The 43982-nt window shown below is 71.2% G+C and carries 34 protein-coding genes; 17 read left to right on the top strand and 17 right to left on the bottom strand.

Annotated elements, in window-relative coordinates:
• Both RM704_RS42125 and RM704_RS42120 read right to left on the bottom strand, forming a co-directional pair.
• Positions 1 to 200: hypothetical protein (locus RM704_RS42125; RefSeq protein ID WP_311593153.1), on the bottom strand; the 200-nt coding region annotated here is incomplete at its 3' end.
• Positions 197 to 1039 (bottom strand): NmrA family NAD(P)-binding protein, encoded by an 843-nt coding sequence (locus RM704_RS42120; protein WP_033531537.1) that lies wholly within the window; start codon positions 1037 to 1039, stop codon positions 197 to 199. The genes RM704_RS42120 and RM704_RS42125, both read right to left, overlap by 4 nt.
• 81 nt (positions 1040 to 1120) lie before the next feature.
• On the opposite strand from RM704_RS42120, the gene RM704_RS42115 reads away from it, so the two are divergent.
• Positions 1121 to 2059 carry an AraC family transcriptional regulator gene (locus RM704_RS42115; RefSeq protein ID WP_033531518.1) on the top strand — a complete coding sequence of 313 codons (939 nt, stop codon included), beginning with the start codon at positions 1121 to 1123 and terminating at the stop codon, positions 2057 to 2059.
• A gap of 114 nt (positions 2060 to 2173) precedes the next feature.
• A complete protein-coding gene (locus RM704_RS42110; protein WP_078937443.1) occupies positions 2174 to 2860 on the top strand; it encodes a helix-turn-helix domain-containing protein in 687 nt (228 codons plus the stop codon).
• Between the two features lie 87 nt (positions 2861 to 2947).
• Here RM704_RS42110 and RM704_RS42105 read toward each other — a convergent pair whose 3' ends face one another.
• Positions 2948 to 3352, bottom strand: a complete 405-nt coding sequence (locus tag RM704_RS42105; protein WP_033531516.1) for a VOC family protein — start codon at positions 3350 to 3352, stop codon at positions 2948 to 2950.
• Positions 3353 to 3481: 129 nt separating this feature from the next.
• Between RM704_RS42105 and RM704_RS42100 the strand changes: the two genes are divergently transcribed.
• Positions 3482 to 4135, top strand: coding sequence for a hypothetical protein (locus tag RM704_RS42100; protein ID WP_192829830.1), 654 nt, complete (start codon positions 3482 to 3484; stop codon positions 4133 to 4135).
• A 66-nt stretch (positions 4136 to 4201) separates the two neighbouring features.
• Here the strand turns inward: RM704_RS42100 and RM704_RS42095 are convergent, their stop codons facing one another.
• The 9 genes from RM704_RS42095 to RM704_RS42055 form a co-directional block, all read right to left on the bottom strand.
• Positions 4202 to 6454 (bottom strand): hypothetical protein, encoded by a 2253-nt coding sequence (locus RM704_RS42095; protein ID WP_033531515.1) that lies wholly within the window; start codon positions 6452 to 6454, stop codon positions 4202 to 4204.
• Positions 6455 to 6646: 192 nt separating this feature from the next.
• Positions 6647 to 7687, bottom strand: a complete 1041-nt coding sequence (locus RM704_RS42090) for a LacI family DNA-binding transcriptional regulator (RefSeq protein ID WP_033531514.1) — start codon at positions 7685 to 7687, stop codon at positions 6647 to 6649.
• Positions 7688 to 7896: 209 nt separating this feature from the next.
• Entirely contained in the window at positions 7897 to 8640 is a 744-nt protein-coding gene (locus tag RM704_RS42085; RefSeq protein WP_033531513.1) for a DUF4839 domain-containing protein, read from the bottom strand.
• Positions 8641 to 8825: 185 nt separating this feature from the next.
• Complete coding sequence (locus tag RM704_RS42080) at positions 8826 to 10460, bottom strand: glycoside hydrolase family 43 protein (protein ID WP_033531535.1); 1635 nt, start codon at positions 10458 to 10460, stop codon at positions 8826 to 8828.
• 20 nt (positions 10461 to 10480) lie between these two features.
• Positions 10481 to 11422, bottom strand: a complete 942-nt coding sequence (locus RM704_RS42075) for a carbohydrate ABC transporter permease (RefSeq protein ID WP_033531512.1) — start codon at positions 11420 to 11422, stop codon at positions 10481 to 10483.
• Positions 11422 to 12306 carry a carbohydrate ABC transporter permease gene (locus RM704_RS42070; protein ID WP_033531511.1) on the bottom strand — a complete coding sequence of 295 codons (885 nt, stop codon included), beginning with the start codon at positions 12304 to 12306 and terminating at the stop codon, positions 11422 to 11424. The genes RM704_RS42075 and RM704_RS42070 overlap by 1 nt, the downstream gene beginning before the upstream one ends.
• A gap of 11 nt (positions 12307 to 12317) precedes the next feature.
• Positions 12318 to 13658, bottom strand: coding sequence for an ABC transporter substrate-binding protein (locus tag RM704_RS42065; RefSeq protein WP_033531510.1), 1341 nt, complete (start codon positions 13656 to 13658; stop codon positions 12318 to 12320).
• A gap of 330 nt (positions 13659 to 13988) precedes the next feature.
• Positions 13989 to 15101, bottom strand: coding sequence for a LacI family DNA-binding transcriptional regulator (locus tag RM704_RS42060; protein ID WP_052146471.1), 1113 nt, complete (start codon positions 15099 to 15101; stop codon positions 13989 to 13991).
• A gap of 86 nt (positions 15102 to 15187) precedes the next feature.
• On the bottom strand, positions 15188 to 16201 hold the full coding sequence (locus tag RM704_RS42055) for a hydroxyacid dehydrogenase (RefSeq protein WP_192829828.1): 1014 nt from the start codon (positions 16199 to 16201) through the stop codon (positions 15188 to 15190).
• Positions 16202 to 16847: 646 nt separating this feature from the next.
• On the opposite strand from RM704_RS42055, the gene RM704_RS42050 reads away from it, so the two are divergent.
• The 7 genes from RM704_RS42050 to RM704_RS42020 all read left to right on the top strand — a co-directional run bounded on the left by RM704_RS42050 (position 16848) and on the right by RM704_RS42020 (position 28462).
• A complete protein-coding gene (locus RM704_RS42050; protein ID WP_033531509.1) occupies positions 16848 to 18197 on the top strand; it encodes an extracellular solute-binding protein in 1350 nt (449 codons plus the stop codon).
• Positions 18194 to 19204, top strand: a complete 1011-nt coding sequence (locus tag RM704_RS42045) for a carbohydrate ABC transporter permease (RefSeq protein ID WP_078937442.1) — start codon at positions 18194 to 18196, stop codon at positions 19202 to 19204. Before RM704_RS42050 ends, RM704_RS42045 begins: the two co-directional genes overlap by 4 nt.
• A gap of 155 nt (positions 19205 to 19359) precedes the next feature.
• Positions 19360 to 20178, top strand: a complete 819-nt coding sequence (locus RM704_RS42040) for a carbohydrate ABC transporter permease (RefSeq protein ID WP_033531531.1) — start codon at positions 19360 to 19362, stop codon at positions 20176 to 20178.
• Positions 20179 to 20245: 67 nt separating this feature from the next.
• Positions 20246 to 22060 (top strand): putative Ig domain-containing protein, encoded by a 1815-nt coding sequence (locus RM704_RS42035; protein WP_033531508.1) that lies wholly within the window; start codon positions 20246 to 20248, stop codon positions 22058 to 22060.
• Between the two features lie 17 nt (positions 22061 to 22077).
• Entirely contained in the window at positions 22078 to 25431 is a 3354-nt protein-coding gene (locus RM704_RS42030; RefSeq protein ID WP_033531507.1) for an alginate lyase family protein, read from the top strand.
• Between the two features lie 55 nt (positions 25432 to 25486).
• Positions 25487 to 26740 carry an alginate lyase family protein gene (locus tag RM704_RS42025; protein WP_033531506.1) on the top strand — a complete coding sequence of 418 codons (1254 nt, stop codon included), beginning with the start codon at positions 25487 to 25489 and terminating at the stop codon, positions 26738 to 26740.
• 132 nt (positions 26741 to 26872) lie between these two features.
• Positions 26873 to 28462, top strand: coding sequence for a carboxylesterase/lipase family protein (locus RM704_RS42020; RefSeq protein ID WP_033531505.1), 1590 nt, complete (start codon positions 26873 to 26875; stop codon positions 28460 to 28462).
• Between the two features lie 26 nt (positions 28463 to 28488).
• On the opposite strand, the gene RM704_RS42015 is transcribed toward RM704_RS42020, so the two are convergent.
• Entirely contained in the window at positions 28489 to 29244 is a 756-nt protein-coding gene (locus tag RM704_RS42015; RefSeq protein ID WP_033531504.1) for a GbsR/MarR family transcriptional regulator, read from the bottom strand.
• 223 nt (positions 29245 to 29467) lie between these two features.
• On the opposite strand from RM704_RS42015, the gene RM704_RS42010 reads away from it, so the two are divergent.
• From RM704_RS42010 to RM704_RS42000, 3 genes are read left to right on the top strand one after another with little or no spacing between them, the layout of a single operon-like run.
• On the top strand, positions 29468 to 30139 hold the full coding sequence (locus RM704_RS42010) for a DUF4097 family beta strand repeat-containing protein (protein ID WP_033531503.1): 672 nt from the start codon (positions 29468 to 29470) through the stop codon (positions 30137 to 30139).
• Positions 30140 to 30181: 42 nt separating this feature from the next.
• Complete coding sequence (locus tag RM704_RS42005; RefSeq protein WP_033531502.1) at positions 30182 to 31150, top strand: ATP-binding cassette domain-containing protein; 969 nt, start codon at positions 30182 to 30184, stop codon at positions 31148 to 31150.
• Positions 31147 to 31959: an ABC transporter permease gene (locus tag RM704_RS42000; protein WP_033531501.1), complete on the top strand. Its 813-nt coding sequence runs from the start codon at positions 31147 to 31149 to the stop codon at positions 31957 to 31959. Before RM704_RS42005 ends, RM704_RS42000 begins: the two co-directional genes overlap by 4 nt.
• 85 nt (positions 31960 to 32044) lie before the next feature.
• Here RM704_RS42000 and RM704_RS41995 read toward each other — a convergent pair whose 3' ends face one another.
• Together RM704_RS41995 and mmuM are read right to left on the bottom strand one after the other, a co-directional pair.
• The gene (locus RM704_RS41995) at positions 32045 to 33118 is read right to left on the bottom strand and encodes a LacI family DNA-binding transcriptional regulator (RefSeq protein ID WP_033531500.1); all 1074 of its coding nucleotides are present in this window, start codon (positions 33116 to 33118) and stop codon (positions 32045 to 32047) included.
• A 94-nt stretch (positions 33119 to 33212) separates the two neighbouring features.
• Positions 33213 to 34166, bottom strand: a complete 954-nt coding sequence (gene mmuM, locus RM704_RS41990) for a homocysteine S-methyltransferase (protein WP_033531499.1) — start codon at positions 34164 to 34166, stop codon at positions 33213 to 33215.
• Positions 34167 to 34303: 137 nt separating this feature from the next.
• Between mmuM and RM704_RS41985 the strand changes: the two genes are divergently transcribed.
• A complete protein-coding gene (locus RM704_RS41985) occupies positions 34304 to 35698 on the top strand; it encodes an amino acid permease (protein ID WP_033531498.1) in 1395 nt (464 codons plus the stop codon).
• A gap of 132 nt (positions 35699 to 35830) precedes the next feature.
• On the opposite strand, the gene RM704_RS41980 is transcribed toward RM704_RS41985, so the two are convergent.
• Complete coding sequence (locus RM704_RS41980) at positions 35831 to 37951, bottom strand: hypothetical protein (protein WP_033531497.1); 2121 nt, start codon at positions 37949 to 37951, stop codon at positions 35831 to 35833.
• Between the two features lie 206 nt (positions 37952 to 38157).
• On the opposite strand from RM704_RS41980, the gene RM704_RS41975 reads away from it, so the two are divergent.
• Complete coding sequence (locus RM704_RS41975) at positions 38158 to 39240, top strand: glycoside hydrolase family 43 protein (RefSeq protein ID WP_033531496.1); 1083 nt, start codon at positions 38158 to 38160, stop codon at positions 39238 to 39240.
• A 1-nt stretch (position 39241) separates the two neighbouring features.
• On the top strand, positions 39242 to 40654 hold the full coding sequence (locus RM704_RS41970; RefSeq protein WP_033531495.1) for an RICIN domain-containing protein: 1413 nt from the start codon (positions 39242 to 39244) through the stop codon (positions 40652 to 40654).
• A 7-nt stretch (positions 40655 to 40661) separates the two neighbouring features.
• Here RM704_RS41970 and RM704_RS41965 read toward each other — a convergent pair whose 3' ends face one another.
• Positions 40662 to 42344 carry a rhamnogalacturonan lyase B N-terminal domain-containing protein gene (locus tag RM704_RS41965; protein WP_033531494.1) on the bottom strand — a complete coding sequence of 561 codons (1683 nt, stop codon included), beginning with the start codon at positions 42342 to 42344 and terminating at the stop codon, positions 40662 to 40664.
• A gap of 194 nt (positions 42345 to 42538) precedes the next feature.
• Between RM704_RS41965 and RM704_RS41960 the strand changes: the two genes are divergently transcribed.
• Positions 42539 to 43585, top strand: coding sequence for a rhamnogalacturonan acetylesterase (locus RM704_RS41960; protein WP_033531493.1), 1047 nt, complete (start codon positions 42539 to 42541; stop codon positions 43583 to 43585).
• Positions 43586 to 43982: the final 397 nt, after the last annotated feature.

The following is a 43982-nucleotide window of genomic DNA, read 5'->3' as shown; positions in this document are numbered from 1 at the left end:
GGTACGCCGAGGGTGCTGACGCCTTCCGGGTCCTCGGTGAACGCCGGTACGCCGAGGGTGCTGACGCCTTCCGGGTCCTCGGTGAACGCCGGTACGCCGAGGGTGCTGACGCCTTCCGGGTCCTCGGTGAACGCCGGTACGCCGAGGGTGCTGACGCCTTCCGGGTCCTCGGCGAACGCCCGTACCCCGAGGGCGCTCACGCCTTCCAGACCCCCGCCCCCGCCGCCTCCCGAGCGAACGCGCCGAAGTCCCGCGCCTCCCGGCCCAACACCGCCCGCACCCCGTCGCGGACGCTCGCGTTGCGCCCGTCCAACAGCCCCTCGAACGCCTCCACCAGCGACGCCACCTCCCCCGCCGGCACACCGAACCCCAGCAGCCGGTCGCCGTAGTCCCGCGCCGACACCGGCACATACGCGAACGCCCTCCCCGTGACCGCCGAGATCTCCGCCACCGCCTCCCGGAAGGTCAACAGCCGGGGACCCGTCACCTCCACGGTCCGCCCGACGTACGCGTCCCCCGCCACGAGCACCGCGACCACGACATCGGCGATGTCCCGCACATCGACGAACGGCTCCTCCACCTCACCCCCGGGAAACACCAACTCCCCGTGCCGCAGCCCCTCCACCAGCGGCCCCTCGCTGAAGTTCTGCATGAACCACGCCGCCCGCACGATCGTCCACTCCGCGCCCGACGTCCGCACGGCCTCCTCGGCGGGAGCCGCGAGATCCTGCCCGCGTGCCGACAGCAGCACGAGCCGCCGTACACCCTGCGCGACCGCCTCCCGGGCCACCCCGCCGATCGCCCCGGCGGCACCCGGCGCCCCGATGTCCGAGGGGTACACCAGGTACGCCGCGTCCGCCCCGCGCAGCGCCGGGGCCCAGGTGGACCGGTCCAGCCAGTCGAACCCGGTCGCCCGGGACGCCGCCCGCACCGTGAGCCCGGCGGCCCGCGCGGCCTCCGCCACCCGGCTGCCCGTACGCCCCGAGGCCCCCGTCACCCACACCGTCATGTCCTGAGTACGTGCCGTGTCCTGTGTCATGCCTCCAGTGAAGGGCCCCGCGCCCCCACACCCCATCGCCGAACGGCTCATTCCCATAAGCGCGCGTCTACGCTGACGGACATGGACGCACTCACCGGCCTGCTGGAGGGCCCGCGAGCCCGTGGCGCCTTCATGATCCGGGCGTGCTTCGACCCTCCCTGGTGCGTACGCGTGGAGGACCGCGCCCCGCTCACGGTCATGCTCATGGTCCGGGGCGAGGCCTGGGTCGCCCCCGACGAGGGCGGCGGGGAGCCGGTACGGCTGTCCGCCGGTGACCTCGCCGTCGCACGCGGCCCCGCCCCCTACACCTGCGCCGACGACCCCTCGACCCCGCCGCAGGCCGTGATCCTGCCGGGCGGCGAGTGCAGTTACCCCGACGGCCGCCCCCTCAACGGCTCGATGGACCTCGGCGTCCGCTCCTGGGGCGACCGGCTCGACGGCTCGACGGTGGTCCTGATCGGCACGTACCTCTGGCAGAGCGAGGTCGGCGGACGGCTCCTCGACGCGCTGCCACCGCTGCTCACGCTGACCTCCGAGGAGTGGCCGTGTCCGCTCACGCCGCTCCTCATGGAGGAGATCGTGCGCGACGAGCCCGGTCAGGAACTCGTCCTCGACCGGCTCCTCGACCTGCTGGTCATCGCCGCGCTGCGGGCGTGGTTCGCCCGCCCGGACGCGGCGCCTCCCGCCTGGTACGCCGCGATGTCGGACCCGGTGGTGGGGCGGGTGCTGCGGCTGATGCAGGACGACGCCGCGCACCCCTGGACGGTGACCTCGCTGGCCGCGAAGGCGGGCGTCTCTCGGGCGGCGCTGGCCCGGCGGTTCAACGAGTTGGTGGGGGAGCCGCCGATGACGTACCTCACGGGGTGGCGGCTCGCGCTGGCCGCGGACCGACTGCGCGACAGCGAGGACACGCTGGAGGCGATCGCCCGGCGGGTGGGGTACGGGAGCGCGTTCGCTCTGTCCAGCGCGTTCAAGAGGGTGTACGGGGTGAGTCCGCAGGAGCACCGGCGGTCCGCGTAGGCCGTGGAGCGCGGCGAAGCGCCGTGGGGGCCTGGTGGTCCGTGGTCCGTGGTTGTCCGCGCGGTCTCCCGCGCGCTTGAAGGCCGCGGGGGCCACGGGCGTAGCCTTTCTGTCGTGTATGTCGAAAGGGCCTCTCGGCTGAGCGGGGCCGTGGTGTGGACCAACAGCCCGAGTCGGCCGGGCGCGGGGCGGGTCCTGCCCGACGGGTGCATGGACCTGCTGTGGAAAGACGGGCGGCTGATGGTGGCCGGTCCCGACACCCGGGCGTACGTCACCGAGGGGGCGTCCAGCAGGTGGGCGGGGCTTCGGTTCTCCCCCGGTCAGGCGCCCGGTTTTCTGGGGGTGCCCGCGCACGAGTTGCGGGACCGGCGCGTGGACCTGGCCGAACTGTGGTCGCCGACGCTCGTGCGGCGGCTCACCGCCCGGGTGAACGCGGCGGACGATCCGGCGAGCGGACTCGAAGAGGTGGTCCTGGAGCGGGCGGCCGAGGCGGGGCGGCCCGACGCGCTGCTGCGGCAGGTCGTCGACGCCCTCGACGCGGGCCGGCCCGTCGCGGCGACCGCCGACGAACTGGGGATCGGAGCACGGAAGTTGCACCGGCGATCACTCGCCGCGTTCGGGTACGGACCGAAGACGCTGGCCCGTGTGCTGCGGCTGCAGCGGGCGCTCGCACTCGCCCGGGCCGGTGTGCCCTTCGCCGAGACGGCGGCTCGGACCGGCTACGCCGACCAAGCCCATCTCGCCCGTGACGTACGGGAGTTGGCGGGACTGCCGCTCGGAGAGCTGCTCGGCGGACGGTAGACGGCGGACGGCGGACGGCAGACAGCAGCCGGGGCTGGGTGGCGCGGGCACTCCGGGCCGGTGGGTGTCGCCCGGTGGCGGGCGGGGCTACTCGTCGGCGGGCGTCGGCAGCGGCGCGAAGAGGTCGACGCCGTTGCCGTCGGGGTCGAGGACCACGGCGTAGCGCTGGCCCCACACCGCGTCCCACGGTTTGAGTTCACCGTGGTACCCGGCACCCACCAACTCTTCGTACACCGCGTCGACTTCGGCCGGACTGTCGCAGAGCAGGGCCAGCCCGGCGCCGCCGCCGGTCCCCGGGCGGTACTCCGGATGGAAGGACCGGACGGTCTCCTCTGTGTCGAGCAACAGCCGCAGCCCGCCCGGCAGTCGGGCCTCGGCGTGCGGCAGGTTCTCGGCACCCTCGGGGAAGGCGAAACCGAGCCGGCGGTAGAAGGTGACGGAGGCGGCCATGTCCGAGGCCACCATCCCGATCGCGTCGAGTCGTGGAGTCATGCGAGCCACCGTAGGGCGGACGGCGACGGCCGGTCTTGAAGGAATCGGACATCGGAGCAAGCGCTCTCACGGAACGGACTCTTTGGCTCACCTGTGGAACATCTGTGCGGCAGGATGGAGGTCATGTCCATGCTCCGTACCGCGCGTGTTCTGCTGCCCCTGGCGTTGCTGCCGTTGCTGCTCACCGCCTGCGGCACCGAGAAGGTCGTGGTCGCGGACCGGGAGCCCTTGGCACCGCCCCCCGACCGGGCCGAACTGCACGCCCGTGCCGAGGCGCTGGGCCTCGCCCCGGGGCTCGTCTACGTCACCGAGTCCCCCGGGTTCATGCTGGCCCGGCAGTCCGTCGGCGTGTACGGCGCCGACGGGTTCTCCGCCGCCTACTGGTCCCGCAGGAACAGCGCCCAGCTCCTGCTCCTCGTCGACCGCGGCACGATGACCGCCGGGAGCTGCCCCGAGCAGCCGGTGGGCCAGGGCACGGGCGAGGCGGTCAGCTGCGAGCGCGACGGGACCACCTGGTACCGGGCCTCGGCCGGACAGCACGAGTACGTCGTACCGGAGGACGGCCACCTCGTCCGGATCAGCGCCGCCGAGACCGCCGTCGACCGCGCCACCCTGCGGGCCGCCGCCCTCGCCGCCCATCGGCCCAGCGACGTCGAACTCGCCTTCCTCCTCCCGCCCCGCCACGGCGACAGGCCCCCGTCCCACGGCAAGCCGACCGAACGCGGTGACCTGCCCCCGGCCGGCGACGGAGCGCCGCGCGACGAGGTGGGTGCCTCGGGTTGAGCCCCACGCCCCGATGGCGTGACCGGCCGGCGGGGTGCGTCGGCGATCAGGACGTACTACCCCCGGCTACTGCGGCCCGAAGGCCGTCATGAAGCGGTCACGGAACGTGTCCATCCGCCATGTCGGCGTGGAGTCGGCGGGCTTGAGTCCGTCCGTCCAGCCCCAGTCGGAGATCTTCTCCAGCACCTCGGGGTCCTGGGCCACGATCGACACCGGCACGTCGTGGCTGGGGTTGTCGCCGGTGACCGTCTTGTTCGGCTGGTGGTCGCCGAGGAAGACCAGCACGGTGTCCTCGGAGCCGTACTCCGCGACGAAGTCGACGAGGCTGGTCACCGAGTACTGGATGGACTTGCGGTACTCGTCCCGGACGGCCAGCGGATCCTTCCAGACCTCCGTCGGGTCCTTGCCCTCGGCCTTCTGGAGGGAGTGGTAGACCGAGCCGTCACCGATGTCCTCCTCGGGGATCGTGCTCGGGATCGGCGCCCACGGGTTGTGGCTGGAGGTGAGGATGATCTCCGCCATCATCGGCTCCCGGTCCTTCCTGCCGTGCTCCAGCTCCTGGAAGGCCTTCAGCGTGTACTGGTCGGGCATGGTGGACCAACTGAACTTCGGCCCCTGGTAGCCCAGTTGGTCGGAGTCGTAGATGTGGTCCAGCCCGAAGTACTTGCCCTCGGGCCAGGTCTTCTGGGTGCCCGGCACGATACCGACCGTGCGCCAGGCGCCGGTGCGGCGGAACGCCTCGGTGAGGGTGAGCCGGTCGCTCGCGACGAGGTTGTTGTACCGCGACTGGTTCTTGATCCACAGACCGGACAGGAACGTGGAGTGCCCCAGCCAGCTGCCGGCGCCGGTGATGGGGGAGCGCAGCCAGCCGCTCCGCGAGGCGTATCCGGCGTCCTTCAGCTCCTGCGTCTTCTGCGTGAGGGTCTCACCGAGCGGTTCGCCCATCCGCGGGTCGTCGATCGCGGAACGGCCGTAGCTCTCGATGAACGTGATCAGTACGTCCTTGCCGCGCAGCCCCGTCAGCAGCTGGTCCGGCGGGACGTCGGCGAAGGCGTCCACCGCGGCCTGCTTGCGGAACGCCTCGCCGTCCTTCAGGCCCTCGCTCACCGCCTCGATCCGGTTCTCCACGAGGGTGGCGGCGCTGTGCGAGGCCACCGGTACGTCGGATATCTCCAGCGTCAGCGTCGAGCAGGTGATCCACGCGGTGCCCAGGACGAGGAGCGTACGGCTCGCCGTGTGCCGGTTGCGCACCATCAGCCTGCTCAGTCGTACGACCGCGAGCGTCATCAGCACGGGCAGCGCGAGCGCGAGCGCGATCACCCCGACGGTCGCGGCCTGGGCGGCAGCCCCGCCGAGCGAGTCCTTCATGAACGACTGCGCGTCGTCCAGCAGGATCCAGTCCAGCACCAGGTCGAAGGGGCGGTCCAGGGTCCAGTACGACCCCATGTCCAGCACCTTGACGATCACCAGGAGACCGAGCACCACGCCGACCGCCACGACCGCCACGCGGCGCGCCTTCGCGGGCAGCACCAGCAGCAGTCCCGCGACGAGGATGCCCTCCGCCGGGATCCGCAGGAAGCGGCCGAGGTCAAGCTCCGTGATGTCGTTCGGCACGAGGAGCGCGAACAGGACGAGCGCGAGGGCAAGCCCCGTCCCGGCCCAGGCGACGGCACGCGCGGCCCGGGGGTGCCTCGTGCGCCGGCCGGGGGAGGGGGAGGCGGCGGGCTCGGGACCGGACTCCGGGACCGAGGGGGATGCGGGGGCGGCCGCCTCGGGGTCGGGGTCCGGGGTGTCAGCCTCGGGTGCGAGGGTGGACGTTCCGGGTTCGGGGGTCGGGTCGGGGTTCTCCGGGCGCGCCTTGAGCCCGGGCTCGCGCGCCTCGGGTGTCTCCGCTTCGGCTCGAGTCTCGTCCGTTCCCGGCTCGGACTTCTCCGCCTCGGCTTGGCTCTTGGCCGTTCCCGCCTCGGGCGTCTCCGTCTTGTCCGTTGCCGTCTCGGCCTCCGTCTCGGCCGTTCCCGCCTCGGGCGTCTCCGTCCTGGCCCCGGTCCGAGCCGGTGCGGACGTGTGCTGCTCGGGCTCCTCCGTCGCGGTCCCGGCGCCGGGCGTTCCCCCCTCGGGTTCCTCCCTCGCGGCCCCCCTCCCGGCCTCCGCCCCGGCCTCCGCCCCGGCCTCCGCCCCCGCCTCCGCCCCCGCCTTCGGCTCCGCCGGCTCGGTCACCGCGACCGCGTCCCGTTTCGGAGGGGCGGCGTCCTCCGGGGCCTTGTCGTCGTCCGGAGCCGGAGTCGGTCCCGGAAGCTGCGGAGAGCGTATGTGCGACAACCCGAAGGTCCTTCCCTGTGGAGCATGTGGAGCTCAGTGCTGGTGGAGCGGAGCGGGCCGGGGCCGAGGGACCGCCGGGACCACCCGATTGGCCATCCCTATGCGTACGGTCCCACGACGCCAACCGTTCACCCGAACTCGGGTCCTCCGCAACCACTCCACCGAACCCCGCCGCACCCGGGCCGCACCCGCTCAGACCGGGCCGAGCACCCCCGTGCTGGCCCGTTCCACCAGGCGGGTCGACAACTCGGTGCGCGTCCCCTCCGGTTGGTCGCCCTCCATCATCCGCACCAGCAGCCGTAGCGCGGTCTGGGCCATCTCCGAGAGCGGCTGGCGGACGGTGGTCAGGCCGGGAGTGGCCCAGCGCGCCTCGGGCAGGTCGTCGAAACCGACCACGCTGATGTCGTCCGGCACCCGCAGCCCCCGCTCGGCCAGCGCCTCGTAGACACCGAGGGCCATCTTGTCCGAGCAGACGAACACGGCGGTCGGCGGCTCGGGAAGGTCGAGCAGCTGGAGCATGCGGTACCGGGCGGTGGTCTCCATGAAGTTGCCGTAACGGACGTAGTCCGGCCGGTACGGGATGCCTGCCGCCGTCAGCGCCGAGCGGTATCCCGCGACCCGGGCGCTGCTGCACATCTTGCGCCGGTACCCGGCGATCACGGCGATCCGCTCGTGGCCCAGGGACAGCAGATGGTCGGTGGCGGTCGTCCCGCCCTGCCAGTTGGCCGCGCCCACGGACACCACGCCGGGCGGCGGCTCCAGAACCGGGTCGATCAGCACGAACGGGATGCGGTGCTGGGTGAGCCAGGAGTACTGGGCGGGGGACAGTTCGGCCAGGTTGAAGAGCACGCCCGCCGAGCCGCGTGCGGTCAGCTTGTCGAACCAGCCGCGTTCGGGGCGGGCACCCCGGGTACGGGTCAGACCGGCCGAGACGACGACCTCCAGGCCGGCGTCGTGGGCGGCCTGTTCGACGCCGTGCAGAACGGCGCCCGACCAGGAGCTCTCCAGGGAGTGCACCACCAGGTCGACCATGCGCGGCGGCTTCGACGCCTCGAACCGGGGTCTGCGGACATAGCCGAGCCGGTCCAACGCCTCGGTGACCCGGCGCCTGGTCTCGGGGGCCACGTCCTCCCGGCCGTTGACCACCTTCGAGGCCGTGGGCACGGACACCCCGGCCTCGCGCGCCACCACCGCCAGCGTCGGCCCGGCCGTCGCGCTCCCGCCACGCACCATCGCGACTCCACCTCTCAGGGCCCGTCCCGAGGGCCGGTGAAATTTTCGAACAGAGCTCCGCACACGGCCGGATCCCGAGCCGCGTAGCAAGCGCTTCCTACGTTAAGCCCAACTCAACACGGCGGGAAGAAGCGGGGATTCAGAGGACCGCCTCAGCCAAAACTTTCGAAACCTCGAACAAGCGACGGGCGGGCCCGGTGAGTTCCTGACTACCGGACTTCCGCCGAGACCGGGTCGAGGTAGAAGACGCACTGGTCCGCGTCGAATTCGCCCACGTCGGCGACGAAGCGGAACATGTCGCCCGCGCCGACGGTGGCGGGGATCTTCTTGCCGGTCAGTCCGAGGTCGGAGACGCTGACGTCCTCGTACTTGAAGGCCGGGCCGACCGTCGTCTTCGGTCCCTTGTCGCCCGGGCCCAGGAGGATGTCGTAGCGGGTGTCGTAGTCGCCGTGGGGCGCCATGGCGACGATCGAGCCGTCGAACGCGATGGTCCGGCCCTCGTGCCTGGTCGCGAAGTCCCGGTTGACGTCGTCGCAGGAGTCCGCCTTCAGCAGCGCGGCGAACTCCGGGTCGTTGCGAGGTGTGATCGGACCGTTGGGAGCCGACTCGGACCCAGTCGGAGTCGGAGTCGGAGTCGGAGTCGGCTTGGCGGAAGCCGTTCTGCTCGCAGCGGCCGTCGACCCGTCCGACTCGTCCCTCTGCTCGCCTCCGTCGACGAGCGCGGAGGCGGCGCCGATGACGAGGCTCAGGACAACGAGGACGGCGGCCGCCACGCCGATCAGGAGCCACGGCACAGGCTTCTTCGGACGACGGAAGTGGAGGGCGGAGCGAAGGGTGCCCTGGGACTGCTCCACAAGCTCCCAGCCGTCCTTCCGCATCTTCGAGACCACCAGGCCGTCGGTGCCGCGAACCGTCCGCACGGTCTTGTGCTCGTACTTGATCTCGTCCGCCATGCCGCTCCGCGCCCCCCGAAATGGAACCGTTCGTACCAACCGCCCCGCGAGCTTACGGCCCTGGGGACTCCGTGAGGACTCGGCGTCATCGGCGTCGCCCTCGGCGGCGAGCAGCGCACGAAATTGCCCGGGCGGAGAACGGGGCCGGTCGCGCCGGGACTTCGCGGTCGCCCCGCCCCGTCACCTCACTCCGCCCCGCACACCAACCGGAACCCGCTGAAGTCCGCCGTGAACTCCGCCGCGACGAGGTCCTGGGCGTGGATCCCGGCCAGGGTGCCGGTGAAGCGCAGTCGGGGGCCGTAGTCGTCGGAGAGGTGGGTGAAGTCGAGGGGCGGCCCGACAGGGGTGCGCAGGCCGTCGCGGAGGTACCAGAAGCGGGCCTCCGCGCCGTCGACGCTCGCCCCCAGGGTGATCGGCCGACCCGGCTCGACCTCGACGACGGCCACCTGTCGGGCGCCGTCCCCGTCGCGCTCCAGGAGGCTGAGCACCGTACGGCCCTCGCCCCGCCACTGCTGGCCGCGCTGCGGTTCGCCCTCGGGCTCGGCCCAGGTCAGATCGAGGCTGAGGTAGGAGTCGGTGTTGTACCGCAGGGTCAGCCCCGCGGCCTCGCCGAAGGTGCGTGGCCGGGCCTCCACGGTGACCTCCACCTCCGCCCGGTGCTCGGTGATCCGCTGTGCCAGCACGCTCTGGTCCCACAGCGACTCGGGCCCCTGCCGGCCCCGCAGCCGTATCCAGCCGGGGCGGGTGGTCGTGTCGACCCACGAGGCGTCCGGTTCGGCCCGCAGACTGCTCCAGGGCCATGTCGGCAGTCCTTCGGACGAGGTACGCACGGTCTCGGGGGTCGCGGCGGGCGCCGCCCCGTCGGGCGCCCCCGAAGTCGGCGCCCCGGCAGCCGGTACCTCCACCTCCACCGCCGGATGCCAACCCCCCTGCCGCAGCCGGGGCCAGCCCTCGCTGTCCCAGGTCACCGCCTGGACGGCGGTCTCGCGGCCCAGCGTGCAGCGGATGCCGCGTGCGGTGTCCAGGGGGCGGGCGGTGAGGTGGCTCAGGAACCACTCGCCGGTCGGCGTCCGGACCAGTTCGGCGTGCCCGGCCTTCTGCAACGGCACCTTCGGGTCGTCCCGGGTCGTCAGCAGGGGCAGGTCGTCGAGTTCGTACGGTCCGGTCAGGGCGCGGCTGCGCGCCACCCGCACCCCGTGTTCGACCCCGGTGCCGCCCTCGGCGAGGACCAGGTAGAACCAGCCGTCGCGGATCAGGAGCTTGGGGCCCTCGATCAACCGGTCGTGCTGGAGCAGGAGATGGGTGTCGCCGAGGGGACGCAGGGTGGAGCGGTCCAGCTCGGTCAGGACGATCCCGGCGAACCGCCGGCCGCCGGGACGGTGGTCGCTCTGCATGTTGAGGAGCCAGAGCCGGCCCTCGTGGTGGAAGAGGGCGGGGTCGAAGCCATGGCTCGCGACCCGCCGCGGGGCGCTCCACTCGCCGCCCACCGCCGTCGCCGTACTGACGTACGTGTCGAGGTCGAAGTAGCGCGTGCCGACCGACCGCACGATCGTGTAGACCACCCAGAAACGCTCGCCGTCCCAGCTCAGTGAGGGCGCCCAGATGCCCGCCGAGTCGGGGACCCCCCGCAGCGAGCCGCCGGGGGCCGCTCCGCGCACATGACCGGCGTACTCCCAGTGCGCCAGGTCCCTGGACCGGTGCAGGGGGATCGTCGGGAACCACTCGAACGAACTGGTCGCCACGTAGTACCACTCGCCGACCCTGATCAGGGAGGGGTCGGGGGCGAAGCCACGGATGACCGGGTTGCGGGCCACGGTCACGGCCCGCCGCGCGTCGGCGGTCACTTGAGCGCCCCCAGCGTGACGCCCGTCCGCCAGTAGCGGCGCATCGCGGTCATCATGATCGCCAGCGGGACGATGGAGAGGAGGGCGCCGGTCAGGACGAGGCTGGTCACGTCGATGCCGGACTCGGCGCGCTTGCCCGTCCAGTTGTAGAGGCCGAGGTTGAGGGTCCAGTTCTCCTCGCCGCGCAGGACGGTGAGGGGCAGGAAGAAGGCGTTCCAGGTGTTGACGAAGGCCAGCAGGAAGACCGTCGCGCCGCCCGTGGTCATCATCCGCAGCACGATGCTGAAGAAGATGCGCAGCTCACCGGCGCCGTCGATGCGCGCCGCCTCCAGCAGTTCGAAGGGGATCGTCGCCTCGGTGTAGACCTTCGCCAGATACACGCTGAAGGGGTTGATGAGGCAGGGGATCAGCATCGCCCAGGGAGTGTCGACCAGGCCGATCTTCGAGAACATCAGATACAGCGGAAGCGTGAGCAGGGCGATGGGGATCAGGAAGGAGCCCACCACGGCCGCGAAGACCACGCCCCGGCCGGGGAAGTCGAAGCGGGCCAGGCCGTAACCGGTTGCCAGGGCGATGAACGTGCCGCCGAGGGAGCCGACACCGGCGTACAGGAACGAGTTGGCCGTCCAGCGCAGGAAGATGCCGTCCTCGTAGGTGAACAGCTGGTGCAGGTTGTCCCAGAGGTGCATGCCCGAGAACCACAGGCCGTTGCTCTGGTACAGCCCGACCTGGTCCTTCGTGGCGGCGACGATCAGCCACCACACGGGGAACAGGCTGTAGACACTGGCCAGGATCAGGCCGAGCAGGATGAAGCGCTGGCCGCCGCGCCCGCGCGAGGCGGGGTCGGGGCCGGCGATCCGCCGTACGGGGGGCGAGCCGGACCTCCCCGACTCGGCGGACTTCGCCGGGGCGCTGGGGGAGTCGGTGGTCGTGGCCATCAGTCGACCTCCTTCGAGGTCAGCCGGTAGAAGAGGAGGGAGGCGACGCCGAGGATCAGGGCGAGGAGCACCGACAGGGCGGCGGCGTACTGGTAGTTGCCCGCGTTGAACGCCTGGTTGTAGATGATCATGATGGGGGTGAAGCTGCCGTCGACGGTCTCGGGGGTGATGTTCCGGAACAGCGCCGGCTCGTTGAAGAGCTGCAGCATCTGGATGATCGACAGCAGACCGGTCAGCACCAGCGCCGCGCGCACGAACGGGATCTTGATGCTCAGGGCGATCCGCATCTCGGAGGCGCCGTCGAGGCGGGCCGCCTCGAACAACTCGCGGGGCACCCCCTGGAGCGCCGAGTAGATGATCACCATGTTGTAGCCGATGCCGTGCCAGGTGAGCAGATTGCCGATGGACGGCCACACCATGGAGGGCGCGAAGAAGTTCCAGTCGAACCCGAGGAAGTCGCCCATCGGGGTCAGCGGGCCCACGGCCGGGCTGTACAGGTTGACCCACACGATCGCCGCGACGACACCGGGGATCATGTAGGGGACCAGCAGCACGATCCGGAACCGGCCTGCGGCCTTCGCGGTGAGCGCGTCCAGGAACAGCGCCAGCACCAGGCTGATCAACAGCATGAAGGGGATCTGCACGCAGGCGAACAGCACCACCCGCAGGATCGAGCCCATGAACGCCGAGTCGGTCAGCCCCAGCTGGTAGTTGTCGAACCCGGTGAACTCCCGGGTCGCGCCACCGAGGCCGAGCCCGGACCGCTTCTCCTGGAACAGCGACTCGTAGACCGCGTAGGCGATGGGCAGCAGATAGAGGAAGACGAATCCGAGCTGGAAGGGCACCGTGAACGCGGCACCCTTCCAGCGTTGGGAGCGAATCATCGAAGGATGCCTCAGCCCTTGACGTTGATGCCGCGCGACTTCAGGTCCTCGACCGTCCACTCCTGCATGTGGGCGAGCAGGTCGGTGACCTTCTGCTCCTTGCCGACGACCTTGCCCCACTCGCTCTGCAACTCGGTGAACATGGCCGTCCAGTTCGGGCCGTAGACCCAGTCCGTGGTGACGGTGCCCAGGCTGTCCGTGACGATCTTCTTGGCCGGCTCGTAGTTGTCGCCCAGCAGCTTCTCGGAGATCGCCTCGGCGACGAACGAGTCACTGTCGGCCAGGCCCGGCATCACACCGCTGCCGGTCTCGGGGCTCGCCATCGACTTCACCGCGCCGGGGTCCGTGGACAGCCACAGGGCCGCCTCCGCCGCCTGCTTCTTGTGCTCGCACTGCTCGGTGACCAGGTTCATGCCACCGCTCTGGTTGGTGCCGGCCGGAGTCTTCGCCGCCTCCCCCTTGTACGTCGGCCACGGGGTGAGCGCCCAGTCGCCGAAGGAGTCGGTGAAGTTCTGCACCATGCCGGCCATCTGCCAGGTGGAGATCTGCCGGGTGACCGTGCCGCCCTTGTCGTAGTTGCGCTGCACGGCCGCGTAGTCGGCGAAGGAGAGCTTGGAGTTGAGGTCGCCGTCGATGATCTGCTGGATCACGTCGGCCGCCTTGAGGCTGCCCTCGTCCTGGAAGTTCACCTTCCAGGAGTCGCCGTCGATCGCGTACCAGTGGGCGCCGGCCTGCATGGCCAGCACCTCCAGGGTGCTCGGGTCCTCACCGGCGTAGTTGGTGATGTGGATGCCGTGCTTCTTCAGGACCTTGCCCGCGGCGATGAAGTCGTCCCAGGTGGCCGGGGCCTTCAGGCCGTACTTCTCGAACACGTCGGTGCGGTAGATCGTGAACGCGGGCGCCGAGCTGGTGGGCACGCCGTAGACCTTGCCCTGCACCTGGACACCGGCCCACGCGCCGGCGTTGAACTTGTCGGCGCTCGACCCGACGTACTCGGTGATGTCGGCGAGCGCGCCCTGCGACACCCAGGTCGTCACGTACTCGGCGGTGTTCTGCACCAGACAGGGCGCGTTGCCCGCCTTCACCGCGTTGCTGAGCTGCTTCTGCATGGTCAGCTGGTCGGTGACCTTGGTGTACTTGAGCTGGACGTCCTTGTGGGCGGCGTTGAACGACTTGACGAGGGCTTCCTGGCCGTTGGCCCAGCCCCAGAAGGGGAGGGTGACCGGGCCGGTGGCTCCCGACGAGCCGTCGTCGCCCGAGCCCGAACCGCCGCACGCGGCGAGCAGACCTGTCAGTGCCACACTCGCGACGGCGATGCGGGCGAACCTTCTCCGGGGGCTGCTGGAGTTCATCGAACGGTCATCCTTCGAGACGTAGACGATCGCGGAAGGGGGAGCGAGGGGCGGCTCGGTGGGGCGACTGCGAGCGAGGCGGACCGTCAGCTCGGGTCTCGGGACCCCTGCGGAACGTTGTAGTAAACGGTTGCTGTGAAACGTAGGTCGCCTGATCGGCTCCACGCAAGAGCGCGACGGCAAATTGTTACGCCGGATGGTCGTCAGGGTTGCCGGAAGCCGTCGCCCGGTGGCCGTCGGGTTACGGTGAGTGCGCAGGTCAGAGACGCGCCGATCAGAGTGCGGCCATCGGTGGGAGGGTGCGCACGGCGATCGATGGCGTGAAAACGTTTACGTAACGGAGGGCGCGCGGACGTGGTCGCCCCCCGCTCCCGGCGGCCCCACGGACTGCCGTACGACCACATGCGTGCCCAGCACCAGATGGGCGGCGTCCCCGCCCCGGCGCCGTCCGCCGCCCTGACGGCGGTCGGCCACCGCGCGCAGGGCGGCACGGCCCATCTCCTCGTACGGGACGTGCACGGTGGTGAGCTGCGGTGTCAGCTGGCCGGCGAGCGGGATGTCGTCGTAGCCGACCACCGAGACGTCCTCGGGAACCCGCAGCCCTGCGGCCCGCAGCGCCCGGGCGGCCCCGGCGGCGACCACGTCGGTGCCCGCCAGCACCGCCGTGAACGTCTCGCGCTGCCGCAGACTCTCCTCGACGGCCCCGTAGCCGTGCTCGTAGTCGTAGTACCCGTGCCGCACCAGCCCGGGGTCGAACGGCACCCCGTACGTCTCGAAGGCCCGCCGCGCGCCCCGCAACCGGCCCTGCGCGGTGGTGAGTTCGGCATGACCCGGCAGCACCAGAACCCGGCGGTGCCCGGCGGACAGCACATGGCTCGCCATGGCGTAGGCGCCGCCCTCGTTGTCGTAGTCGACCGTGGTCGCCGGGACCTCGCCCTCCAGCGGAGGCCTGCCCACCAGGACCAGATGGGAGCCGGCCGCGTCGAGCGAACGGGCGAACCTGGCCATGCGCAGCTGGTACGCGTCGTGGTCGTAGGCGCCGCCCAGCAGGATCACCGCCGCCACGCCCTGCCGGCGCATGAGGCGCAGCAGCGCCAGTTCGCGCTCCGGATCGTCACCGGTGGTGCCGACCAGGGTGAGCCAGCCGCGCAGGGAGGCCGCGCTCTCGACGCCCTTGGCCACATGGGTGAAGGCGGCGCCGGTGATGTCGTTGATCAGGACGGCCACGGTGGGGGTGCCGCCGCCGGCCAGGGAACTGGCGTGGGCGTTGGTGACGTAGTCCAGCTCCCGGACCACCGTCAGCACCTTGCGGCGCAGCTCGTCCGAGACCGGGTAGGTGCCGGACAGCACGCGCGAGACGCTGGCCACCGAGACCCCGGCCCGTCGGGCCACGTCGCGGATGGTCGTCCGGCCCGGCTCGCCGGGCGCCTTGCGCCGGCTCACCGCGCCGCTCCTTCGGCATCGTGTCCTTCCCGCGGGACGGCCGCGGCGGGAGGTGCGGGAGGTGCGGGGACGCGTGGGGGCACGGGTCAGGCGACCCGGGCCAGATCCGTGTGCCGTACCTCGTGGGCCGGTGGCAGTCCCGAGGCGAGACGCTCCAGCTCCTCGACGACGGTACGGCCGAGGCGCTCCAGCTCGTTGCCGAGGGAGCCCGCGATGTGCGGGGTGAGGAAGACGTTGGGGAGGTGGTAGAGCGGGGAACCGACAGGCAGCGGTTCGGGTTCGGTCACGTCCAGGACCGCGCTGAGCCGGCCGGAGAGCAACTCGTCGGTGAGCGCCTCGGGGTCGACGAGGGCGCCCCGTGAGGTGTTGATGAGGACACCGCCGTCCCGGATGAGCGCGAGTCTGCCGCGGTCGAGCATGCGATAGGTCTCGGGGATGTCGGGGGCGTGCAGGCTGACGATGTCGCTGGTGCGCAGCAGGTCGTCCAGGGCCAACGGCTCGGCGCCCAGTGCGGCGGCCCCCGCCGTGTCGACGTAGGGGTCGTACAGCGAGACGGCGAAGTCGAACGGCTTCAGGAGTTCCAGGAGCCGGCGACCGACGCGCGAGGCCCCGATGACCCCGACCCGTCGGCCGACGTTGCCGATGGCGGCGGTCTCGGCGGGGGAGGGGTAGGTGTGGGTCCTGCGGAAGCGTTCGCGCTGGTCGAAGGCGTCCTTTCCGGCCAGCAGGATCATCGCCAGCGTGTACTCGGCGACCGGCAGCGCGTTGCCGGCCACCGCGCTGGAGACGGTGACCCCGCGCTGCCAGAGGGCTTCGCCGACCAGCGCGCGGACCGAGCCGGCGGCATGCAGGACGGTACGCAGCCGGGGCGCCGCCGCCAGTACCCGCGTGTCGAGGTGCGGACAGCCCCAGCCGGTGATCAGCACCTCGGCGCCGGCCAGCGCGGAGGCGGCCACCGGATCCGTGAAGTCCCGCACCACGACCTCGGGATCGATCTCGACCACCTCCCGCAGCCGTGCCATGAGCGGAGGGGGGAAGAGCAGGGGCAGGTGCACCGGATCCATGGCGAACACGGCTCGCGTCGACTGGGCGCTGGGCATGACTCTCCTGGAGAGCAGGGGGTGGACGCAGGGACTGCTTGCGGGAACAGTTTCAGAAAACGTCTTCTACCGTAGATCCGGTTCCGACGGACGGTCAATCGTCGCGATCGGGTGTCGCGCTCCGGGGCTCGCCCGAGGCCGTCTGCATAGGCGCAGGTCGTGCGGCTACGGCAGAGGGCGGGGGTTGGGCGGTTGGAAGATCTCCGTCGGCTCCCAGAGGGCGAGGGGTGTCCGCCGTGACGGAAGGGGCGGCTGATGTCCTGATCTGGCGTAATCGATTACCCCATGGGCCCAGGTTGCCATGTGGCCGGCTGTCGAAACGGCCGAGGAGATACGGCTCCGGAAGGGGATCAGGATCTCGGCCCTACGACAACCGGTTCCAGCGGGGCGACGGAGTCCGAGCTCGTGACCCGACTCGCGTGGTGACCGGAAACCGCAGCCGATTCGGCGCATTCGCCCTGGTCGCACCGAGGTCCGCCGCCGCTCGGAGTGGTATCCGGCCATGTCCCGGGGGTTACGCGGAGTTTTCGAAAACTGGTCGAGCCTCTTGACGCGGTTTGCGGTCAGGAACAAGCTCTGCCCCGTCGGCCGGTAGAAACCGGTTGTTGTCCGAGGGGTGGTCACTGCTCGTGGAGGTGAGGTGCCCATGCATACCCAGGCCGGTGGTCCCCTGAGCCGCCGTCGATTCCTCGCCCTCTCGGCGGCCGGTGTCACGGCCGGCGGGGCGGCTCTGAACGGCTGTGCGCTCCCCGTGGCCGGTGGTGTCGGCGGCTCGGACGAGACCGTCACGCTGATGGTGAAGGCCGAGGACATCTCCCCGGAACTGATCAGGCAGGCCCGGCGTGACCTCGGCATCCGCATCGTCACGGTGAGGTACGACATCACCAAGCTGATCGCGATGCTGACCAGCGGGAACCCACCCGATCTGGTGCGCGGCGTGGGCGCCGTGGACACGCCGTACTACGCGGCGCGTGACGTGGCCGAGGAACTGGACCCGTACTTCGCCGCGAGCACCGTGCTGAAGGCCGACGACCTCGACCCGGTCAACGACCTGTGGCGCTACGACGGCCGCACCCAGGGCAAGGGGCCGCGCTACGGGATGGTGAAGGACTTCTCCCAGGACTCCATGTACTGGTACAACACCGCGCACTTCGACGAGGCGGGCATCGCGTACCCACCCCCGTCCGAGCCGGTCACGTACGAGGAGTGGCTGGACCGGGCCGAGCGGCTCACCCGGCGGAGGAACGGTCAGACCATCGTCTTCGGCGGCAGCTACAACGGTCTGTACGAGGCCACCAACCTCTCGACCCTGACGGCGGCCGCCGGTGGCAGCCTCTTCGACGACGACCTCGCCCGGATCGACTTCACCACCCCGGAGGCCCGTAGGGCACTGGGCTGGTACATCGACTACTGCCGGACCAGGGTGGGCCCGAGCGCGATCCAGCCCGACCCCAACGCCTGGGACGGGCCCACCTACCAGGCGGGCCGCATGGCCATGAGCAACAGCGGCTACTGGCTCGGCGGGATGATCAACACCGACGAGAAACTGGCGAAGGTGTCCCGGCTGGCTCCCGCCCCGGTCTTCGCGGGCGGCGCCCGGGTCAGCCCCTGCCAGGGCGGCACCGGTTTCTGGATGCCGAGGAAGGCACGGAACAAGGACGCCGCCTGGCGGGTCTTCGAGTGGTTCTTCGGCGAGGCACCGGCCAAGGCCCGCGCGGGCGGCGGCTGGGGCATCCCGAGCCTGAAGTCGCTGCGGCCGCTGATGCCGGCCGAACACGACCACCAGCGCCGGGTGCTGGCGGCACAGGAGGCCGAGTTGCAGCACTTCTCGGTGATCTCCTTCACCCCCTACATCACGGCGGAGGGCTTCAAGGCCCTCTTCAACCAGGTGGCACCGGCGGCGATGAAGGGCGAGATCTCCGTCGACACCCTCGCCGGGCGCCTCAACTCCACCGTCAACGAACAGCTCGACCGCGGGAAGGAGCAGGTCGGATGAGGGCCGAGGGGACACCCTCCGCGGCGACGCGCGGGGTGACCGGCGTCCGGGTGGCACCGGCGGCCGCCGCCCGGTCGGCCGGGAACCGGCCGCCCACCTCGATGTCCACCCGCAGGCACCGGGCGTTCTACATGTTCGCCGCGCCCTGGATCGTCGGTTTCCTGCTGCTCACGATCGTCCCGATGGCGTACGCGCTGTGGCTGAGCCTCACCACCTACGACGGGATCTCGCCGCACTGGCGGTTCATCGGGCTCGCCAACTACCGAGAGCTGTTCGCCGACCCGGTGACGTGGGACGCCCTCGGCCGTGCCGGGCTGTTCGCGCTGACCTCGGTGCCGCTGTCGATCGTCGCCGGACTCGGGCTCGCCGTCCTGATCAACCGGCCGCTCCGAGCACGGGCGCTGTTCCGCACCCTGCTCTATCTGCCGGCCGTCGTACCGCCGGTGGGCGCCGGCCTCGCCTTCAAGTCGCTCTTCGACCAGAACTCCGGCGCGGCCAACGGGGTGCTGAACATCTTCGGCATCGACGCCCTCGGCTGGCTCGCGGATCCGTACGCCCGCTACGTCCTGCTGATGACGGTGCTGTGGACCGCGGGCAACGTCATGATCATCTCGCTGGCCGGGCTCCAGGACGTGCCCCGTGAACTCCACGAAGCGGCCCGGATCGACGGGGCGAGTGCCTGGCGGACCTTCCGCAGTGTCACCGTGCCGCTGCTGTCGCCGGTGCTGCTGTTCCAGACGGTGACCGGGGTGATCGCCTCGGTGCAGACCATCATGCCGCTGCTGCTGGCCGCCGAGCCCACCACGGGCGGCGTCACCGCGATCCCGCAGTCCACCTACATGTACATGATGCATGTGTTCGCCGAGTACTTCGCGCTCGGCCGCTACGGCTACGCCTCCGCGCTGCTGTGGGTGCTCTTCGTCCTGATCCTCGTCGTCACCGGTCTCATCTTCCGGTTCACGTCGGGCGTGGTGTTCTACAACGTCGATCCGGAGGCGAAGAAGTGACCGTCACCAGCGACACCGCCGGCACCTCCGACACTCCCGGCACCTCGGATTCCGCCCGCACCTCCGGTTCCGCCGTCGTGCGCGGCACCGCTGCCACCGGCCGGTCCCCCCGCCCGTCCGGCTCCCCGGGCGGCTCCCCACCGGTCGCCGTACGGCTGCGTACCGGCCGGCTCGTTCTCTACACCGTGCTCGTCGTCGTCACCGGGCTGTTCCTCGGCCCCTTCGGCTGGCTGGTCCTCACCGGGCTGAAGACCTCCGCCGAGACGGCCGCGGCGCCGGTGCACTGGCTGCCCGCGGACTTCCAGTGGCACAACTTCGCCGACGCGTTCCACCTGGTCGACTTCCTCGGCTACGCCCGCAACTCCCTGATCATCGCCTTCCTCTACGCCAGCCTGGTCACCCTGAGCTCGGCCTGGGTCGGCTACGGCTTCGCCCGTCTGGACGCACCCGGGAAGAAGACGCTGTTCGGCGTGCTGCTCGGCTCGATGATGCTGCCCCAGATGATCACGCTGCTGCCGACCTACCTGATCTTCGCCCGGCTCGGCATGGTCGACACCTACTGGCCCTGGGTGCTGTGGGGCCTCGCGGCGGCGCCGTACCTCGTCTTCCTCTTCCGGCAGTTCTTCGCCGGGCTGCCCCGGGAGCTGGAGGAGGCCGCGATCGTCGACGGCTGCGGCTACGCCACGATCTTCTGGCGGATCTTCCTGCCGCAGTCCTGGCCGGTGCTCTCCGCCAGCTTCGTGATCGCCTTCACCTGGACCTGGGGCGACTACATCGCACCCCAGCTCCTGCTGTCCACGGACCGTTCCACCCTCGCGGTCGCCGTGATGTCCACCTACGTCACCTCCGCCGGCACGCCCGTCACCCACCTCCAGGCCGCCGCCTCGGTGATGTACGTCGTCCCCATCCTGCTGATCTTCCTCGTCGCCCAACGCGGCTTCATCGCCGGGACGTCCACCTCCGGACTGAAGTAGGTCCCGCCCCCGGCACCGCAGTCGCCCACCGAACCCCTCGACTCCCCTCGCACACAAGGACGTTGCCATGAACGAAACCCAGGGCCCGGGTCTGTCCCGACGCACCCTCCTCCAGACCGCCGGCGCCGCGGCCGCGGCGTACACCCTGCTCGGAACGGCCACCGGCACCGCGAGCGCGGACACCGCCACCGCCGGCGCGGCCGACGGACCGAGAACCGACCGGCTGGTGGTGCACCCCGTCCCGACCGGGCTGCCCCTGAACACCAGCTTCTCGGTCAAGGCCCGTACGCCGGACGGCGAGTGGCAGCCGGTGCCCGTCATCCGGGCGCGCACCAAGACCATCAACGAGAAGACCGGCGCGGGCGTCGTCCGCAGCTCCTCGGTGGCCAACCTCGACTTCCGCGGCACCGTGGAGGTCCAGGTCACCTCCTCCAAGGGCGCCATCGCCTCCGCGCGGATCCGCCCCCTGTCGTACGACATCGCCCACGAGGTGAGCGGGGACACCGTCACCTTCAGCCTCACCGAGCCGCGCAACCTCTCCATCGAACTCGGCGACGCCGACGGAGACGCCTTCGACCTCTACGACAACCTCCAACTGCACGCCAACCCGATCGAGAGGTGGCGGCCCGAGGAGGACGACCCGGACGTCATCTACTTCGGACCCGGCATCCACACCGTCCCCGACAACGTGGTCAAGGTGCCCAGCGGCAAGACCGTGTACCTGGCCGGCGGCGCGGTCCTCAAGGCCCGCGTGGAGTTCAGCCACGTGGAGAACGCCCGGCTGCTCGGCCGGGGCATCATCTACGACTCGGACGCCGCCACGCTGGTCGCCTTCTCCAAGAACATCGAGATCGACGGCATCCTCGCCCTCAACCCCAAGACCGGCTACTCCTGCACCATCGGCCAGTCGCAGCAGGTCACCGTCCGCAACCTGCACTCCTACAGCTTCGGCCAGTGGGGCGACGGCATCGACGTCTTCAGCAGCGAGGACGTGCTCATCGAGGGCGTCTTCATGCGCAACAGCGACGACTGCATCGCCATCTACGCCCACCGCTGGGACTACTACGGCGACTGCCGCAACATCACCGTCCGCGACTCCACCCTCTGGGCCGATGTCGCCCACCCCGTCAACATGGGCACCCACGGCAACCCCGAGAAGCCCGAGACCATCGAGAACATCGTCTTCAGCGGCATCGACGTGCTCCAGCACCGCGAGCCCCAGGTCCTCTACCAGGGCTGTTTCGCCCTCAACCCCGGCGACAGCAACCTCATCCGCAACGTCCGTATCCAGGACGTCCGCGTGGAGGACTTCACCTGGGGCCAGTTGCTCAACATGCGGGTGATGGCCAACCGGTACAACGCCTCCCCGGGACGCGGCATCGAGGACGTGTACGTCCGCAACCTGACCTACCACGGCACGCACGCCTCCATGGCGATCCTGACCGGCTACGACGCGGACCGCCCGATCAAGAACCTGACCTTCCAGAACCTGTCGGTCAACGGCACGGTCGTGCACGACAAGATGAAGAAGCCCGGCTGGTACCTGACGACCGACATGGTCCCGATGTTCGCCAACGAGCACGTCAAGAACCTCCGCTTCCTCGACGCCGACACGGCGGCCGCCACCACCGCGCCGGAGATCACCAGCGCGGGCGAGGTCACGGCCATCGCCAAGCGGGTCTTCAACCACCTGGTCACCGCGAGCGGGCTGCCCACGTCGTTCGCCGCCGAGGGACTGCCCGGGGGTCTGTCGTTCGACACGAGGACGGGCCTGATCTCCGGTGTCCCGTTCCGCCCCGGCTCCTGGACGGTCACCGTGTCGGCCACCAACAGCGCCGGCACGGCCACCCAGTCCCTCACGCTCACCGTGCGGCACCCGTAGGACCAGGAGAGACATCCGTGCTTCCCCTCAGCAGAAGGTCGTTCCTCGGCGCGGCCACCTTCACGGCCGCGGCCGGCGCCGGAATCCTGTCGGCCGCCTCCGCCGCCTCCGCCGCCTCGGCCTCTGCCGCGTGGGCGGGCTCCGCCGAGGCGACCCGCACCTTCAGCCACCCGGGCCTCCTGCACAGCGCGGCCGACCTGGACCGGCTGAAGCGCGCGGTCGCGGCGAAGGAGTCGCCGATCCACGAGGGCTATCTCGTCCTCGCGGCCCACGCCCGGTCCAAGGCGACGTACACCGTGCAGAACACGGGGCAGATCACCTCCTGGGGGCGCGGCCCCACCAACTTCATGAGCCAGGCCGTCGCCGACTCCGCCGCCGCGTACCAGAACGCGCTGATGTGGTGCGTGACGGGCGAGCGGGCCCACGCCGACAAGGCGCGGGACATCCTCGACGCCTGGTCCTCCTCGCTCACCATGATCACGGGCGCCGACGGTCCGCTCGGCGCGGGACTGCAGGCCTTCAAGTTCGTCAACGCCGCCGAGCTGCTGCGGCACACCGGGTACGACGGCTGGGCGGAGGCGGACATCGCCCGCTGCGAGCGGTCGTTCCTCGACGTCTGGTACCCGGCGGTCTCCGGCTACATGCTCTACGCCAACGGCAACTGGGACCTGACGGCCCTGCAGACCGTCCTGGCCATCGGCGTGTTCTGCGAGGAACCCGTCCTCTTCGAGGACGCGCTGCGGTTCGCCGCGGCGGGCGCCGGCAACGGCAGCGTCCGCGGTCGGATCGTCACGGCCGCCGGCCAGGGCCAGGAGTCCGGCCGCGACCAGGGGCACGAGCAGCTCGCGGTCGGCCTGATGGGCGACGCGGCGCAGGTGGCCTGGAACCAGGGCGTGGACCTGTGGGGCTTCGACGGCAACCGTCTCCTGGCGAACGCCGAGTACGCCGCCCGCTACAACCTCGGCGGCGACGTCCCCTTCACCCCCGACCTGGACCGCACCGGCAAGTACATCAAGAAGACCGTCTCGGCCGTCGGCCGCGGCAATCTCCCGCCGGTCTACGAGATGTACCTCGCCCACTACGCCGGGGTGCGCGGCCTCGACACCCCCGCGACGAAGGCGGCGGTCTTCCGGGGCACGGGGGGCGCCCGCTTCGTCGAGGGCACCAACGACGACCTCCCGAGCTTCGGCACCTTCGCCTACGCGGGGGCCACGGCCCCCGCGTCGACACCCGCACCGGAGCCCCCGGCCGGGGTCACGGCGGTGGGCGCCCCCGACGCCGTGACCGTGGCCTGGCTGCCGTCGGCCTGGGCCACCGGGTACACCGTCCGGCGCTCCACCCGCCCCGAGGGCCCGTACGAGGAGGTCGCCACCGGCCTCGACGAGCCGACGTACACCGACGCGGAGGTGCGCCGGGGACGGACGTACTACTACACCGTCGCCGCCTCCAACTCACGTGGCGACAGCGGTGGTTCCAGCCCCGCCGCCGCCTCCGCGGGCCTCCCCGGGCCCTGGGGCGCCCAGGATCTGGGGACGGTGCGGATCCCGGGTTCGGCCCTGTTCGACGGCGAGCGGTTCGTGCTCCGGGCCAGCGGTACGGCGGACACGTACCACCTGGCCCATCTGCCGCTGCGGGGCGACGGCACGGTCACCGCCCGGATCGTGTGGCCGCTCAGCTCCCAGTACTCCAAGATCGGCGTCACCCTCCACGACGCCCTCGACGCGGACGCCGCGCACGCCTCGATGCTGATCCAGGGTCTCCCGCTGCACACCTGGAGCGGCGTGTGGACCGTCCGGAAGGCGGCCGGGGCCGACCTCTCGGCGACCGGCAGCACACCCGTGCCGCCCGCCCAGCAGCAGGCCATCACCACGGCCGCCGCGTTCCCGATCTCCGGCCTGGGCGCGCTCCCGGAGTCGGCGACCCCGCTGGAAGCCCCGTACGTCGAGGGCGCGGGCGACGGCTACCGGCTGCGGGCACCGTACTGGGTGCGGGTGACCCGGAAAGGCCGCCGCTGCACCGGGGAGATCTCGCCGGACGGCGTCCGGTGGACCGAGGTCGGCAGCTCCGAGGTCGACCTGGGGCGGACCGTGCACGCCGGACTGGTCCTCACGTCCTGTCTGGGTGTGGACGAGGAGTACGCCGACTCCGGCACCGGCGCCTTCGACAACGTCACCGTGACCTCCGCCGCCGGGGAAGAGGTCTGGTCGGTGGCCCGCCCCGTACGACAGGTCACCGACCTCAGGGCCACCACCGGGGCCGACGCGGTCGAACTGACCTGGACCGATCCCGACCTCTCCGCCCGCTACCGGGTGCGGCGCGCCACCGCCGTCGACGGCACCTACCGGACGATCGCGAGCGGGGTCGCCCCGGTCGGCTTCGGCGCCCGCCTCCGGTACACGGACGCCACCGGCACCCCCGGCACGACGTACCACTACGTCGTCACGAAGACCAACGAGGCCGGACAGGGCCCCCGTTCGGAGCCGGCCTCCGCGCGGATGCCGTCCCCCACCGCGCCTCGACTCACCTCCGCCCCCAAGGCGTTCGCCGGCCGGGGCGTCCCCTTCCAGTACCTGATCCGGGCCTCGCACACCCCCGTACGCTTCGGCGCGAGCGGACTCCCCGAGGGCCTCCGCGTCGACGAACGCAGTGGTCTGATCTCCGGAACCCCCACCCGGACCGGCGAGTTCACCGTCACCACCACCGCGGGCAACGCCGCGGGCGAGGCCTCCGGCACGCTCACCCTGACCGTCGGTACACCGCCGCCCGCCCCCTGGTCGTACGGCGACCTCGGCGACGTCGTCCTCGACGAGCGCGCCTTCGGGACCCTGGGCGTGGTCGCGATCCGTACCCCCGGCCATACGGCGTACGAGGAGGACGGGACCTTCGTCGTACGGGGCGCCGGCGTCGACCTGTCCGTCAACAACCAGGGCATGACAGGGCAGTTCGTGCGACGGCCGGTCACCGGCGACTGCGAGGCCACCGCCCGGCTGGTCTCCCGTACCGGCGCCGTCGCCGACCGGGTCGGGTTGGTGATGGCCAAGTCGCTGTCACCGTTCGACCAGGCGGCCGGGGCGATCGTCAGCGGCGGGACGAGCGCCCAGCTGATGCTCCGGACGACCGTGGCCGGGCGGTCGACGTTCACGGGCGGTGCCACCGTCGCCGCCCCCTGCCTGCTGCGGTTGAGACGCGTCGGGACCGCGTTCTCCGCGGCGGTGTCCACAGACGGAGGAGTCACCTTCACCCCCCTCGCCGACGGAGAGATCCCCGGCTTCGGTGACGCCCCCTACCACGTGGGCCTGGTGGTCTGCTCCCGCGACCCCCTGGCCCACGTCACCGCGCGATTCAGCGAGGTGAGCATCACCCCCCTCTAGTGCCTGGCGGGTCCCTCGGGGCCCGCGAGGCTCCTCCATGGAATGGAGACAAGCAATGAGCCGCACTTCCCCCCACACGAGCCCCGAAGGGCCCGCCCCCGAGGGCGAGTTGAGCCGCAGAGGTCTGCTGCGGACCGCCGGTGGTCTCACCGCCGCCCTCGCGCTGGGCGCCGCCTCCTCCGTAGCGACGACGGCGGAGGCGGCCCCGGCCGCCTTCACCCATCCCGGCATGCTGCACGCCTACGGCGAACTCAACCGCGCCAAGGTGCGGGTGGCCGCCGGGGACGACCCGTGGCTGTCCGGCTGGAACCGGCTGACCGCCAACTCCCACTCCGCGAGCACCTGGACGGCCAGGCCGCAGGCCACCGTCATCCGCGGCGGCACCGGCGAGAACTACGGCATCCTCTACAACGACATCCACGCCGCCTACCAGAACGCGCTGCGCTGGAAGATCGCCGGCACCACCGCCCACGGCGACGCGGCCGTCCGCATCCTCAACGCCTGGTCGTCGACGCTCACCACCGTCACCGGCAACGCGGACCGGTTCCTGGCCGCCGGGATCTACGGCTACCAGTTCGCGAACGTCGCCGAGCTGATGCGCGGCTACGGCGGGTTCGACCTGGAGCGGTTCAAGACGATGATGCTCAACGTCTTCTACCCGCTCAACAACCAGTTCCTGAACAACCACAACGACGCCTGCGTCACCAACTACTGGGCCAACTGGGACCTGTGCACCATGAACTCGATCCTCGCGATCGGGATCCTGTGCGACGACGGCGCCAAGTACGACCAGGCCGTGAACTACTTCAAGAACGGCGCGGGCAACGGCGCGATCCGCAGGGCCGTGCCGTTCCTGTACGACAGCCAGGGCCTCGCCCAGTGGCAGGAGTCCGGCCGCGACCAGGGGCACACGATGATGGGCATGGGCCAGATGGGAGCCTTCTGCGAGATGGCCTGGTCCCAGGGCGAGGACCTCTACGGCTACGACAACAACCGGTTCATGAAGGCCGCCCAGTACGTCGCCAAGTACAACCTCGGCGAGGACGTGCCCTTCACCGCCTACACCTGGGGCACCGGCCAGAACTGCGCCCAGCAGACCCACACCGTGATCTCGTCCAGCGGCCGGGGCCAGCTCCGCCCCGTGTGGGACCTCCTCCACTACCACTACGCGCGGCGGCGGGGCCTGTCCGTCCCGTACATCACCCGCATGGCGGAGAGCGTCCGCCCCGAGGGCGGCGGCGGGGACTACGGCCCCAACAGCGGCGGCTACGACCAGCTGGGCTTCGGCACCCTGATGTACGCCAAGTAGTCAGGTCCCGGAACGGCCCCGTCGCCCGAACGGCCGCCCGGGACCCCGCACGACCGGAATACCGCGAAGGGATGTGGTGCTCTGAGGTGGACGACGGTTCACGAGCGGGCGGCGTGAGGAGCTGGTGCGCGGATGACGGCAGACCGGCGGGACCCCGTGGTCAGGACGCCCTACGGGGACGTACGCGGCACGTACGAGTACGGGGACGGGGACGGCCACGGGGACCGGATCGCCGTGTTCCGGGGCATCCCGTACGCGGCCCCGCCCTTCGGCCCCCGCCGGTTCCGCCCGCCCTCCCCGCCGGAGCCCTGGTCGGGGGTGCGGGACGCCGTCGCCTTCGGGCCGACGCCTCCGAAACCGCCGTACTCGGAGGCGTTCGCCCGCTATCTGTCGGACCCCGTCGTCCCGGGCGACGACTGCCTCAACCTGAACGTGTGGACGCCGGAGCCGGGTCACGGGGCCCGGCTTCCGGTCATGGTCTGGATCCACGGCGGCGCCCTCACCCGGGGCTCCTCGGCGGTCCCGGTCTACGACGGTGCCGCCTTCGCCCGTGACGGGGTGGTGCTGGTCTCCCTCAACTACCGTCTGGGCGTGGAGGGTTACGGCCTCTTCCCGGACGCCCCGCCCAACCTCGGGCTGCGTGACCAGCTGGCCGCGCTGGAGTGGGTACGGGAGTCGATCGCGGGGTTCGGCGGTGATCCGGACCGGGTGACCCTGGCCGGCCAGTCGGCCGGCGCCATCAGCGTCGGCGCGCTGCTGGCCATGCCCCGCGCCCGGGGCCTGTTCCGGCGGGCCGTGCTGCAGAGCGGGCCGCCGGAGGCGCTGGACCGGGACAAGGTGCGCCGTATGGTCCGCCGGATGGCGAACAGGCTCAAGGTCCCGGCGACCGCAGAGGCCTTCGCCGCCGTGGACCGGTCCGCGCTCGCCGAGGCGCAGGCCGAGGTCGGCCGGCTCAGCAGCCCGGTGCTCGGCGGCCCCGCCTTCGGCATCGTCGTCGACGGCGACCTGCTGCCCACCGACCCGCTGGAGGCGCTGACCGAGCACGGCGCGGCTCCGGGGATCGACCTCCTCATGGGCTGGACCCGCGACGAGCACCGGCTCTGGCTCGTCCCCGGCGGCCTCCAGGAACGCGTCGACCGCCTCGGCACGGTCGCACTGGCCGGCGCCCGCGCCCGCTGCCACTGCGGCCCCGAGATCCCGCGCGCCTACCGCGAACTCCACCCGGACAAGGGCGTCGCCGACCTGGTCGGCCGACTCGTCACCGACCACCTCCTGCGGGTCCCCCTGCACCGGGTGGCGGACGCCCGCGTCGACCAGGCCCGGTCCTACCTCTACGAGTTCGCCTGGTCCTCCGGCCTCCCGGCCCTCGGTTCCTGCCACGCCCTCGAACTCGGCTTCGTCTTCGACACCGGCGACACCTCCGCCTCCGCCAAGCTCGCCGGCGAACACCCCCCACGCGACCTGGCCACCGCCCTGCACTCCGCCTGGGTCGGCTTCGTGGCGGAGGGCACCCCCGGCTGGCCGGTGTGGGACCACACCCATCCGGTCCGCGTCTTCGACTCCCCGGACGACGAGCCCCTCGCCTTCGGCCCCTACGACCCCGAACTCGCCCTGTGGGCCGCGGACGCGCGGCGACCGCGCAGGGTCCAGGGCGGCGGCACCTTCGTCACCTCCGGCGGAGGCCCGCTGCCGGCGCTGCGCCGCTTCCGCCGGAGTCCTTGAGGCCCGCTGTCCTGCCGGTGCCGTCCCTATCCGTGGTCCGCGTCGGGTCCGGCGGTGCCGTCCGTCGGCGTCGGGGGTCTGGTGTGGAGGATCTCGCGGGCCTGCTCGGCGGCGCGAGTGGTGCTCTCGCTGACGAAGTCGAGGAAGCGGGCGACGTTCTCCAGGCGGGCGGCGGCGGGAGTGCCGGTGCCGAGGACGCCGACGCCCTGGCGGGCGGTCTCCACGACCTGGGCGATGGCGCGGGCGCTGGCGATCATCGACTGGTACCAGACGTCGTCGTCGACGATGTAGCGCTCCCGGCGGCGCTCGCCCTGCTCCCGGCGGACCATGCCCTGGCTGTCCAGGAACGTGATCGCCTTCGAGATGGACGCCGGGCTGACCTGGAGCCGCTCGGCCAGTTCGGACGCGGTGAGGCTGCCGCTGTCGGTGAGGGTGAGACAGGCCATCACCCGCGCCATCATCGTGGGCATGCCCGAGGCCATCATGACGTTCGTGAACGTCTCCTCGAACTCGCGTACGGCCTCGGCGTCGCGGCCGTGGGCCTGCTCGGGGGTCTGTGCCGCCGGGGGAGTGGTCCGGCGGCGCCGGCGGGCGCGGCGTTCGGTGGCGCGGTGGGCCAGGTCGGCGCGGTAGGCGGTGGGGCCGCCGTTGCGCATGACCTCACGCGTGATCGTCGAGGTGGGGCGTTCGAGGCGTCGGGCGATCTCCGCGTAGGCGAGGCCGTCGGCCAGCCCTAGCGCGATCTGCTGGCGTTCCTGCTGGGTGAGCCTGCCTCCCGGCATCGCTGTCTCCTTCGTGCTCCGTGGTGCGCCCACTCTAGCGTTCACGCTCAATCTATTGCAACGCAACGCGTGAGCGTTGTTGCGTTACTCTTCTGTCCGTTGCAATGATTTCCCGGCTCTCACCTGCATGTATGGCGATTCTGCGCAACGAACGTGTTGCCCGATCCTCGAACGCAACGTAGCTTTTCCGTTGTCGGAAACGAAGAGCCGAAGGAGAGGCATCATGCAGAAGTTCGAGACCCCCGCCCCCATCTCCGCCGTCCTGAACATCCCCGCCGGGCGCGTGCGGTTCATCGCCGCCGACCGGGCCGACACCACCGTCGACGTCCGGCCCGCCGACGCCGCCAAGGGCCGGGACGTCAGGGCCGCCGAGCGGACCACGGTCGACTACCGCGACGGGGTGCTGCGGATCCAGGCCCCGGAGGCGAAGAGCGAGCTCTTCGGCTCCTCCGGCAGCCTGGAGGTGACCGTCCAACTGCCCGCCGGCTCCCACGTCCAGGCCAAGGCCGCCGCCGCCGAGTTCCGCGGCGTAGGGCGGCTGGGCGACGTCGCCATCGACGGCGCGCACGGCCAGGTCAAGCTCGACGAGGCGGCCAGCGCCCAGCTGAACCTCCTGGCCGGCGACGCGCTGGTCGGCCGCCTGGACGGCCCCGCCGACATCACCAGCGGCAAGGGCGACCTGCGCATCACCGAGGCCGTCCGCGGCACCGTCACCCTGCACACCGGGTACGGCGAGATCTCCGTCGGCGCCGCCGCCGGCGCCTCGGCCTCCCTGGACGCCGGCACCTCCCACGGCCGGATCCACAACGCGCTCAGGAACAGCGGCGACGCCGACGCCCGGCTCGACATCCACGCCACCACCGGCTACGGCGACATCACCGCCCGCAGCCTCTGACCCACGACCTCCGCCCCGCAGCCCTGAAGGAGCACTCCCACCATGACCACCCCGGCCATCGCGGCGAACGGACTGCGCAAGTCCTACGGAGACAAGGTCGTGCTCGACGGCATCGACCTGACCGTCCCCGAGGGGACGATCTTCTCCCTGCTCGGTCCGAACGGCGCCGGCAAGACCACCGCCGTCAAGATCCTCTCCACCCTCGTCCCGCCCGGCCCCGGCTCCGGCGGGATCCGGGTCGGCGGCCACGACCTCGCCGCCGACCCGCAGGCGGTCCGCGCCGCGATCGGCGTCACCGGGCAGTTCTCCGCCGTCGACGGGCTGATCACCGGCGAGGAGAACATGCTCCTCATGGCGGACCTGCACCACCTGACCAGGAAGGAGGGGCGGCGGGTCGCCGCCCACCTGCTGGAGCGCTTCGACCTCACCGAGGCCGCCGGGAAGCCCGCCTCCACCTACTCGGGCGGCATGAAGCGCCGGCTCGACATCGCCATGACCCTGGTCGGCGCCCCGCGGGTCATCTTCCTCGACGAGCCGACCACCGGCCTGGACCCGCGCAGCCGCCACAACATGTGGCAGATCATCCGTGAGCTGGTCTCCGACGGCGTCACCGTCTTCCTCACCACCCAGTACCTGGAGGAGGCGGACGAACTCGCCGACCGCATCGCGGTGTTGAACGACGGCCGGATCGCGGCCGAGGGCACCGCCGACCAACTGAAGCGGCAGATACCCGGCGGGCACGTCCGGCTCCGCTTCACCGACCCCGCCGCCTACCGCTCCGCCGCCTCGTCGCTGCGCGAGGTCACCCGGGACGACGAGGCCCTCGCCCTGCAACTCCCCAGCGGCGGCACCCAGCGCGAACTGCGCGCCGTCCTCGACCAGTTGGACTCCGCCGGCATCGAGGCCGACGAACTCACCGTGCACACCCCGGACCTCGACGACGTGTTCTTCGCCCTGACCGGCACCGACGTCCCCACCCAGCCGAACCAGTCCAAGGAGACCGCCCGATGAGCGCCCCCCTGGCTCCCGCCCGCCCCAACCCCGTCGCCCTCGCGGTCCGTGACTCGTCCACGATGCTGCGCCGCAACCTCCTGCACGCGCGCCGCTACCCCTCCCTCACCCTCAACCTGCTGCTGACCCCGATCATGCTGCTGCTGCTCTTCGTCTACATCTTCGGCGACGTGATGAGCGCGGGGATCGGCGGCAGCGACCGCTCCGACTACATCGCCTACATCGTCCCGGGCATCCTGATGATGACCATCGGCGGCACCGTCGTCGGGACCGCGGTGTCGGTCGCCACCGACATGAACGAGGGCATCATCGCCCGCTTCCGCACGATGGCGATCCACCGCGGCTCCGTCCTCGTCGGGCATGTCGCCGGCAGCGTGCTGCAGTGCGTGGCCAGCGTGGTGCTCGTCGGCGCCGTGGGCGTCGCCATCGGCTTCCGTTCGGTCGACGCCTCGGTCCTGGAGTGGCTGGCGGCGTTCGGGCTGCTCGCGCTCTTCTCCCTGGCGCTCACCTGGATCGCGGTCGGCATGGGTCTGTCCAGCCCGAACGCCGAGGCCGCCGCCAACAGCGCACAGCCGCTGGTCCTGCTCCCGCTCATCTCCAGCGCCTTCATCCCGGCCGACACGATGCCGGGCTGGTTCCGGCCGATCGCCGAGTACCAGCCCTTCACGCCCGCCATCGAGACCCTGCGCGGACTGCTCCTCGGCACCGGGATCGGCCACAACGGCTGGCTCGCCGTCGCCTGGTGCCTCGGCCTCGCGGTGCTCGGCTACTTCTGGTCGACCTCGAAGTACGACAGTGACGCGAAGTAGACGCCGGAGCCCAGCACCCCGCGCCCCTTGGGGGCGCGGGGAACCGCGCGTTCAGCCACGACGCGCCCGCACCCGGCCCAGCACCTCACCCGGCAGACGAGACCCCGCCGCCCACCGCCCCCACCGACTCACGCACCACGACATGCGTCCCCAGCAGCAAGTGCTCGTCGGCGGCGGAGCGCCCCCGCTCCAACGCCGTCCGCACGGCCAGCCGCCCCAGCTCCTCGTACGGCACCCGCACCGTCGTGAGCGGCGGATACAGATCACGCGCGAACGGGATGTCGTCGTAGCCCACGAGGGACACGTCCCCCGGCACCGACACCCCCGCCTCGCGCAGCGCGGTCAGCGCCCCCGCCGCGACCATGTCGGTCGACGCCATCACCGCCGTGAAGTCGAGCCCCTCCTCCAACGCCCGCCGCGTCGACCGGTACCCCGAGTCCCGGGTGAAGTCCCCGGTCAGCCGCAGCGCGGGGTCCGTCTCCACGCCCCGCGCCCGATGGGCCGCCAGATAACCCCGCTCACGCCCCTGCGCGGTCGTGTGCTCCGGCTTCCCCCCGAGGAAGAGGATCCGCCGGTGCCCCTGGGACAGGACATGCGCGCACAGGGCGTACGCGCCGCCCTCGTTGTCGTACTCGATGACGGTGACCGGCGCTCCGGGGTCCAGCGGCGGCCGTCCGCACAGCACGAGCCGGGACCCGGCGGCCGCCAGCCCGTCGGCGACCCGCGCGGTGCGCGACCGGTACTCGGGGGTGTCCGCGCCGCCGCCGACCAGGATGACGGCGGCGGCCCGCTGCGCCCGCATCGTCTCGATGAAGTCCGCCTCGTGCGCGGCGTCCCCGTCGGTGCTGCACACCAGACAGAGATGGCCGAGCCGGGTCGCCTCGCGCTCCACACCGTGCGCCATCAGCGCGAACGAGGGGCCGGTGATGTCGTCGAGGACGAAACCGAGGGTGGGGGTGCCGGCCCCGGCGATCGCCTTGGCGCGGGCGTCGGCGACGTAGTCCAGTTCACGGACGGCCCGCAGCACCTGCGTGCGGGTCGTGGCGCTCACCGGGTAGACCCCGCCGAGCACCCGCGACACCGTGGCCGCCGAGACGCCGGCCCGCGCGGCGACGTCCCGGATCGTGCTGCGGCCGCCGTCCGCGCTCTTCCTCGTCATGCGCCACCCCGCCCCACTTCTCGGCACCACCTCGGTAACCGGTTTCCCCGGGAGGGAGGCTAGCAGCGGGTGAACGGTGGAGGCCCCGGATCCGTCAGCCCAGTGACTTCGCGATGGCGGAGATCGCCGCGGGGCCCACCCGGCAGCATCCCCCGATCAGCCGGGCCCCGGCCGCCCGCCACCCCTCCACCTGCTCGGTGGTGAACGTCGACCGCCCGGTCCAGGCCCGCGCCGACGCGTCCCAGGTCTCGCCGCTGTTCGGGTACACCACGACGGGCTTGCCGGTGACCCGCACCGCCGTCTCGATCGCGCCGTCCACGTCGTCGGGCGAGCAGCAGTTCACGCCCACGGCGACGATCTCCTCGGCGTCGGCGGCGAGCGCGAAGGCCTCCTCCAGCGGCTGCCCGGCGCGGGTGCGGTCACCGGCGACGGTGTAGGACAGCCAGGCGGGCACGCCCAGGCCCCGGACCGCCCGCAGCAGCGCCTCGGCCTCGTCGGTGTCGGGGATCGTCTCCAGCGCGAGGACATCGGGGTGGGTGGCGGCCAGCGCCTCCAGGCGGGGCCGGTGGAACCGCTCCAACTCGGCCCCGCTCAGCCCGTACCGGCCCCGGTACTCGGAGCCGTCCGCGAGCATGGCCCCGTACGGGCCGACCGAGGCGGCCGTCAGCAGCGGGCGCGTGATGCCCCGCGCCTGGGCCTCCACCGCCGCGTCGACGGCCAGTTCGACGCTCAGCGACATGAGTTCGGCGGCGCGCTCGCGCCCGATGCCGCGCTTCGCGAAGCCCTCGAAGGTGGCCTGGTAGCTGGAGGTGATCGCCACGCTCGCGCCCGCCTCGAAGTAGGCGAGATGGGCCTCGGTGATCGCCTCCGGCTGCTCCGCGAGCAGCCGCGCCGACCACAGCTCGTCACTCAGGTCGTGGCCGGCCGACTCCAGCTGGTTGGACATCCCGCCGTCGAGGACGAGGACTTCGGCGGCGAGGGCCGCCGCGAAGGGGCCGACGCGAGGACCGGGGACGTGGGGGAAGCTGCCGGGTGCGTTGCTGGTCATGTCGACGACGGTAGTCCAGGCAGGGGGGCGGGCCGCCGAGTGTGTCCATCAAATGAACAGATTGACCACCATGTGGACTGCGGCGGTACGATCACGCCCTCCCCGTCCCCACCCCGCCGCATCCCCCGGGAACCGCCATGACCACGACCAGTACCCCTGAGGCCACCGAGCCCGAACCGACCTCGCCCCCCGGCGCGAGTGCCCCGGGCCGCACGTTCGGGCTCGCCGCGGCCACCGCCCTCGTCACGGGCAACATCATCGGCGGCGGCATCTTCACCCTCCCCGCCGCCGTCGCCCCGTACGGCACGATCAGCCTGCTCGCCTTCGTCGTCCTCTCCGTGGCCGCCGTCCTGCTGGCGTTGCTCTTCGGGAAGCTGGCCCGGCGCAGCCCGGTCACCGGCGGCCTCTACGTCTACCCGCGCGACGCCTTCGGGCCCTTCGCGGGCTTCCTGTCGGCCTGGTCGTACTGGACGATGTGCTGGGTCAGCATCGCCGCGCTCGCCGTCGGCGTCGTCGGCTACGTCGACGTGCTGATACCCCTGGGCGACAGCAAGGCCGTCCTGGCGCTGGTGGCGCTGGCCGCCCTGTGGCTGCCCGCCGCCGCGAACTTCGCGGGCACCCGTTACGTGGGCGCCGTGCAGATCGTCTCCACCGTGCTGAAGTTCGTGCCGCTGCTGCTGGTCGCGACCATCGGCCTGTTCTTCGTCGACACCGACAACTACGGCCCGTTCAACGCCTCCGGCGAGAGCGCCCCCGGTGCTCTCGCCGCGGCGGCCGCGCTCCTCCTCTACAGCTTCCTGGGCGTCGAGTCGGCCGCCGTCAGCGCCGGCGAGGTCCGTGACCCGGAGCGCAACGTCGGCCGGGCCAGCGTCCTCGGCACCCTCGCCTCCGCGCTGGTCTACATCCTGGGCACGGTCGCCGTGTTCGGCCTCGTCCCGCACGAGGAACTCGTCGAGTCCGGGGCGCCCTTCGCCGACGCCGTGAACTCGATGGCCGGCGGCAGCTGGGGCGGCACGGTGATCGCGCTGGTCGCGGTGGCCTCGATCGTGGGCTGCCTCAACGGCTGGGTCCTGCTCAGCGCCCAGATGCCGTACGCCGCCGCCCGCGACGGCCTCTTCCCGAAGCGGTTCGCCCGCGTCGGCAAGGGCGGCGTCCCCGGCTTCGGCGTCCTCGCCACCGCGGTCCTCGGCACGCTCCTCATCGTCGTCAACTACGCGGACGACCCGGACACCGCGTTCCGCGTCCTCGTCCTCATCACCACGTTCACCGGCTGCGTCCCGTACCTGCTGTCCGCCGCCGCCCAGCTGTACTGGCTGGCACGCGGCACCCGGGAGCGGGTCCGCCCCGCCGGCCTGGTCCGCGACCTGATCGTCGCCGCCCTCTCCTTCGCCTTCTCCTTCTGGCTGATCGCCGGCGCCGGCTACGCGGCCGTCTACCAGGGCGCCCTGTTCCTGTTCGCGGGCATCCCGGTGTACGTGTGGCTGCGGGGGCGGCAGGAGGGGGCCGAGGACGAGGCGGAGGCCACCGCCTAGGCGGCCTGCCGTTCCGCCGAAGGCAGCCGACGAGGGCGGCGAGAGGCCGGCGGACGGCGGCGGGCGGCCACCGACCCCCGTGCGGTGACCGCCCGACCACTTGTGCGCCCCGGTGGGCGCGGGGCCTCGTGCTCAGCCCGTGGCCGCGTGCCGGCCGCCCCCGCGCCGGTTGTTCCTGCGGCGTCTGGTGACCGGCACCAGCAGCGCGGAGAGGCAGCCGACGGCGAGTGCGTACGGCCACCAGCCGAAGCCGCCGTCGGCGGAGGCGCTCGCGTTCTGCGTACGGGGGTCCTGCTCGCCGGTGTCGGAGCCGGAGCCCGCGGCGGTCTTCACGGACGGCGACGGGCCGCCCTTCGCCCGGGTGAGGACGACGTCGTTGCCGTCGCCGCCCCTGTAGCCGATCCGGTACGTGGTGTCGGCCAGCTTCACCTTCGCGCCCTCCCGGAGACCGGTGAACGTCCCGGTGTTCGCGCCCTTGCCGCGGTGGTCGATCACGGTGATCGTCTCGCCGGGCCCGCCGACGTCGGCCAGGGCCGCGAAGTCCAGCCCGCCGGCCAGCCGCACGGCACCGTCCACCTTCAACGGCCGTTCACGCAACACCAGTTCACCCTTGGCGGTCTGGGTGTAGCCGCCGGTCACCGTCAGGCCTGCGACCACCACGCCCGCGTTGGTCACCGCGCCCTTCACCGTGCCCTTGCCGGACAGCGCGGTGGTCACCCTCAGCCCGGAGGTGCCCACGTCGAGCTTCGCGCCGACGGTGGTGAGCCTGATGGTCCTGCTGTGGGCGAGCGTCGCCCCCGAACGCAGTGCCAGCGTGCCCTTGGTGATGTTGGTCGCCCCGGTGTAGGTCACCGCCGTGCCCGTCAGCGTCGTGGTGGCCTTGCCCGACTGGGTGAGCGAGCCGCTGCCGCCGACCCGCGCCAGTGTCACCGGCTTCGAGACGTTGCGGACGATCAGTGAACCGTGGTTGACCACCTTGGCGAGGTCGCCCTTGGTGTAGAGCCCGCCGTCGCCCCCTGACCTGCCGCTGCCCAGCCGCAGCACGGCGCCCTTCTCGACGGTCGTCGAGCCGTTGTAGTACTGCACGGCGGCGAAGGTGACGTCGTTGCCCTCGGTGCCCTTGACGACGATGTCCCCGGCGCCGGGCGCGGAGAGCGTGTCGTGGAAGCGGCCGCCGCCGATGGGGGCGCCCAGGGTCACCGGCCCGTTGTAGTCGAAGGTGAGCAGCGAACGGGAGCGGGCGGCAAGGAGGTTGATGTAGACGGTCTCGGCCGTGCCCGGCATGAAGATCTTGTTGGTGGTGCCGTCGCCCCACTGGACGTTGGCGCCCTTGATGTTGGTGCCGCGCTTGTTGACGTTCTTGCGTGCGGGCGTCCAGTTCAGGGCGGGGTCGCTGAGCGAGGGATTGGTGTCGCCGCCCCGGTCCGACCAGCTGTACTGCCCGGTGAGGATCACCTTGCCGCCCGGCCGCGACTGGACGTTGATGTCGCTGCCGTACTCGCGCTGGTAGAAGTCCATGCCCTGGGTGACGGTCTGGCCCAGCGGGGTGTCCACGGTCCAGGTGCCCTGGTTGAGCACCTTGCGCGCGTTCGGCAGCGAGGTCGCGAACTCCGGGCGCCCGGCGTTCACCTGGGTGCCGTTGTCGATGACCCCGCTGAAGGGGTGCGTGCCCGACAGGTCCCAGGTGGCCCAGAGGAACCTCGGCTGGCTGACCAGGCCGGAGCCGCTGATGGTGCCCAGGTTGTACGCGACGTCCTTCAGGGCGAGCCGCAGGGTGCCGTCGACCCGGATGTTGTTCTGGTTGAGCCGGAACGCCGGGGTGTCGTACGGGTAGTGGCCGATCACGCCGGTCGAGCCGCTGTTCCCGTACTGCAGGGTCGCGCCCCTGGCGACGGTCACGGCGGGCGGGTCCGGGCGGGTGACGGTGACGTACGGGTGGTTGCCGCCGAGGATCCGCACGCTCTGCCGTCGCCGGGACTCGGGCAGGGTGAAGTCGCTGTCCCGGGTGAGGACCAGCGTCCCGGTGCCGCGCACGGTGAGCGTGCCGGTGCCACTGAACACACCGTCGTACGTGGTGGTCCCGGACGGCACGGTCACCACCGTGTCCCCGGCGAGCGTGACGTTCCGCCCGGCCAGGACGTCGGCGGTCACATCGCGCGGGCCGGCGGCGGTCGCGGTCGGGGCGCCGAGCAGCAGGGCGGTGACCGCCAGGGCTCCGGCGGCCGACGCTGTCTTGTGGATATGGGTGCGCACGTCATGGGTGACGGTTCGGGGCCCGCCTCGATAACAGAAATCTCGCGAGGACCCCGTTTCTGCTCCGGTGAGTTGTGTTGGTCTCGCGCAACCCGTTGACCTCCCCGTAACACGCCCTTACCTTTTCGGCGTTCGGAATGAAAGATCTTGTGCGATATGTCGAACATTTCTGTTTCCTTTTGTTCCCCCCTCCGAGAGGAAGCCGCATGGGCCGCGACCACACCGCCCCCGAACCCCCGAACCGCCGTCTGCTCCTGAAGGGCGCCCTGGCCGCCGGCGCCCTCACGGCGATGCCCGCGACCGCCGCCCACGCGGTCGGTTCCCGGCCGCCCTACGTCAACCCGCTGGTCCGCAACCGCGCCGACCCGCACATCAACCGGCACACCGACGGCTTCTACTACTTCACGGCGACCGCGCCCGAGTACGACCGGATCATCCTGCGCAGGTCCCGCACGCTGCGCGGGCTGTCGACGGCGGCCGAGTCCGTGATCTGGCGCAAGCACGAGACGGGAGTGATGGGCGCGCACATCTGGGCGCCCGAGATCCACCGCATCGACGGCAAGTGGTACATCTACTTCGCCTCCGCGCCCGCCGAGGACATCTGGGCGATCCGCATCTGGGTCCTGGAGAACTCCCACCGCGATCCGTTCAAGGGCACCTGGGTCGAGCGCGGGCAGCTGAAGACGGCCTGGGAGACCTTCTCCCTGGACGCCACCACCTTCACCCACCGGGGCTCCCGCTATCTCGCGTGGGCGCAGCACGAGCCCGGGATGAACAACAACACCGCGGTCTGGCTGTCCCGGATGGCCGACCCACTCACGCTGACCGGTCCTCAGGTGCGGCTCACCACACCCGAGTTGGACTGGGAGGTCATCGGCTTCAAGGTCAACGAAGGCCCGTCGGTCATCAAGCGCAACGGCCGGCTCTTCATGACCTACTCGGCGAGCGCGACCGACTCGAACTACTGCATGGGCCTGCTGACCGTCGACGCGGACGCCGACCTCATGAACCCGGCCAACTGGTCGAAGTCCCCGACGCCGGTCTTCACCAGCAACGACACCACCAAGCAGTACGGGCCGGGCCACAACAGCTTCACCGTCGCCGAGGACGGCCGCACCGACGTCCTCGTCTACCACGCCCGCCAGTACAAGGACATCGTCGGCGACCCCCTCAACGACCCCAACCGCCACACCCGCGTCCAGCGCCTCGGCTGGAACCCCGACGGCACCCCCGACTTCGGCATCCCCGTGGCCGACTCACCCACCCCGAACCCCGGTAAGGAGAGCTGAGATGAGACGTGCCCACGCGATGCTCCTCGCGCTCTGTCTGGCACTGGCCGGCGCCCTCGTGACCGCCGGCCCCGCCCAGGCGGCACCACAGACCGTCCCCAACGGCACCCAGTTCACGGACACCTCCGGCAACCCCCTGCACGCCCACGGTGGCGGGGTCATCAAGGTCGGCTCGTACTACTACTGGTTCGGCGAGCACCGGAACTCCGACAACACCTTCCGGTACGTGTCGGCCTACCGCTCCACGGACCTGAAGAGCTGGGAGTTCCGCAACAACGTCCTGACCGAGGCCACCGACCCCGAGCTGGCGACCGCCAACATCGAGCGGCCGAAGGTCATGTACAACGCGGCCACCGGCAAGTACGTCATGTGGATGCACAAGGAGAACGGCGTCGACTACAGCGAGGCCCGCGCGGCTGTCGCCGTCTCCGACACCGTCGACGGGAACTACACCTGGCGGGGCAGCTTCCGCCCGCTCGGTACCCACATGTCCCGTGACATCACCACCTTCGTGGACACCGACGGCACCGGCTACATGATCTCGGCGGCCCGCGAGAACTACGACCTCCAGATCTACCGGCTCACCGCCGACTACACGGGCATCGCCGCCCTCGTCGCCGACCCCTGGCACGGCGGCCACCGCGAGGCCCCGGCCCTGTTCAAGCGGGGCAACGTCTACTTCATGCTGACCTCGGGCGCCACCGGCTGGAACCCCAACCAGCAGCAGTACGCCACCGCCACCAACCTCGCGGGCCCCTGGACCGCCATGGCCAACGTCGGCGACTCCACCACCTTCGGCTCGCAGACCGCGTACGTCCTGCCCGTGCAGGGCACGTCGACCACCTCGTACCTCTACATGGGCGACCGCTGGGGCAACTCCTTCGGCGGCACGGTCAACGACTCCCGCTACGTCTGGCTGCCGCTGACCTTCCCCACCTCGACCACCATGTCGATGTCCTGGTCGCCGGAGGTCACCGTCGACACGGCCACCGGCACGATCAGCGGCACCAGCGCCACGTACAACACGCTGACCGCCCGCCACTCGTCCAAGTGCGCCGACGTCACGAGCCAGTCGCAGTGGCCGGGAGCCCAGATCAAGCAGTACACGTGCAACAGCGGCAACAACCAGAAGTACTGGTTCAAGTCCGTCGGCGGCGGCTACTACCAGCTGATGACCCGGCACAGCTCCCTGTGCGTCCAGGAGAACGCCAACACGGTCACCCAGGAGAACTGCAACTCCTCCTCCACCGCCCAGCAGTTCTCGCTCACCACCACCGGCTCCTATGTGAACGTCAAGTCCCGCGCGACCGGCGAATGCCTGGACATCAACGGCGCGTCCACCGCCGACGGTGCCGCCGTCATCACGTACACGTGCAACGGCGGAACCAACCAGCAGTGGACGCGCGGCACATGACGGCTCGTCAGTTCAGCAGGTCGATCGCGTCGATCGACGTCCCCGCACTGAGGTAGGAGGTCGTCCCCGAACCGCTCACCACGTTGATCCTCAGCACGTTGTACTGACTCGTGTCCGCCAGCCAGGCGGAGGCCGGGACGCTGTAGGTGAAGGTGTGGTTGTTGCCCCGGTAGGACCCGTTGGTCAGGGACCGCGTGTTCGGCTGGGTGGGCGGGGAGGGGATCGCCGAGGTCCAGGTGTCGTTCACGACGACCTGCGGCCGGCCGTTGGCGTAGGCCGTCGTCACCCCGATGCGCAGGGTGTGGGCGGCGGCGGCCTGCGCGGCGGTCAGCCGGAAGTAGACGAGGAGACCGCTGTTCACGTCCTTCCAGAGGTAGCAGGGAAAGGCCGAGGTCTCGTTCCCGCTGCCGATCACCACATTGCCGGTCCAGGCCGCCGCACGCGTGTCCGACGGATGCGCGTACGTCATCAGGTCGGCGTTCTTGAATCCGCTCGGCGTGCCGTTCCAGTCGTTGATCCGCCAGATCGCGGACGCGTTCGACGGATCGTTGGTGGACGGGATAGCGATCGAGTTCAGCGTCGTCGTCCCGCCCGCCGTGACCGTCACCGAGGTCGTGTACACCGCCAGCTCACCCTTGAAGACCGTGAGCGTGTACGTCCCCGGAAGCACCCCGGAGATGGCGTAGTAGCCGTCCGACGCCCGAGCCGAACCCCAGTACTGCGCGGCGGAGTTGGCGAGCCCCACCGTGTACGCGTACGCCGTGTTCCGCCCGGTGATGCCGACGCCCGCCACCCGGCCCCGGCCGCTCGCGGAGACGTACCCGGACAGGCCGAGCGAGTCCGCCCACGAGGTGGTCAGGGTGCCCGGGAACAGCGACGAGGAGGGCGCCCCGCCGTCCGTGAAGGCGATGACGTACGGGCCCTGGAGGCCGAACCGCTGCTCCTCGGTCTGGTTCTGGCCGTAGTACAGGATCTCGTAGAGGCCGCCGCCGTCCGCGCTCTGGTGGCGCAGCAGGGAGCGGTAGAAGGGGCCGCCGGAGGCCTTCTCGTGGTTGCTGCGCACCATCCACAGGCCCACGCTGCCGGTCGTCCAGCCGACGTAGTCGTAGTCCATGACGCGGAGTCTGGAGAAGTGCTTCGAGCGGGTCTGGCCGTCGGACTTCCTGAAGACGTCCGAGGCTTCGATGGTGGTGGGCGCGTAGGTGTACGAGTCGGGCTGGTCGTTGAGGAACAGGCCCGCCTTCACGCGCACGATGAACCGGGTCGCGGAGACCGAGGTGTCGGCTTTGTTGGTCCACAGGTAGACGTTGTTCTCACCGCTGCGGGCCGCGTAGTAGTGCCTCAGCGTGCCGTAGGTGACGGAGACGAGGATCGTCGAGCCGGACTGCCTGATGGTGACGGTGGAGCTGCCGAGGCCGGACTCGATGTGCGAGTTCATGCCGCCGTAGCCCTGGTACTCCACGCCCCGGTAGACCAGCGACGACAGGTCGCCGTTGCTCTTCCTGACCTTGAACACCAGGTTGGCGCCGGTGTCGATCACGTAGTTGGTGCCGTCGTCGGTGTAGCCGAACGTCGCGGCGCGGGCGGTGCCGGCCAGCGGCCCGGCGAGCGCGGCGCCGGCGGCGGTGGCGGCGGTACCGACGACGAAGCCGCGTCGGCCGAGCGTCGTGCGGTCGGGGGATCCGGACATGGGGGTGCCTCCTCGGAGGTGCGTGGGGGGAGTGCGGGTGATTCGGAAGGGTGACAGTTGAATCGTTTTCGCGAAAGGGCTTTCACCGTGGGGAAGTTGACAATCTTGTGAAAGTGGGTCGACATCTAGAAAGCGCTTGCCAAACGATGTACCGTCCAGCCGCCGGGTCATGTCACCCCTTCGGAGGAGCCGCAATGAGACGTTTCACCGTCGCCGCGCTGACGGCGGCCGCGACCCTGGGCACCGTCCTGGCGGCCGCACCGGCCGAGGCGCACCGGGGCCGCCCCGCGCTGGGCCTGGAGAACTGCGCCGCGAACACCTGCCACTTCGACGTCCCGGCCGGCACGTACGACGTGACCGTCCGCCTCGGCGGGGAGAGCGCGGCGAGCACGAAGGTCACCGGCGAGGCGCGCCGCACGCTGCTCGCCGAGACGGCCACGGACGCCGGGAGGCCCGTCTCCCGCAGCTTCACCGTGAACGTCCGCACCCCCGAGGGCGAGCCCACCGGCGCCGCCGGCACCCCGGGCCTGGACCTGGTCATCGGCGGTGCGGCGCCCGCGCTGGCCGACATCCGGGTGACCCCCGCCCACCGGCCCCGCCAGATCTTCCTGGTCGGCGACTCCACGGTCTGCGACCAGCCCGGCGATCCCTACTCCGGCTGGGGCCAGCAGCTCCCGCAGTACCTGCGCAAGGGCCTCTCGGTCGCCAACTACGCCGACTCCGGCGAGAGCACGGTGTCCTACCTCGCCGACTCCCGGCTGTGGGCGACCGTCCAGCCGCAGATCCGCCGGGGCGACCTGGTCCTGATCCAGCTGGCCCACAACGACAAGCAGACCGACGGGGCCACCTACCGGGCCAACCTGGAGACCCTGGTCGCCGGCGTCCGGGAGAAGGGCGGCAGGCCGGTCCTGGTCACCCCGATCGTCCGCCGCTGGTTCAACTCCGACGGGACCCTGAACAACGGCACCGCCCTCCTGGTCAACGGCCTGGGCGTCGACCATCCGGCGGTCACCCGCGAGGTCGCCGCCGCGGCCGGCGTGCCGCTGATCGACCTCACCGCCAGGACGAAGGCGCTGGTGGAGTCGCTGGGCACGGAGGGTTCCAAGGCGCTCTACCTCTACAACGAGAAGCGCGACAACACCCACACGTCCGTGCACGGAGCGACGGTCTACGCCGACCTCGTCCGCGACGAACTCGTCGCCCAGGGGCTGGTGCCCGAAGGGCGGACGAGGGTGGGGTAAGACGCCTGGGGCGTCCCGACCGGAACCGGGGCGCCCCAGGTTTTTGTGGACGGCGATGGGTGTGTGGGTGCGGGGGTGCGGGGGTGCGTGGTCGGGTGCGGGTAGGTGGGGCTTCTCGCGCAGTTCCCCGCGCCCCTGAAAGACCAGGCCCTGCGGGCCTGGAAACCACAGGCCACGAGGCAGAAGCCCGACGCGGCGGCGGACGGCGGAGGAAAAGCGAGGGGCGCAGCCCCTGCTTTTCAGGGGCGCGGGGAACCGCGCGAGAAGCCCCACGCACCGGCACTTGCCGACGTACCCCAGCCGCCCCGGACCCTTGCTTGTCTTCAGGCCCGCAGGGACTGATCTTCTAGGGGCGCGGGGAACCGCGCGAGAAGCCCCCCCCCCCCCCACCCCCCCC

This window comes from Streptomyces gottesmaniae (genome assembly GCF_031845845.1).
GTDB lineage: Bacteria > Actinomycetota > Actinomycetes > Streptomycetales > Streptomycetaceae > Streptomyces > Streptomyces akebiae.
The sequence above is the reverse complement of the archived record's forward strand: the minus strand, read 5'-3'. Positions and strand labels throughout refer to the sequence as shown.

Excerpts from the sequence above, each read along its gene's own strand:
- mmuM (WP_033531499.1), bottom strand. The coding sequence starts at position 34,166 with ATGACCAGCAACGCACCCGGCAGCTTCCCCCACGTCCCCGGTCCTCGC.
- RM704_RS41985 (WP_033531498.1), top strand. The coding sequence starts at position 34,304 with ATGACCACGACCAGTACCCCTGAGGCCACCGAGCCCGAACCGACCTCG.
- RM704_RS42035 (WP_033531508.1), top strand. The coding sequence starts at position 20,246 with ATGAACGAAACCCAGGGCCCGGGTCTGTCCCGACGCACCCTCCTCCAG.
- RM704_RS41995 (WP_033531500.1), bottom strand. The coding sequence starts at position 33,118 with ATGACGAGGAAGAGCGCGGACGGCGGCCGCAGCACGATCCGGGACGTC.
- RM704_RS42085 (WP_033531513.1), bottom strand. The coding sequence starts at position 8,640 with ATGGCGGACGAGATCAAGTACGAGCACAAGACCGTGCGGACGGTTCGC.
- RM704_RS42055 (WP_192829828.1), bottom strand. The coding sequence starts at position 16,201 with ATGCCCAGCGCCCAGTCGACGCGAGCCGTGTTCGCCATGGATCCGGTG.
- RM704_RS42010 (WP_033531503.1), top strand. The coding sequence starts at position 29,468 with ATGCAGAAGTTCGAGACCCCCGCCCCCATCTCCGCCGTCCTGAACATC.
- RM704_RS42115 (WP_033531518.1), top strand. The coding sequence starts at position 1,121 with ATGGACGCACTCACCGGCCTGCTGGAGGGCCCGCGAGCCCGTGGCGCC.
- RM704_RS41970 (WP_033531495.1), top strand. The coding sequence starts at position 39,242 with ATGAGACGTGCCCACGCGATGCTCCTCGCGCTCTGTCTGGCACTGGCC.
- RM704_RS42090 (WP_033531514.1), bottom strand. The coding sequence starts at position 7,687 with ATGGTGCGTGGCGGGAGCGCGACGGCCGGGCCGACGCTGGCGGTGGTG.
- RM704_RS42100 (WP_192829830.1), top strand. The coding sequence starts at position 3,482 with ATGCTCCGTACCGCGCGTGTTCTGCTGCCCCTGGCGTTGCTGCCGTTG.
- RM704_RS42000 (WP_033531501.1), top strand. The coding sequence starts at position 31,147 with ATGAGCGCCCCCCTGGCTCCCGCCCGCCCCAACCCCGTCGCCCTCGCG.
- RM704_RS41960 (WP_033531493.1), top strand. The coding sequence starts at position 42,539 with ATGAGACGTTTCACCGTCGCCGCGCTGACGGCGGCCGCGACCCTGGGC.
- RM704_RS42105 (WP_033531516.1), bottom strand. The coding sequence starts at position 3,352 with ATGACTCCACGACTCGACGCGATCGGGATGGTGGCCTCGGACATGGCC.
- RM704_RS41965 (WP_033531494.1), bottom strand. The coding sequence starts at position 42,344 with ATGTCCGGATCCCCCGACCGCACGACGCTCGGCCGACGCGGCTTCGTC.
- RM704_RS42065 (WP_033531510.1), bottom strand. The coding sequence starts at position 13,658 with ATGAACTCCAGCAGCCCCCGGAGAAGGTTCGCCCGCATCGCCGTCGCG.
- RM704_RS42050 (WP_033531509.1), top strand. The coding sequence starts at position 16,848 with ATGCATACCCAGGCCGGTGGTCCCCTGAGCCGCCGTCGATTCCTCGCC.
- RM704_RS42120 (WP_033531537.1), bottom strand. The coding sequence starts at position 1,039 with ATGACACAGGACACGGCACGTACTCAGGACATGACGGTGTGGGTGACG.
- RM704_RS42025 (WP_033531506.1), top strand. The coding sequence starts at position 25,487 with ATGAGCCGCACTTCCCCCCACACGAGCCCCGAAGGGCCCGCCCCCGAG.
- RM704_RS42020 (WP_033531505.1), top strand. The coding sequence starts at position 26,873 with ATGACGGCAGACCGGCGGGACCCCGTGGTCAGGACGCCCTACGGGGAC.
- RM704_RS42005 (WP_033531502.1), top strand. The coding sequence starts at position 30,182 with ATGACCACCCCGGCCATCGCGGCGAACGGACTGCGCAAGTCCTACGGA.
- RM704_RS41975 (WP_033531496.1), top strand. The coding sequence starts at position 38,158 with ATGGGCCGCGACCACACCGCCCCCGAACCCCCGAACCGCCGTCTGCTC.
- RM704_RS42015 (WP_033531504.1), bottom strand. The coding sequence starts at position 29,244 with ATGCCGGGAGGCAGGCTCACCCAGCAGGAACGCCAGCAGATCGCGCTA.
- RM704_RS42070 (WP_033531511.1), bottom strand. The coding sequence starts at position 12,306 with ATGATTCGCTCCCAACGCTGGAAGGGTGCCGCGTTCACGGTGCCCTTC.
- RM704_RS42075 (WP_033531512.1), bottom strand. The coding sequence starts at position 11,422 with ATGGCCACGACCACCGACTCCCCCAGCGCCCCGGCGAAGTCCGCCGAG.
- RM704_RS42045 (WP_078937442.1), top strand. The coding sequence starts at position 18,194 with ATGAGGGCCGAGGGGACACCCTCCGCGGCGACGCGCGGGGTGACCGGC.